49 protein-coding genes and 1 tRNA gene are annotated in these 57,470 nt (G+C 65.4%); 23 read left to right on the top strand and 27 right to left on the bottom strand.

Going from position 1 to position 57,470, the window contains the following annotated elements; translation table 11 throughout:
- The first annotated feature begins 172 nt into the window (after positions 1-172).
- Entirely contained in the window at positions 173-2,791 is a 2,619-nt protein-coding gene (locus BOO71_RS15325; RefSeq protein WP_075833892.1) for a BamA/OMP85 family outer membrane protein, read from the top strand.
- Between the two features lie 207 nt (positions 2,792-2,998).
- On the opposite strand, the gene BOO71_RS15320 is transcribed toward BOO71_RS15325, so the two are convergent.
- The 8 genes from BOO71_RS15320 to BOO71_RS15285 form a co-directional block, all read right to left on the bottom strand.
- Positions 2,999-4,810 (bottom strand): ATP-binding cassette domain-containing protein, encoded by a 1,812-nt coding sequence (locus BOO71_RS15320; protein WP_075833890.1) that lies wholly within the window; start codon positions 4,808-4,810, stop codon positions 2,999-3,001.
- A gap of 118 nt (positions 4,811-4,928) precedes the next feature.
- The gene (locus tag BOO71_RS15315) at positions 4,929-6,734 is read right to left on the bottom strand and encodes an ABC transporter ATP-binding protein (protein ID WP_075833889.1); all 1,806 of its coding nucleotides are present in this window, start codon (positions 6,732-6,734) and stop codon (positions 4,929-4,931) included.
- A 293-nt stretch (positions 6,735-7,027) separates the two neighbouring features.
- The gene (locus BOO71_RS15310; protein ID WP_075833887.1) at positions 7,028-7,792 is read right to left on the bottom strand and encodes a peptidylprolyl isomerase; all 765 of its coding nucleotides are present in this window, start codon (positions 7,790-7,792) and stop codon (positions 7,028-7,030) included.
- A 56-nt stretch (positions 7,793-7,848) separates the two neighbouring features.
- A complete protein-coding gene (locus BOO71_RS15305; protein ID WP_075833886.1) occupies positions 7,849-8,391 on the bottom strand; it encodes a DUF1684 domain-containing protein in 543 nt (180 codons plus the stop codon).
- A gap of 169 nt (positions 8,392-8,560) precedes the next feature.
- Entirely contained in the window at positions 8,561-8,788 is a 228-nt protein-coding gene (locus tag BOO71_RS15300) for an RNA-binding S4 domain-containing protein (RefSeq protein ID WP_075833884.1), read from the bottom strand.
- Between the two features lie 103 nt (positions 8,789-8,891).
- Positions 8,892-9,686 (bottom strand): hypothetical protein, encoded by a 795-nt coding sequence (locus BOO71_RS15295; RefSeq protein WP_254843183.1) that lies wholly within the window; start codon positions 9,684-9,686, stop codon positions 8,892-8,894.
- Positions 9,683-10,129, bottom strand: coding sequence for a hypothetical protein (locus tag BOO71_RS15290; RefSeq protein WP_254843182.1), 447 nt, complete (start codon positions 10,127-10,129; stop codon positions 9,683-9,685). The genes BOO71_RS15295 and BOO71_RS15290 overlap by 4 nt, the downstream gene beginning before the upstream one ends.
- Before the next feature lie 56 nt (positions 10,130-10,185).
- A complete protein-coding gene (locus tag BOO71_RS15285; protein ID WP_075833880.1) occupies positions 10,186-11,217 on the bottom strand; it encodes a putative Ig domain-containing protein in 1,032 nt (343 codons plus the stop codon).
- 93 nt (positions 11,218-11,310) lie between these two features.
- Here BOO71_RS15285 and BOO71_RS15280 point away from each other — a divergent pair, with 93 nt between their 5' ends.
- The 4 genes from BOO71_RS15280 to BOO71_RS15265 all read left to right on the top strand — a co-directional run bounded on the left by BOO71_RS15280 (position 11,311) and on the right by BOO71_RS15265 (position 16,901).
- Entirely contained in the window at positions 11,311-12,114 is an 804-nt protein-coding gene (locus tag BOO71_RS15280) for a M15 family metallopeptidase (protein WP_075833878.1), read from the top strand.
- Between the two features lie 134 nt (positions 12,115-12,248).
- Positions 12,249-13,052 carry a glutamate racemase gene (locus BOO71_RS15275; RefSeq protein ID WP_075833877.1) on the top strand — a complete coding sequence of 268 codons (804 nt, stop codon included), beginning with the start codon at positions 12,249-12,251 and terminating at the stop codon, positions 13,050-13,052.
- Positions 13,053-13,133: 81 nt separating this feature from the next.
- A complete protein-coding gene (locus tag BOO71_RS15270) occupies positions 13,134-16,058 on the top strand; it encodes an insulinase family protein (RefSeq protein ID WP_075833875.1) in 2,925 nt (974 codons plus the stop codon).
- A gap of 111 nt (positions 16,059-16,169) precedes the next feature.
- Complete coding sequence (locus BOO71_RS15265) at positions 16,170-16,901, top strand: hypothetical protein (protein ID WP_075833873.1); 732 nt, start codon at positions 16,170-16,172, stop codon at positions 16,899-16,901.
- Between the two features lie 62 nt (positions 16,902-16,963).
- Here BOO71_RS15265 and BOO71_RS15260 read toward each other — a convergent pair.
- Together BOO71_RS15260 and BOO71_RS15255 are read right to left on the bottom strand one after the other, a co-directional pair.
- A tRNA-Asn gene (locus BOO71_RS15260) sits at positions 16,964-17,038 on the bottom strand.
- A 112-nt stretch (positions 17,039-17,150) separates the two neighbouring features.
- Entirely contained in the window at positions 17,151-18,989 is a 1,839-nt protein-coding gene (locus tag BOO71_RS15255; RefSeq protein ID WP_075833872.1) for an ABC transporter ATP-binding protein, read from the bottom strand.
- Between the two features lie 101 nt (positions 18,990-19,090).
- Here BOO71_RS15255 and BOO71_RS15250 point away from each other — a divergent pair, with 101 nt between their 5' ends.
- The 5 genes from BOO71_RS15250 to BOO71_RS15230 are packed head-to-tail and all read left to right on the top strand — an operon-like array spanning position 19,091 to position 24,149.
- The gene (locus tag BOO71_RS15250) at positions 19,091-20,008 is read left to right on the top strand and encodes an STM4015 family protein (protein ID WP_075833870.1); all 918 of its coding nucleotides are present in this window, start codon (positions 19,091-19,093) and stop codon (positions 20,006-20,008) included.
- On the top strand, positions 20,005-21,132 hold the full coding sequence (locus BOO71_RS15245) for an STM4014 family protein (RefSeq protein ID WP_075833868.1): 1,128 nt from the start codon (positions 20,005-20,007) through the stop codon (positions 21,130-21,132). The genes BOO71_RS15250 and BOO71_RS15245 overlap by 4 nt, the downstream gene beginning before the upstream one ends.
- The gene (locus tag BOO71_RS15240; RefSeq protein WP_075833866.1) at positions 21,116-21,925 is read left to right on the top strand and encodes an STM4013/SEN3800 family hydrolase; all 810 of its coding nucleotides are present in this window, start codon (positions 21,116-21,118) and stop codon (positions 21,923-21,925) included. The genes BOO71_RS15245 and BOO71_RS15240 overlap by 17 nt, the downstream gene beginning before the upstream one ends.
- Positions 21,922-23,238 carry an STM4012 family radical SAM protein gene (locus tag BOO71_RS15235; protein ID WP_075833864.1) on the top strand — a complete coding sequence of 439 codons (1,317 nt, stop codon included), beginning with the start codon at positions 21,922-21,924 and terminating at the stop codon, positions 23,236-23,238. The genes BOO71_RS15240 and BOO71_RS15235 overlap by 4 nt, the downstream gene beginning before the upstream one ends.
- Positions 23,229-24,149 carry an STM4011 family radical SAM protein gene (locus BOO71_RS15230; protein WP_083653482.1) on the top strand — a complete coding sequence of 307 codons (921 nt, stop codon included), beginning with the start codon at positions 23,229-23,231 and terminating at the stop codon, positions 24,147-24,149. The genes BOO71_RS15235 and BOO71_RS15230 overlap by 10 nt, the downstream gene beginning before the upstream one ends.
- Positions 24,150-24,261: 112 nt before the next feature.
- Here BOO71_RS15230 and BOO71_RS15225 read toward each other — a convergent pair whose 3' ends face one another.
- Positions 24,262-25,263: a DUF6745 domain-containing protein gene (locus tag BOO71_RS15225; protein ID WP_075833862.1), complete on the bottom strand. Its 1,002-nt coding sequence runs from the start codon at positions 25,261-25,263 to the stop codon at positions 24,262-24,264.
- Entirely contained in the window at positions 25,263-25,559 is a 297-nt protein-coding gene (locus BOO71_RS15220) for a hypothetical protein (protein WP_075833860.1), read from the bottom strand. Before BOO71_RS15220 ends, BOO71_RS15225 begins: the two co-directional genes overlap by 1 nt.
- A 208-nt stretch (positions 25,560-25,767) precedes the next feature.
- On the opposite strand from BOO71_RS15220, the gene BOO71_RS15215 reads away from it, so the two are divergent.
- Positions 25,768-26,499 (top strand): zinc ribbon domain-containing protein, encoded by a 732-nt coding sequence (locus BOO71_RS15215; protein ID WP_075833858.1) that lies wholly within the window; start codon positions 25,768-25,770, stop codon positions 26,497-26,499.
- 31 nt (positions 26,500-26,530) lie between these two features.
- Here BOO71_RS15215 and BOO71_RS15210 read toward each other — a convergent pair whose 3' ends face one another.
- Positions 26,531-27,556: an asparaginase gene (locus BOO71_RS15210; protein ID WP_075833856.1), complete on the bottom strand. Its 1,026-nt coding sequence runs from the start codon at positions 27,554-27,556 to the stop codon at positions 26,531-26,533.
- 286 nt (positions 27,557-27,842) lie between these two features.
- Between BOO71_RS15210 and glmU the strand changes: the two genes are divergently transcribed.
- Positions 27,843-29,309, top strand: a complete 1,467-nt coding sequence (gene glmU / locus BOO71_RS15205; RefSeq protein ID WP_075833854.1) for a bifunctional UDP-N-acetylglucosamine diphosphorylase/glucosamine-1-phosphate N-acetyltransferase GlmU — start codon at positions 27,843-27,845, stop codon at positions 29,307-29,309.
- A gap of 60 nt (positions 29,310-29,369) precedes the next feature.
- Here the strand turns inward: glmU and folE are convergent, their stop codons facing one another.
- The 8 genes from folE to BOO71_RS15165 form a co-directional block, all read right to left on the bottom strand.
- Positions 29,370-29,999, bottom strand: a complete 630-nt coding sequence (gene folE / locus BOO71_RS15200; protein WP_075833852.1) for a GTP cyclohydrolase I FolE — start codon at positions 29,997-29,999, stop codon at positions 29,370-29,372.
- A 101-nt stretch (positions 30,000-30,100) separates the two neighbouring features.
- Complete coding sequence (thrS, locus tag BOO71_RS15195; RefSeq protein WP_075833850.1) at positions 30,101-32,050, bottom strand: threonine--tRNA ligase; 1,950 nt, start codon at positions 32,048-32,050, stop codon at positions 30,101-30,103.
- A gap of 294 nt (positions 32,051-32,344) precedes the next feature.
- The gene (locus BOO71_RS15190; protein WP_075833848.1) at positions 32,345-34,420 is read right to left on the bottom strand and encodes a glycosyl transferase family protein; all 2,076 of its coding nucleotides are present in this window, start codon (positions 34,418-34,420) and stop codon (positions 32,345-32,347) included.
- Entirely contained in the window at positions 34,417-35,520 is a 1,104-nt protein-coding gene (locus tag BOO71_RS15185; protein ID WP_075833846.1) for a glycosyl hydrolase, read from the bottom strand. The genes BOO71_RS15190 and BOO71_RS15185 overlap by 4 nt, the downstream gene beginning before the upstream one ends.
- Before the next feature lie 26 nt (positions 35,521-35,546).
- Positions 35,547-37,268 (bottom strand): DUF2334 domain-containing protein, encoded by a 1,722-nt coding sequence (locus BOO71_RS15180; RefSeq protein ID WP_075833844.1) that lies wholly within the window; start codon positions 37,266-37,268, stop codon positions 35,547-35,549.
- Positions 37,269-37,574: 306 nt separating this feature from the next.
- Positions 37,575-39,281, bottom strand: a complete 1,707-nt coding sequence (locus BOO71_RS15175; RefSeq protein ID WP_075833842.1) for a polysaccharide deacetylase family protein — start codon at positions 39,279-39,281, stop codon at positions 37,575-37,577.
- Between the two features lie 436 nt (positions 39,282-39,717).
- A complete protein-coding gene (locus tag BOO71_RS15170) occupies positions 39,718-41,409 on the bottom strand; it encodes a DUF2334 domain-containing protein (RefSeq protein ID WP_139322965.1) in 1,692 nt (563 codons plus the stop codon).
- Between the two features lie 137 nt (positions 41,410-41,546).
- Positions 41,547-42,320 carry a TatD family hydrolase gene (locus BOO71_RS15165; protein ID WP_075833838.1) on the bottom strand — a complete coding sequence of 258 codons (774 nt, stop codon included), beginning with the start codon at positions 42,318-42,320 and terminating at the stop codon, positions 41,547-41,549.
- 137 nt (positions 42,321-42,457) lie between these two features.
- Between BOO71_RS15165 and BOO71_RS15160 the strand changes: the two genes are divergently transcribed.
- From BOO71_RS15160 to BOO71_RS15150, 3 genes are read left to right on the top strand one after another with little or no spacing between them, the layout of a single operon-like run.
- Positions 42,458-43,081 carry a hypothetical protein gene (locus tag BOO71_RS15160; protein WP_075833835.1) on the top strand — a complete coding sequence of 208 codons (624 nt, stop codon included), beginning with the start codon at positions 42,458-42,460 and terminating at the stop codon, positions 43,079-43,081.
- A 51-nt stretch (positions 43,082-43,132) separates the two neighbouring features.
- Positions 43,133-44,035 carry an LptA/OstA family protein gene (locus BOO71_RS15155; RefSeq protein ID WP_075833833.1) on the top strand — a complete coding sequence of 301 codons (903 nt, stop codon included), beginning with the start codon at positions 43,133-43,135 and terminating at the stop codon, positions 44,033-44,035.
- Between the two features lie 46 nt (positions 44,036-44,081).
- Entirely contained in the window at positions 44,082-45,212 is a 1,131-nt protein-coding gene (locus BOO71_RS15150) for an LptA/OstA family protein (RefSeq protein WP_254843181.1), read from the top strand.
- Here the strand turns inward: BOO71_RS15150 and BOO71_RS15145 are convergent.
- Together BOO71_RS15145 and BOO71_RS15140 are read right to left on the bottom strand one after the other, a co-directional pair.
- Complete coding sequence (locus tag BOO71_RS15145; protein WP_075833924.1) at positions 45,184-46,104, bottom strand: L-lactate dehydrogenase; 921 nt, start codon at positions 46,102-46,104, stop codon at positions 45,184-45,186. The two genes, BOO71_RS15150 and BOO71_RS15145, sit on opposite strands and share 29 nt — an antisense overlap.
- Positions 46,105-46,168: 64 nt before the next feature.
- Positions 46,169-46,618, bottom strand: a complete 450-nt coding sequence (locus BOO71_RS15140) for a universal stress protein (protein WP_075833829.1) — start codon at positions 46,616-46,618, stop codon at positions 46,169-46,171.
- A 376-nt stretch (positions 46,619-46,994) separates the two neighbouring features.
- Between BOO71_RS15140 and BOO71_RS15135 the strand changes: the two genes are divergently transcribed.
- Entirely contained in the window at positions 46,995-48,458 is a 1,464-nt protein-coding gene (locus BOO71_RS15135) for an MBL fold metallo-hydrolase RNA specificity domain-containing protein (RefSeq protein WP_075833826.1), read from the top strand.
- 33 nt (positions 48,459-48,491) lie between these two features.
- Positions 48,492-48,992: a DUF3105 domain-containing protein gene (locus BOO71_RS15130; protein ID WP_075833824.1), complete on the top strand. Its 501-nt coding sequence runs from the start codon at positions 48,492-48,494 to the stop codon at positions 48,990-48,992.
- 15 nt (positions 48,993-49,007) lie between these two features.
- Here BOO71_RS15130 and BOO71_RS15125 read toward each other — a convergent pair whose 3' ends face one another.
- Complete coding sequence (locus BOO71_RS15125) at positions 49,008-49,799, bottom strand: APH(3') family aminoglycoside O-phosphotransferase (protein ID WP_075833822.1); 792 nt, start codon at positions 49,797-49,799, stop codon at positions 49,008-49,010.
- 47 nt (positions 49,800-49,846) lie between these two features.
- Here BOO71_RS15125 and BOO71_RS15120 point away from each other — a divergent pair, with 47 nt between their 5' ends.
- On the top strand, positions 49,847-50,563 hold the full coding sequence (locus BOO71_RS15120; RefSeq protein ID WP_083653484.1) for a YqhA family protein: 717 nt from the start codon (positions 49,847-49,849) through the stop codon (positions 50,561-50,563).
- Between the two features lie 62 nt (positions 50,564-50,625).
- On the opposite strand, the gene BOO71_RS15115 is transcribed toward BOO71_RS15120, so the two are convergent.
- The gene (locus BOO71_RS15115) at positions 50,626-51,981 is read right to left on the bottom strand and encodes a tannase/feruloyl esterase family alpha/beta hydrolase (RefSeq protein ID WP_075833820.1); all 1,356 of its coding nucleotides are present in this window, start codon (positions 51,979-51,981) and stop codon (positions 50,626-50,628) included.
- Between the two features lie 235 nt (positions 51,982-52,216).
- Here BOO71_RS15115 and BOO71_RS15110 point away from each other — a divergent pair, with 235 nt between their 5' ends.
- The 3 genes from BOO71_RS15110 (at position 52,217) to BOO71_RS15100 (ending at position 54,299) form a co-directional block, all read left to right on the top strand.
- The gene (locus BOO71_RS15110; RefSeq protein WP_075833818.1) at positions 52,217-53,098 is read left to right on the top strand and encodes a hypothetical protein; all 882 of its coding nucleotides are present in this window, start codon (positions 52,217-52,219) and stop codon (positions 53,096-53,098) included.
- Positions 53,095-53,469, top strand: a complete 375-nt coding sequence (locus BOO71_RS15105; RefSeq protein WP_075833816.1) for a hypothetical protein — start codon at positions 53,095-53,097, stop codon at positions 53,467-53,469. The genes BOO71_RS15110 and BOO71_RS15105 overlap by 4 nt, the downstream gene beginning before the upstream one ends.
- 62 nt (positions 53,470-53,531) lie before the next feature.
- Entirely contained in the window at positions 53,532-54,299 is a 768-nt protein-coding gene (locus tag BOO71_RS15100; RefSeq protein WP_075833814.1) for a CDP-alcohol phosphatidyltransferase family protein, read from the top strand.
- A gap of 5 nt (positions 54,300-54,304) precedes the next feature.
- On the opposite strand, the gene BOO71_RS15095 is transcribed toward BOO71_RS15100, so the two are convergent.
- Positions 54,305-54,754 carry a hypothetical protein gene (locus tag BOO71_RS15095; RefSeq protein ID WP_083653478.1) on the bottom strand — a complete coding sequence of 150 codons (450 nt, stop codon included), beginning with the start codon at positions 54,752-54,754 and terminating at the stop codon, positions 54,305-54,307.
- A 73-nt stretch (positions 54,755-54,827) separates the two neighbouring features.
- Here BOO71_RS15095 and BOO71_RS15090 point away from each other — a divergent pair, with 73 nt between their 5' ends.
- Positions 54,828-56,042 (top strand): saccharopine dehydrogenase family protein, encoded by a 1,215-nt coding sequence (locus tag BOO71_RS15090; RefSeq protein WP_075833812.1) that lies wholly within the window; start codon positions 54,828-54,830, stop codon positions 56,040-56,042.
- A 64-nt stretch (positions 56,043-56,106) separates the two neighbouring features.
- Here BOO71_RS15090 and BOO71_RS15085 read toward each other — a convergent pair whose 3' ends face one another.
- Positions 56,107-56,403 (bottom strand): hypothetical protein, encoded by a 297-nt coding sequence (locus BOO71_RS15085; RefSeq protein ID WP_075833810.1) that lies wholly within the window; start codon positions 56,401-56,403, stop codon positions 56,107-56,109.
- Between the two features lie 173 nt (positions 56,404-56,576).
- Between BOO71_RS15085 and BOO71_RS15080 the strand changes: the two genes are divergently transcribed.
- The coding region (locus tag BOO71_RS15080) for an AAA family ATPase (RefSeq protein ID WP_254843180.1) at positions 56,577-57,470 on the top strand (894 nt) is incomplete at its 3' end.

The following is a 57,470-nucleotide window of genomic DNA, read 5'->3' as shown; positions in this document are numbered from 1 at the left end:
AGAGGGCCATTTTCACCGTGACGCACCCGATCTTCACCCTTCTCAGGGGCCGAGCAGCAACTGTGGACGCAGTGACCGCCTCATCCGGCCCCCAGCCCTGCTCTGCCCGTGCCCATTTGCGGGCATTTGTGCGGTCAGGGCGAGTTCAGAGATGTGCGAAACTAGGAGAAGAATGCGACACCCTTTAACACTCGCCGTAACAGTCGCGCTGGTTGCGCCCGCCGTGGCCCAGGCCCAGACCGCCGGAACCGTCCAAGACATCACCGTGGCCGGAACCAGCGATCTGCTGACCAATTTCCTGCGCGCCACCCTCAGCGTCCAGCCGGGCGCGCCGCTTTCCAGCGTCAACCTGCGGGCCGTCGAGCAGGAAGTCGTGGCAACGGGCTATTTCAAGAGTGCCGTGGCCGAACTGCGCACCGTGGCAGGCAAGGACACCCTGAACGTCACGGTGGTCCCCAACCCCACCATCACGGCGGTGACGGCCAGCGGCCTGACCTTCCTGAATGCCGACGCCTTCACCAAGTCGGTGGGCGAACTGCTGAACATCGCCCCCGGCGCGACGCTGAACACCCAGCGCCTCGATCAGGCCAAGGAAGCCCTAGCCCAGAACTACCAGACCGAAGGCTACCCCTTTGCGCCCAGCATCAGCGCCCAGACCAAGGCAGGTGCGGACGGCAACGTCACCGTGACCTTCGTGGTGGACGAAACCGCCCCGATCAAGCGGGTGGAGGTCAGCGGCGTGACCCTGCTGCCGACGGCCACCGTCACCAACATCTTCAAGCCGCTGTACGACACCAAGAAGTTCACGCCAGACCTGTATTACGGCGCGGTGCAGCAGCTCCAGATGGCCTTTGACGACGCCGGATACCTGCAAGCCGGAGTGGACACCAAAAACAGCACCCTGGTGGACGGCGTGCTGAAGGTCAACGTGATCGAGGGCAAGGTGGCCGATGTGGACCTGAGCAACCTGGGAGACCCCAAGGTGACGCTCCAGACCGCTCCCGGCAAGCCCGTGACCCTGGCCAGCCTTCAGGCCGACGTGCGGACGCTGGCCAACCAGACGGGCAAGCCTGTCGGTTTCGCCCTTCAGCCCAACCCCGAGAATCCCGGCGAGGTGACCGTGCTGTTCGGGGCGTCGGACGTGGCTTCCGGGCCAGTCAAGACCATCGGCATCACCGGCAACACGCTGGTGCCCACCGCCACGTTGCTGGCCGCCGTCAAGACCAAGGCGGGCGACATCTACAGCCCGCAACTGGCGCAGGACGACTTCCTGGCACTGCGCGACGCCTACCGCAAGCAGGGCTTCGAGATCAGCACCCGCGACGCGGTGAGCTTCAAGGAAGGCGCACTGACCTTCAACGTCCGTGAGGTCAAGCTGGTGGGCTACGAGCTGGCGTGGCAGGGCGCGCACCGCACCAAGGACCGCGTGATCCTGCGCGAATTGCCCGATCCTGGCAGCGCGTTCAACCGCGAGAACCTCAGCGCCTCGCTGGCCCGCATCAGCCGTCTGGGCTTCGTGAGCGTGACCACGGAATCCGTCCGCAGCGATCCGCAGAACCCCGAGAACGTGACTTATGTACTGGGCATCACGGAAAAGGCCAAGGGCATTCCCGTCAGCCTGGGCCTGACCTATGACAGCTTCGCGGGCGGTTTCAGCGGTGACGCGGCCTACACCAACCCCAACACCTTCGGGCTGGGCCACGCCTTCACGGTGGCCATCGGCGCGCAGCAGAACGACGCCGGGCAGAACTTCAACGGCAACGTCAGCTACACCATCCCCTGGCTGGACCTGAAGTTCCTGGACTTCCAGAAGAACCGCACCAGCCTGTCGTTCGGTGTGGGCAGCAACGTCAACGGCAACAACGCCGTGTTCACCAAACCCACCGACTCGCCTGCGGGCACTGGCTTTCCGGCCAACACCGACACCGGCTACGACTACACGGTCCGCAGCACCGGCTTCAGCGTCAACACCGGGCGCAACCTGACCAAGTACCTGTACGGCAGCGTGGGCGTGGGCATCAGCTACAAGACCTACTACCTGGAAGCCCTGAAGGAAGCGGACAAGAACACCGTCGAGATCGCAGGGACGAACGGCCAGCCCGACCAGACCTACACCTTCGACGAGGCCAAGGCCCAGAGCCTGCTGCCCGAGGCCGGCGTGACCACCCGCCTCAGCAGCGGCCTGAATTACGACAGCACCACCAACCCCGAATTCCCCGACCAGGGGTTCCGCGCCAACGTGAACGCCGGATACAACTTCGGGCGGCAGGGCCAGGCCCCGCTGCGCTGGAGCGACGTGGAGGGCGGCGGCAGCACCTACTACGGCTTCGGGCGCACGATCGACAAGGATCTGGGCTTGCAGACCAAGCAGCAGGTCTTCGCCGTGCGGGCCAACGCCGGCACCATCCTGAACGCCAGTGGCGCGCCCGGCGGCACCGGCTTTTCCATCGGCGGCGGCAGCACGCCCGAGTCCTCGCGGCAGATTCGCGGCCTGCCCGACGGCTCGCTGTTCGGCGTCAACTACTTCACCACCAGCGCCGAGTACCGTTTCGACTTCGGCCTCAAGGCAGGCATCGCGCAGGGCCTGTACGGCGTGGCCTTCGCGGACGCGGGCAGTGCGTGGGGCACCAAGGAAAACCCCAACTTCAGCCTGCAATACGGCGTGGGTGCGGGCGTGCAGCTCAACCTGGGCATCGGCGGGGCGCTGCTGCCCAGCCTGCGCTTCGATTACGGCTACAGCCCCCAGAACCAGCGCGGCCAGTTCTACTTCCGCATCGGCAACTTCTTCTGAGCTGATACTTATTCCGTCTGTTTCGTGCAGAAATCGGGACAGCGCCGATTCCTACACTCCACGCCCGGAACCCGTTTCTCTCCTGCTCACTCCGTTCGGATTTCCAGGTGTTTCCAACACCTCTCAATCGGATTTCGTATGAGGCTACGGAAGGCAAAAAAGAGGCGCGCATCCTGCTCGGGGATGCGCGCCTTTTGCGTCAACCGTTCAACTGGGTTGTTCCGCCCACAGCGCCCGCATTTCCTCGCTGCGCCCCAGCAAGCCCTCCAGCGTCCCCTCATCCACGATGCGTCCGTCCTGCATCAGCAGAATGCGGTCGGCGCGGCTCAGGGCGGCGCGGCGGTGGCTGACCACCAGACAGGTGGCGTCGGTCTCGCTGAACAGGCCGTCCCACAGTTGCGCCTCGGTGCGGGCGTCCAGAGCGCTAGACACGTCGTCGAAGACCAGCAGATCGGCGTCCCTGGCCAGCATGCGCGCCACCGCCGTGCGCTGCATCTGCCCGCCGGAGAGTTTGACGCCGCGTGCGCCCACAGGTGTATCCAGGCCCTGCGGCAACTGCGCCAGATCGGGTTCCAGCACAGCAAGGCGCACGGCGCGGCCCAATCGGTCCTCGCTGCTGCCGCTCAGCACGTTCTCGCGCAGGCTGTCGCTGAACAGACTGGGAATCTGGGAGGTGTAGGCGCTGCGGGGTGGCACCAGAAAGGTGGCCGGGTCAACGACTACCTGCCCATTCCACTCCACCGTACCGGACTGCGCCGGAATCAGGCCCAGCAGCGCCCGCAGCAGCGTACTCTTGCCGCTGCCGATGCGCCCGGTCACGACGACAAATTCGCCCTGTTGCACGGTGAAGCTGGCGTCACGCACCCCCAGGCCGCTGTCGTGGGTGGCGGTCAGGCCAGACACCCGCAATTCTTCCAGCGGCAGTTCCGGCGGCGCGGCGGGCGGCGCGGGTGGCCCGGCATGCAGGTAAACCGGGTGGTGTTCCACGATGTTCGTATCGGGCGCGTCTTGCAGCAACCGCGTCATGCGGTCATAGCTGACCCCGGTGCGGCGGTGGCGGGCAATCGCGTCGCCAAAAAAGCCCATGCTCCCGGTCAGGCGCGGCAGCAGACCGATGAACAGCACGAAGTCGGCGATTTCCAGCGTGCCGCCGCGAATCTTGTTGGCCCCCAGCAGCAGCACCAGCCCCACCGCCAGATTGACCATGTTGGTGTTGACACCCCGGATCAATTCGGTCAGCAGCACGTCGCGCAGGGCGGCGTGGCGGCGCGTCTCGCCCAGATGGCGCAGGTGGACCACCATGCCATCTTCGCGGGCGGCCAGTTTGACGGCGCTCACGGCCCCGAAGGTCTCACCGATGAAGTCGGTCACGCGGGCGGTGGCCTCGCGCATGCGGCGGCGGTAAGAACGGATGGTGGGCGAGAGCTTCTGCACAAAGGCCACCATCAGCAGCAGCGGCGCGCAGACCAGAACGGTGATCAGCGGGTCCACGCGGGCCATCAGCGTGATCGCCACCAGCGAGTACAGCACGAAGCCCAGGCTGTCGATCCAGACCTCCACATACCCGGCCACGTCCTCCACGTCGTCGCGGAAGCGGCTGACCGCCTCGGCGGGGGTGTCGGGCAGGCGGCGCGAACCACGGGCGGTCAGCAGGTAGCCCAGCAGATTGCGCCGCAGCAGCGCGTCCAGGGTGTACCAGATTTCGATGAACGCCCGGAACGCCCCGTAGAAGATGCCAAAGCGGCTGGCCCGCACCAGCGCGAACCACCCCACGAACACCCAGGCCGCCAGGATGGCCGCGCCCGTGTCTGCGCCGCTCTTGCGAAGCAGCTCTGCCTGATCCAGTTGCCCGAAAATGCGGCTGATCGCCAGCGCCAGCAGCGCGGGAGAAACGTGAACCATGCCCCACATGAACAGATTGAAGGCAAAGAGGCCCGGCTTGTAGGCAAACAGCCGTTTGGTCAGAGCAAAGGTGCGGTCCGGCGCGGTAGCCGATTTGGCGGTGGGGGCGGTGGTCATGGAAGGACTCCGGGTTGTGGGGTGTGGGTTGTAGGGTGTGGGAGAAGATCGGTGGAAAGTGAGGCAGAAGCAGAGGCGGCTGTTCCCACATCCCACAACCCATCTCCTGCAACCCACCTCATGCCAGCACCCCCGCGCCCTCTTCCTCCAGGGTTCCAGCGCGCAGCAGTTCGGCGTAATGGCTGTGCGGGGTGTGGGCCAGCGTCAGGCGCGGGCCGTCCTCCAGCACCTCGCCGTCCCCCAGCACCAGAATCCGGTCCGCGCGGGCCACGGTGTCCAGACGATGCGCGATGATAATGGCCGTGCGCCCGGCCAGCAGGCGGGTCATGGCGGCAGTTAAAAGCGCCTCGGTGGCGGGGTCCAGACGGCTGCTCGGCTCGTCAAGGATGATCACGGCAGGATCGCGCAGCATCACGCGGGCAAAGGCCAGCAACTGCGCCTCTCCCGCCGACAGGCTTCCCGTGGGCAGCGGGGTATGAACACCGTCTTTCAGGCGGGCCAGCCAGGTGCCCAGGCCCACCTCGTTCAGGGCCGCCTCCACTTCCTCATCGGTAATTTCCGGGTCAAAGAAGGTGAGATTGTCGCGCACGCTGGCCTGGAACAGTTGCACGTCCTGCGTGACCACCGCCACGCGCCGCCGCAAGCCGTGCAGATCCACGTCCTGCACGTTCATCCCGCCCAGCCGCACGGTGCCGGACGTGGCGTCGTACAGGCGCGAGACGAGGCGAGTCAGGGTGGTCTTGCCGCTGCCGGTGCGCCCCAGCAGCCCCAGCGTCTGTCCGGCGGGCAGGTGAAAAGAAACGTCGTGCAGGACGCCGCGCAACTGGGGTTCGTCGGGGGAATAGCTGAAAGCGACGTTCTCGAATTCCAGGCTCAGGGCGCTGTCTTCCGGCAAGGCCGCGCTGCCGCCGTGAATCGCGCTCCTCAAAGCCAGAATCTCGCCCACCCGGAAGAGGCTGGCCCCCGCCTTCTGCAACTCCTGCAACTGCTGCGTGAGCTGGTCAATCGGTTCTTCCACCAGACTCATGTAGTTGTAGAGCAAAAAGGCCGTGCCCAGCGTGATCGTTCCTGCCGCGTACAGGCCCACCGCCGCCGACAGCACGCCCACGTAGCCGACGGCGAACAGGGCCATGCTCAGTTGCCACACGATGCTGCGCCGCCGCCAGGAATTGACGCTGTTGGTAAAGAAGGTGCGCTGCGTCCGCAGAAAACTGTTCAGGTGGTGGCCGCCCGCGCCCAGGCTGCGGATGTCCTCCAGCCCCGAGAGCCGTTCCTCGACGAAGCCGAACAGCTTGGCGCTGGATTCGCGCTCCAGCCGGGTGGGTTCCACGCCCAGCTTGCGGACGCGGTTCATGGCGATCAGGGTGGCCAGCACAAACACGCCGACGCCGACGCCCACGCGCCAGTCCTCGCGGAAGAACATGAACAGCGCGCCCAGCAACAGCAGCGCCGCGCCGAACACCCGCACCGCGAACTGCGAGAAGAAGTTGCTCAGGGCGGTCACGTCGCCGTCTATGCGCTCGATCATCTCGCCAGGGGTGCGTTCCTTATGCTCACGCATGTCCAGCGACAGCAAGTGTGCCATCAGGTCCACGCGCAGGCGGTTGGTGGCGGTCCAGCCCACCCGCGCGCCCACGTAGGTGGCCCCCGCCGTCATCAGTTGCACGCCCACCGCCAGCGCGATGTAAAACCCGGCCAGCCGCGCCAGCAGGCCCACATCTGCCCCCGCGCCCAGCTTGGCGTTGTCCACGAAAGTGCGGAGCAGTTGCGGCAGCAGCAGGTTCAGGCCAGTGCCGGTCAGCAGCAGCGCGGCCAGTCCCGCCACCTGCCACTTCAGCGGCCCCAGATACACGCGAAGCACGCCCAGCGTGGATGACGGCCTGGACGGCTCGGAATGTTCTTGACTGGGGGCGGGCGCAGACATCCCTACAGGCTAGAGCGGCGCGGCCTGGATTGCATACGCAATGTGGCGCATTTGGGGTGTGGGAGGGAGGACGGGTAGGCGGGCGAGGTGGAGGGGTGGCTCCCACGGTTAACCCCTCTGCTTCGCAGCTCTGCGAGTCCGCCCCTTCGGGGCACCTCCCCTTAGAAGGGAGGCAAGAGTCGCGGAATTGCTGTGCCAGACGTTTTTCTTGGCTCCCTTTTGAGGGGAGCTGGCAGCGAAGCTGACTGAGGGGTTTTCGTGGGAGCCACTCCAGAACCTTGGCTAAAAAATCCTCAGCTCTTGTTCTTGGTCAGAATCCGCACCGACAGGATCTCGTCGGCTTTGGCACCGGCAATAGGAGTTTCCTGGCCGGAGGCGGTGTCGCTGGTACGGGTCAGCTTGGCCAGCGCGCCGTCACCCGTGACCACCTTGCCGAAGATGGTGTGCTTACCGTTCAGGAAGTCGGTGGGAGCCAGCGTGATGAAGAATTGAGAACCGTTGGTGGCCGGGCCGCTGTTGGCCATCGCCAGGATGCCTTCGGAGTTGAAGGTCAGCTTGGTGCGGAATTCGTCGGCGAAGCTGTAGCCGGGGCCGCCCGTTCCCCACTGGTCCTTCTTGGCCTCGTCCACGCTCAGCGGATCGCCCGTCTGGGCCATGAAGCCGTCGATGACGCGGTGAAAACGGATGCCGTCGAAGTAGTGATCGCGGGCCAGCGTCACGAAGTTGTTGACCGTGACCGGGGTTTCCTGCTCGTACAGGTCCGCCAGAATCTGGCCCCGGTTGGTATCGATCAGGGCGTAGTAGTCCTGGCCATCTTGCAAGGCCATTGCGGGTTCCTTCTTAAACTCTCGCACCGGCTCCTTGGTCAGGTCAGGGACCAGGGTATAGCCAGCCGGAACCGCGCCCGGAGTGGTCACGGCAGGTGCGGCAGGCGTCGTTTCGGCAGGCTTCGCGGCAGCAGCGGTTTCATCCGGCTTGGCGGCAGCGGTGTCGTCCGCCTTCTTCTGGCAGGCGGTCAGCGCCAGCAGGGCGCTCAGGATCAGGACAGCATTCTTCATAACGCCCCAGTTTAGAGCAGCCGGGCGCGGGCGGGCGTCCCCCGTAAGTCGGAGCCTCAGCTTTCGGGCAGCCGCTCCCCGGCCTGAACCGCCACGGGCAGCACGTTTTCAGGCGGCGGCAGCGGGCAGGTCCAGCCGTCGCCGTAAGCGCAGTACGGGTGATAGGCCAGATTGAAATCCACCGACACCAGCGCCTCACCCCCCTCGCTGCGGACCAGCGGGGCGTCCAGATAGCGGCCCGCGCCGTAGGTTTCTTTCCCACTGGTGGCGTCCCGGAAGGGGATGAACACGCGCTGCGGTTGCTCGTCGCCCAGCGGAACGAAGACACTCAGCCTCTGTTCGCCGCCGGGTAAGAGCAGCGTGACCGTGCCGTACAGGGCCATCGTGCGCGGCTGGCCGGTGTTGGTTTCCAGCGTGAATTCGGCTGCCGGGCCGGGGGGCGTCAGGGTCAGCGGTCCATTGAAGGCCCACGCCTGATCGGGCGGGTAATAGCGCAGGCCGTGAAACGCGGTCACGTCCACCGGACCACGCCCCGCCGCGAAATGCTCGTCTTTGCGGCGGCGGAAGTCCATCACTGCGTCGGTGTACGGTGAGGTCATATGGATTCCGATTGAAGGGTTTGCAAAAACCTTGAAATCCGAGCGGGAGGAGCAGCGTCCTCATGGGCGTCTGTCCGCGACGAAGCGAGGAGGAAAGAAGACGGGTTCCGCGTAGGGATTAAATCTTCGGCGCTTTCCCGAAGGTTTAAGGAATTAAGCGGAATCCGTATCACCAGTCCACCGTCAGCTTTTCACCGCCGTATTCCACGATGTCGCCGCGCCTCAGCTTCTTGCGTCTGCGGGTCTCGATCTCGCCGTTCAGCCGGACCTCGCCGCCCTGCACGCGGAATTTGGCCTCGCCCCCGGTGTCCACCACGCCACTTATTTTCAGAAAATCCTGAAGATCGATGGTGTCCTGTGCCTCTCCATTCTGTGCTGCGCCTCGGCTGCCTGTCATGCGGGCAGCGTAGCAAAGCGCGGCGGCTGGCGGGGAAACAGAAAAGCCCTCTCGGTGGGGAGAGGACTTGAGAGAACACTCTACTTATTTTCGGTCAACGGATTTAGGGTTGCTTCGGCGCAGGATCAGCAGGCGGGGCGGGCGAGGGCGGGACCGGTCTGGGGGCCGTGCCGGGCGCGGCTTCCTTCGGAGTCGTTTCGGCTGGAGGCGTGGTCGGCGGTATGGCTGGCGTTGGTGCGGCTGGCGTCGTCGTGGGCGGCGTCGTGCCAGTGCCAGGGACCGCCGGAGTCGCGGGCGTTCCCGGCATCTCAGCAGGCTTCTGCTCCGTCTTCTTTTCCTCTGACTTCGGCTCCGGCGTGGGCGTGGCCTTGTACTGCGCGCTGAAGATCCGCAGGTCCGCGTCGTCCACCTTGCGGTCCTGGTTCAGATCGCCCACCGAACTGGATTTGCCGTAATTTTCCATCAGAATCGCCAGATCGGTCAGGTCGATCCTGCCGTCGCCGTTCAGATCCGCGCCGCTCAGGCGGGTGCGGGCGGCCTCGGCGGTCCAGTCCTTGAACCCCAGTTCGCGGGCCAGTTCCTGCTTCACGGCGTCCAGCAGTGGCAGCGGGCCAGCCGGGTTGAACTCGATGCGCCGCGCCCCGCCCACCGTGACCACGCGGGCGGCCACATCCGGGTTAAAGAGCGCCGCGCTAGTCCCCGCGCCGCCCAGGGTCAGGATCGTGCCCGAACTGCTGTCCAGCGTGACCGGCAGCTCCTTGGTGCTGATGGCGCTCAGGGCCGCCTGCACCGCGCGGGTCAGGGAATCGCCCTGCGGTTGCAGCTTGACGCTGGCGGCGCTCGCCACGCCCAGGGCAGCGCCCAGCAGCAGGGCGGTAAAGGTCAGACCGCGTTTCATTTGGCCTCCAGCGCGGCGCGGATAGCGTCACGCAGTTTGGCGGGATCGGTGATAGGAGTCTTGGCGTCGCCTGCCAACACCTTGCCGTCCGTGACTGGATACAGCCCCTGATTAAAGCCCACCAGCGGACTGTCCTGCTTGCGGACATACAGCAGCGCGAAGACCTCCTGACCGCTCTTCAGATTCGGCACATCGGAGAGACCCTGAAGGAAGAACAACGCGGGCTTGCCGTCGTTCTGGGGCAGGCGGGCAGCGTCTCCAGTGATCGTTTCGGCCACGGTCAGCGGATAGGCCAGATACGTGACCTCGCCCTCCTTGACACTGACCGCCGGACCCAGGGTGCCGCGCACGATCACCTCGGCCTTCTTGACCTGCTGTGCCAGCGTCAGGATCGGCGCGGTGGTGGCCCCGGCGGTGGCCGTGAGGAAGGCGGCCAGAAGCACTCTCCTGATCGACACTGTTTTGCTCAACACTGTTTTGATCAACACTGTCCGGCGCATCACAGCGGCGCTCCGATTCTCAGGTGCGCTCCGGGCGGGGCAGTCACGGGCGGCTTGGGCGGCTCGACGGGATTCTGCACCGGGGGGGTCACAGGTTGCTCGGTGGATGACGGCGGGGGAGTCGTGGGTATCGTCTGAATTGGAGGAGTCTGAACAGGAGCTGTCTCGACACTGGGCGTCGTTTGCGTCGGCGTTACACCCGGCACCGTTTCGGTGGACGCCGGAGCTTCGGCAGGCTGATCCACGCCGTCCTGCACCCCGCCCGCTTTCGGCGTTTCCGTCATGGCCGCCCCCGACATGAATTTGCCTGCCAGCAGCTTGCCCGTCCCGTCACGGGCCTCGTAACCCATCTTGGTGGCGGTCAGGGTGGCGGCCTTGTCCTGGGCGGGTTTCACGCTGATCAGGGCGATCCGCACGCCGTTGCGCGGAACGGTCTTGAAGCCCAGGTCCACCGTCAGCACCTGCCCCTGCTGCTGCCAGAACAACACGCCGCTCTGTTCGGACGCCTGCACGCGGGTCACGCTGACGCCTGCGGGCAGTTCCCAGTTCAGGCGGGCCGCCCGCACGTTGCGGGGCGCGGTAATGACAACCGGAATGCGCGTCTCGCCGCGAATCTCGCCCGTGGGCAGGGTGGGGGCCAGCGACAGCGGCGGCAGGGTGTTCACGTTGACCGTGTATTCCTTGCTACGCGTGCTGAGGGTGGAGTCGGTGACCTCCAGCGTGAATTTGTAGGTTCCGGTGGCGGTGGGCGTGCCCGTCAGGCGCTGACCGCCCAGCTTGATGCCGGGGGGCAGCGTGCCGCTCGATATCTTCAGGGTGTACGGCCCCGCGCCGCCCGAAACACTCAGATCGGCGCTGTAGTCCTCGCCCTGGTACATCACGGGCAGGCCAGAGGCGTTGTCGGAGAAATACAGGATGTCCCGGCCACTTCCGCCGCCCGTAGACGTGCCAGTGACGGGCTGCCCGCATCCGGCCAGGGCGACGCTCAGCGCCAGGGCCAGCGCCGGAAGGGTGGAGCGAACATGCTTCATGTCTCTCAGTCTACCCGCCGCGCCGTGTCAGTCCCGTGAGTTTGCGGTGATTTACCGGGGGGCGGGGGTGGGGCATCCGCCCGAATCGCTAGCATGGGGCGTGACTTCCTGGACCAGCGGTTGAACGCCGTGAAGCTGACCGCGCTCCTCGCGCTGTTCGGTCTGGGTGCCACTTCCGCTTTAACTGGACCACAGAAGCAGCAGCTCGTGCGGCTGGTTCAGGCCTATCCCGCATTTCTGGCAGGTGTCAGGGGCGATCAATTGCTGTGGAGGGACGGCACCCTCATGCCGATGACCGCGTCCGGGGCAGCTTCTTACGTGGCCCGGCTCAATCAGCCTGGATTGCTCGATCAGTTGGCAACGCCCTATCCAGCCTGTCAGCCTCTGGCGGTTCCAGCCTATGACTTCGATCCGGGCCGGGCCAGATTCGAGCCGCTGTTCAAGAAGATGTACGGGGAAAGTGCCGCCGGGGTCCGTCAGAATCTTGAGGCAGTCAATTGGTTCGGCCAGACGGTTCAGGTCACGCGGGTCAATGGGGTGGCCGCTTCGCTGCAAGCAATTGCGCGGGAACTGGCAACCCAGCCAAAATTGCTGCCGTATGTCCGGCCCAGCGCAGGCACTTTCCTGTGGCGCACGGTGGCCGGAACGCCCCGGCTGAGCGTGCATTCCTTCGGGGCCGCCATTGATCTGAACATCAAACTTTCTGCCTACTGGCAGTGGGACGGCTACGCCGAGGGGCAGCGCGGCATTCGCTACCGCAACCAGATCCCTGCCGCCCTGGTCAACATTTTTGAGCGGCACGGCTGGATCTGGGGAGGGCGCTGGTACCACTACGACACCATGCATTTCGAGTATCGCCCGGAGTTGACCAACCAGACCGCCTGTATGAAAAAATAGATTTGTGCGGGCGGGTCTCAACCCCGGCTCATTTCGCAGCCCAAAATCCGCGACGGCGGTGTCGAGGCACGCTCTGGCAAAATCGTTGGAGCCTCCAATCTCAGTTATTTCCGGGCCAGCACCAGAAGGCAAACATGCGTGAACCCCTGAAACAACCCGTGGGCATCTTCGACGCCGGAATTGGCAGCTACGACATCGTGCGGAAAGTCAGGGCGGCCTACCCCGATCAGGACATCGTGTATCTGGCGGACCGGGCCAGCTTTCCCTACGGCGCAAAGAGTGAGGGCGAGCTGGAAGGCAGCATTCTCGCGGCGCTGAACTTTCTGACTGGCCGGGGCGTCGGGTCCATCATCGTGGCCTCGAACGCCCCCAGCGTCACGGTGTTGCCCCGCCTTCTTCCCCTGTTGAATATCCCTATTCTGGGCGTCTATCCGCCCATCCGGGCCGCCCTTGAAAACGTCCCGCCTGATGGGATGGTGGCCGTGATCGGGGCCAGGGTGCTGACGAACAGTGCCGCGCTGCGGGAATATGTCGCTGGCGAGGCGGGCAGGCACAGAGAGCGATTTGTCTTCGAGGAAGCTGGCGAGCTGATCGATCTGGTAGAGACCGGAGCCTTTCTGAGCGATCCGGCCACGACACAGCGGGCAGTTTCTACCTTTGTCGAAAGGCTCCAGCGGCAGCATCCGCGACTGGCGGGCCTCACCCTGTCCAGCACGCATCTACCCTGGCTGAGCCAGTTCTTCGGGCAGGCCGATTCGGGCCTCCAACTCTTCGATCCGGCGGATGAAGTCATCGTCGGGTTCGCGCCATTTACCACGTCTGGCAGCGGAAAGCTCATCACGCTGGTCACGGAAAGCCCGCAGCATCCCTTCCATGAATTTCAGGCCACATTGGAGCGGCTGGGCCTGAAGCTTCAGCCCCGCTTGGTGCAGATTTAAGGGCAGTACGCACCCGACTCTCTGAGTCACTTCGGCGTTCCGGGCACGGTCTTTTTCACCTCATGCTCTAAACTTTCGTTCATGACCATAGCCCCCGCAACATCCCTGCCCGCCCTCCCCAGCGTGGGCGAACGCCTGGGCCGCTACACCGTCAACCGCGTGGAAGACCTGCCCGAGATGCAGGGCCATCTGATCCTGCTGAGCCATGAGAACGGTGCGCGGCACGCCCATGTGGTGCGCGACGACGACAACAGCGCCTTTGGCGTCACCTTCCCCACCGTGCCGCGCGACAGCACCGGCGTGGCGCACATCCTGGAACACATCGTATTGATGGGCAGCCAGAAATACCCGGTGCCAGACCCATTCTTTGCGATGCTGCCGCGCAGCCTGAACACCTTCATGAACGCCATGACCAGCAACGACTGGACTACCTATCCGTTTTCCACCCGCAACGAGAAGGACTATTTCAACCTGCTGGGCGTGTATCTGGACGCCACCTTCTTTCCGCTGATGCGCTACGAGAGCTTCCGGCAGGACGGCCACCGCTTCGAGTTCGAGACCCCTGAAGATTCCAGCACCGAACTGAAGTTGCAGGGTGTGGTCTACAACGAGATGAAGGGCGCGATGGCCTCGGCTGGCGCGGTGATGTGGCGGGCCTTCGGCAAGGCGCTGTTCCCGGACCTGACCTACGCCAACAACTCCGGCGGCACCCCGGCCAACATTCCAGAGCTGACCTACGACAACCTGCGGGCCTTTCACGCGGCGCACTATCACCCCAGCAACGCCTTTTTCTACACCTACGGCAAGTTGCCGCTGGCACGCATCCTGGGCGAGATCGAGTCGCATGTGATGTCGCGCTTCCAGGCCCAGACGCTGGACGTGAGCATTCCTGACCAGACCCCCTTCACCGAACCCCGCCAGGAGCGCGTGACCTACCCCGGCAGCGACACCGAGCGCGGCACCCAGGTCAGCGTGATGTGGAAGCTGGGCCTCAGCAACGACGCCGACGCCAACCTGCGCTGGAGCGTGCTGAGCGACGTGCTGCTGGGCAACGCGGGTGCGCCGCTGACCCGCCCGCTGATCGACTCCGGGCTGGGCAGCGCACTGGCGGACCTGACCGGCTACCGCGACTCCTTCCGCGAGGGCGCGTTCGCCGTGGGCCTCAAGGGACTGGGCGCGGGCAAAGTTGAGGAAGTGCAGAAACTGGTGCTGGACACCCTGCAAGGCATCGTTCAGGACGGCATCGATCCCGAACTGATCGAAAGCAGCCTGCACCAGTTCGAGATCGGGCAGAAGGAAGTCAGCAATTCGGGCTTTCCTTACGCGCTGGGCGTGATGTTCCGGTTGCTGGGGCCGTGGCTGTACGGCGGCGATCCGCTGACCGGCCTGCGTCTGGACACCCAGTTGGAGAAACTGCGCGCCGATCTGGCGGCGGGGAAAGTGTTCGAGCCGATGCTTCAAAGGGAGTTGCTGGACAACGCCCACCGCGTCACGATGGAACTGGCCCCCGATCCCGAACTGGTCACGCACATGGAGCAGCAGGAACGCGAGCTGGTGCAAAGTCTCAGCGCCGACTTTACGGGCGAGGACCGCGCCCGCATCGTGGCCGAGAGCCTGAAGCTCAAGGAACTCCAGGCGCAGGAAAACGATCCAGGGGTGCTGCCCACCCTGGCCCTGTCCGACGTTCCGGCCAGTATTCCCCCCGTCCCTTACGAGACCGAGGAAGCGGGCCGCGCCCTGATTGCCCGCGTGCCACAGCCCACCGGGGGCCTGACCTATCTGGACGTACAGGTGCGTTTGCCCGAGCTGCCGCAGGACTTGCTGGAAGTGCTGCCCCTGTACACCTCCGCCGTGACCAAGAGTGGCGCGGCGGGGCAGGATTACGTGGCCCTCAGCCGCCGCATGGAAGCCGTGACCGGTGGCGTGGGGGCCAGCGCCAGCAGCGGCGTGCGCCCGGACGACCTGCACATGCTGCGGCTGGCTATTTCGTTCAGCGGCAAGGCGCTGGCCCGCAACGGCGCGGCGCTGGTGGAGGTCATGCGCGACATCATCTCTGCCCCCGAATTCACCCGCGAACGGCTGGAGCAACTGCTCAAGCAGCGTCTGGCGGGCCTCAAGGCCAGCGTGGTCAATTCCGGCAATGCCTACGCCGAGCGGCTGGCCGCCGCGCAGATCAGCCCCGCCGCCAGCATCGGCGAGAACTGGGGCGGCCTGAGCGGACTGGAAACCCTCAAGGGGATCGTGGAGGGCAACAAACTTGACGACCTGCTGGAACGCTTCGGGCGCATCCACACCCTGCTGCTCTCGGGCCAGCCGGTACTGTGCCTAACCGCCACCGAGGACGATCTGAATCTGGACCTGAAACCGCTCACGGACCTGTTCACCGGGGACGCTCCGGTGGGCCATCCGCTGCCCCAGCCGCGTGGCGGCGGCCCGCAGGCGCGCGTGACCGACTCGCCCGTGGCCTTCAACGCCGTGGCCTTCGAGACGGTGCCGTACACCCACGCCGACAGCCCGGCGCTGCTGGTGCTGGCGCGGCTGCTGCGGAGCGAATACCTGCTCAAGGAACTGCGCGAGAAGGGCGGCGCATACGGCGGCAGTGCGTCTTTCGATCCGCGCGAGGGCGTGTTCGCCATGTCCAGCTACCGCGATCCCAACATCGCCCGTACCTACAAGGTCTTCCGTGACGCCCGCGCTTTCCTGGAGGGCGATCTGGGCGAGCGCGAGGTGACCGAGGCGATCCTGTCGGCCAGCAAGGCACTGGACCCGCTGACCAGCCCAGACACCGTGGGCCGCCTGCGCTTCTTTGGTGATCAGGCTGGATTCACGCCAGAGGTTCAGGAGGCGTACAAAACGCGACTCCTGAACACGGGAATGACCGATCTCAAGCGCGTGATGGACGCCTATCTGACCCCGGAGCGCGCCGCCTACGCCCTGGTGGCCGGACGCGATCCCAACGAGGAAATGGCCGAGCTGGGCCTGAAGTTTGGCGTTCAGTCTGTTTGAGGAGGCAGGGGGGATCCCCCCCCATTGCCTGATCCAACAGTGAGAAAAACGCACGCCCTGCCTGAATGCAAGCGGGACTCCATTCGGGCGGGCGGCTGTCAGGGTGTAGGCATGTTCAATCAAAATAATCTGAAACGGCCCGCCGCTACTTTCGCCGCTGTTGTCGGCCTCAGCCTGGTGCTGAGTGCCTGTGGGGGCGGGGGCGGCACCACGCCTGAACCCGATCCCAAGCCCCCCACCGAGCAGATGGGGCTGATCAAGGGGCAGATCATCCCCAATCTCACCGCCAGGGTCCGCGCCGAGGAACCGGCCCTGTCCACAGGGGTCAGTGCAGAGGGAAAATTTGATCTGCCCCTGCCAGACGCGCAGGCCATGAAGACGACCTATCAGGACAGCCTGATCAAAGCGACAGATCTGTTCGGCCTGTGCGACAAGGTGACCACCGACGCGTCCGCCGCACTGCGGGTCCGGCCAATCAACAAGCTACTCACAGACAATAACGCCACCCTCATCTCCCCGGTCAACACCAACCCGGACATCTACAGTTACAAGTCCTGGGTCTTTTCCGAGGTCGACTCTTCATTCACTTTCACGGGCAATTGTGTCGGCCTGGACGACGTGACGGCCAATGTGGTCCTGAAGCGTGGCTGGAACGTCTTCGACACACAGGTCAACACCAAGACCAGGAAGACCACCTACGCGCTGGCCACCATGCCCGCACCGCTGGCGACGGATTACACGTCCTGGATCAAGTCCAGTGGAGGAACATCGACCTCCGCGCAGTCGCTCGGCGCAAATATCTTGGAACCCTGGAAGAACCTGTCCGAGTATCAGGGCCGCTAAACCCTGTTCTCAAGACAACCCGCACAGCAAAAACCCCCGCACTTAAGCGGGGGCTTTTCTTGTGGCTCGGCAGGTAGGGGTCGAACCTACGACCATTCGATTAACAGTCGAACGCTCTGCCACTGAGCTACTGCCGAACAGGGGTCCTTCTCGCGGTGGCGGGCCGTTTCCGGCGCGAAAAGGATAGTACCATCCCCCCCCAGAACACGCAAGCCCCAGCCAAACGGCGTAGGCCAGAGCCGCCCCACCTCAGACCAGTTCCGCCTGCGCTTCCTGCTCCTGGCGGAATTGCAGTTCGTACAGGTCACGGTACAGGCCTCCCTGGGCCAGCAGTTCGGCGTGCGTGCCGTCCTCGATCACTTCGCCGGAGTTCATGACCAGAATGCGGTCCGCGTTGCGGATGGTAGACAGGCGGTGGGCGATCACGAAGGTGGTGCGGCGCAGCATCAGGCGTTCCAGCGCGGCCTGCACCAGATATTCGGATTCGTTGTCCAGGGCGCTGGTGGCCTCGTCCAGAATCAGGATGCGCGGGTCTTTGAGGATCGCGCGGGCGATGGCGACGCGCTGGCGCTGACCGCCCGACAGCTTGACGCCGCGCTCGCCCACCACCGTTTCATAGCCGTGTTCAAAGGCGCGGATGAAGTCGTCGGCGTTGGCCGCTTTCGCGGCGGCCTCGACTTCCTGCGGCGTGGCGTCGGGGCGACCATACAGGATGTTCTCGCGCACGCTGCCGGAGAACAGCAGCGTCTCCTGCGGCACCAGACCCACCTGGGCGCGCAGGTCCTCCAGCGGGTACTCACGGATGTCCTGGCCGTCCACGCGCAGGGAGCCGCCAGTCACGTCCCAGAAGCGTGGAATCAGGTTGACGAAGGTGGTCTTGCCCGCCCCGCTGGGGCCAACGAGTGCGACAACCTGCCCGGCGGGAACGTCCACATTGATGTGGCGCAGGATGGCCGCACCCTCAAAGGCGGACTGGCCGTCATAAGTAAAGCTCACGTCGCGGAATTCCACGCGGCCCTCAGCGCGAGCCAGGGGCAACGGTTGGGCGGGCGCGGGCAGATCGGTGCGCTCGTCCATCAGCTCGAAGATGCGGCTGGACGCGCCCAGCGCCTCCTGAAACTGGTTGAAGATGCCGGTCAGCCCGGCCACCGTGCCGCCCACCTGAAGGGCGTAGATCAGGAACGTGACCAGACTGCCGGGGGTCAGGCTGCCCGCCATGACCTGCCGCCCGCCGTACCACAGCACCACGGCCAGCGCCCCGAAGGTCAGGAAGCTCAGCACGCCGCTCATCAGCGCCTGAAGACGGGCGCGGCGCAGCGCGGCCAGAAAGCTGAGGGCGATGCCCCGCCCGTAGCGGCCTCTCTCCACATTTTCGGCGGTGAAACTCTGGACCACGCGCACGCCGCTGATGGCTTCCTCGGCGTCGGCGTTGGCGGCGGCCACGGCGTCCTGTACCTCGCGGCTGACCTTGCGGATGCGCCGCCCGATGAACACAGCGGTCCCGATGATCAGCGGAATTACGGCCAGGGTCAGCAGGCTCAGTTTGAAACTGGTCAGGATCAGCAGGATCACGGCCCCGATCAGGCTGACCGACTGCGCGGCCAGTTGCGCCAGCGCCGTGCTGGTCACGGTCTGCACGGTGCCCACGTCGGCGGTCAGGCGGCTGGTCAGGTCCCCGGTCTTGTGGTCCCCGAAAAAGCGCGGCGACAGCGTGAGCAGGTGCGAGAACAGCGAACGCCGCAGGTCCGCCACCACGCCCGCCCCCACCCGCGAGAGCAGGTACGACTGCGCCGCCCCGAACAGCGACGACAGCGCGAAGATACCCAGCAGCAGCAGCACGGTGCGGTCCAGCGGCCCGGTGTCGGTGCTGCCCACCTTCAGGAACGAGGCGTCGATCAGCCGCCCGAACAGCAGCGGAAAGACCAGATTCAGGCCGCTGGAGACCAGGGTGGCCAGCGCGCCCAGAATGAAGATGACCCGGTACGGTTTGGCGTAGGCCAGCAGCCGGATGAGTTGCCGGGGATCGCGTTTGACTCTGGGCGCATCGGGGTCAAGGGTGGAAGCGGGACGGCCAGGGCGCGAGAACATGGAGTCAGGGTACGCCTGTGCGCGGGGTCAGATGACCGTAAAGATGACCGAGCTTGCCACGCCCAGACTCGTCATGAACTCCGCACAGCTTAAACTGGCGCATGACCATCGGTGAGCATCTGACGGAATTTGGCGGCTTTCAGGTAAAACAGTGGGAGCCGGGGCAGCCGCTGGGCGACACGGGGACCACTATCCACCGCGTTGCCGTGGATTACGACGACAAGACGGGCTGGACCGACAAGTTCCGGGCGTTTCTGGCGCTGCCAGGGGTGGAGGCCAGCCAGGGCTTCGTGGTGGGGCTGTGGACCGATGAAAGTATGGACGGTGTGCCCGACGAGGTCATTGAGGCATTGGTGGCCGCCCATACGCAGCTTTCCAACATCAGGGTTCTGTTTATCGGAGACATCACTTACGAGGAAAACGAGGTGTCGTGGATCACGCAGGGCGATCTCTCCCCCATCCTGGCCGCCTACCCGCAATTGACGCACCTGGGCGTGCGCGGCGGCAACGGCCTGAGCCTGGGCCAGATTAAACTGCCAGAGCTGCGCGAACTGATCGTCCAGGCGGGCGGCCTGAGCGCCGAGGTGGTGCGCGAGGTGGTCACTGCCGACCTGCCCCGGCTGGAACATCTGGAACTGTATCTGGGCACCGAGGACTACGGGGCGACCAGTGCCGCCGACGATCTGACGCCGCTGCTGGACGGCTCGCGCTTTCCGGCCCTGAAATACCTGGGGGTCAAGAACAGCGAACATCAGGACGAGATCGCGCAGATGTTCGCCCACGCGCCAATCCTGGACCAACTGGCCGTGCTGGACCTGTCGCTGGGCACCCTGACAGACGAGGGCGCGGCGGCGTTGCTGGACAGCGAACGCGTCAAAACCCTGAAGAAACTGGTCCTCACCCACCACTTCTGCACCGAGGAGATGATGGAAAAGCTCGGCGCGCTGCCCATCGAGGTGGACACCTCCGATCATCAGGACGACGAGGACGACTGGCGGTTCGTGGCTCTGGGGGAATGAACCCGGCACACCTTTCAACCGAACTGCCGCCCCGCGATGTGCTGCTGATCGCCCCGCCCGATGGCCGACGCGCCCGCGCTTTCGGGACCACGCTGGAAAGCCTGGACTGGCCCCCAGCGCGGGTGGTGTCGTATCTGGATTTGATGACAGGCCGGGTCCATCTGGCGGCGGAGGTGCGCCCCGGCAGCGTCGTGCGCTTCGAGTCGCCGGGCGAGGACATTCAGACCGAGCTGGCGCTGATCGGACTGGGCGGCGGGCAACCCGTGGACCTTGAGGCAGGCGAACTCGCGCCGTCGCGGGCATGGTACGCGGGCTTCAGCCAGGTTTTGCGGGAGTTGGATGCTCAGTTACGACACGCCCCGCCCCACACCCGGATGCAAACCACCGATCACATCCTGAGCATGTTCGACAAACCCGCCACCCACGCGCTTTTACAGGCGGCAGGCGTGCCAGTGCCAGACGCGCTGCCGGACATTCAATCGTTCGACGGGCTGATGCACGCGGCGCGGGAACGCGGCTGGTCACGGCTGTTCGTCAAGCTGGCCTACGGCTCCAGCGGTTCGGGCATCGTCGCTTTGCAATGGGCCGGGCAACGGGTCAGCGCCGTGACCACCGTTCGTCAGGAGGGCAGGCGGCTGTTCAATTCACGGCGGCTGATCAAGCTGGAGGACTGGGCAGAGGTTGGGGCGCTGATCGACGCGCTGGCCCCGCACCGCCTGCATGTCGAACGCTGGCTCCCCAAGGCCAGTTTCGGCGGCGGCACCATCGATCTGCGCGTGGTGGTCATCGGCGGGCGGGCGCAGCACGCGCTGGTGCGAACGTCGCGCGGGCCGATCACCAACCTGCACCTGGGCAATGAGCGGGGCGACATTGAGGCGCTGAAAGCTGAGCTGGGCGCGGAACGCTGGGCAGAGGTGGGCCGCACCGCCGAGGCCGCCCTCGCCGCCTTCCCCGGCGCACTCTACGGCGGCGTGGACCTGCTGCTGACGCCAGGGTGGAAACGTCAGGCGGTGCTGGAAGTGAACGCGTTTGGCGACTACCACCGGGGCGTGCTGGTGGACGGACAGGACACCTACGCGGCGGAGTTGCTGGCGCTGGAGGTGCGGAATGCTCGACGCGCGTGAGCTGATCGGACGCTGCGACGTGGCCCTGATCACGTTGGACAGCCTGCGTTACGACGTGGCCGTGGCCGCGCTGGAGGCGGGCGAGACTCCGAATCTGGCCGCCCTGCTGCCCGGCGGCGTGTGGGAGAAGAGGCACACCCCTGGCAGCTTCACCTACGCCGCGCACCAAGCCTTCCTATCGGGCTTTCTGCCCACGCCCGCGCGTCCGGGACGGCATCCGCGTCTGTTTGCCGCCGCCTTCGAGGGCAGCCGCAGCACCTCGCCGCAGACCCTGACCTTCGAGGAAGCGACGTTGCCTGCCGCCCTGGCCGCACGCGGGTATCACACCGTCTGCGTGGGCGGCGTGGGCTTCTTCAACGGGCGCTCGGCGCTGGGCAGTGCGCTGCCTTCCCTGTTCGCGGAGGCGCACTGGTCCCCGGCCAGCGGCGTGAAAAACCCGGATTCGGCGGACGTGCAGACGCGCGTGGCGGCGGAGGCATTGCGCGCCGTTCCATTCGAGCAAAGAGCCTTTCTGCTGCTGAACGTGGCGGCGACCCACACGCCCACGCATTTCTATGTGCCGGGCGCGCGGCAGGATTCGCCGGAAACACAACGGGCGGCGCTGCGAACGGTAGACGCGGCCCTTCCCGTTCTGCTGGACGCCCTGCGCGCACGCGGCACTACTTTGCTGATCATCTGCGCCGATCACGGCACCTGTTTTGGCGAGGACGGCTACCACGGCCACCGCCTCGCGCATCCGCTGGTGTGGACGGTGCCATACGCGGAACTGGTTTTGGGGGAAACTGGGGCATGACCGCCACCCTCCCTGAGCTGCTGAGCGGCGGCCCGTACCAGAGCTATACCTACGGCTATCCGCACAAAACAGCATATCGCCCGCTGACCGAACCCGTACCGCTGCGCGACGCCTGGGCCGCCGAGAACCGCCAAAACCTGTTCCTGTATCTACACATTCCCTTCTGCGAGATGCGCTGCGGCTTTTGCAACCTCTTCACCGTCGCCAACGCCCCGGTCAGCCTGGAACGGGCCTATCTGGACGCGCTGGAACGGCAGATGGAAGTGGTGCGGGACGCGCTGGACGGGGCCACCTTCTCGCGCCTCGCCATCGGCGGCGGCACGCCCACCTATCTGGAAGCAGGGGAGCTGGAACGGGTGTTTAACCTGCTGGACACGCATTTCGGCGTAGCCCAACTCCCTGCCAGCGTGGAAACCTCCCCGGCCACCGCCACGCCGGAGCGATTGCGCGTGCTGGCCGAACGGGGTGTGTCCCGCGTCAGCATCGGCATTCAGAGCTTTCTGGAATCTGAGGTCCGGGGCGTGGGCCGCGCGCAGAGCAATGCAGAGGTCTTCGCCGCACTGGACAACATCCGCGCTGCCAGGCTGCCGGGGCTGAACATCGATCTGATCTACGGACTGGCGCACCAGACGCCGCAGACGTGGCTGGAATCGCTAGAAACAGCGCTGACGTGGACGCCGGAGGAACTGTTCCTGTATCCGCTGTATGTGCGCCCGCTGACTGGAATCGGGCGGCTGGGGCGCACCTGGGACGACGAGCGACTGGAGCTGTACCGGCTGGGGCGCGATTTCCTGCTATCGCGCGGGTACGTGCAGACCTCCATGCGCCGCTTTCAGAAGGCCAGCCTGCCGCTGGAATCCGAGCCGGAATACACCTGCCAACTGGACGGCATGGTGGGCCTGGGCTGCGGGGCGCGGTCCTACACGCGGCATCTGCACTATTCCAGCGAATACGCCGTGGGCCGCGTGGGCGTGCGCGAGATCATTCAGGATTTCGTGGAGCAGCCTGCCGGGGCGTTCGGCCAGATCACGCACGGCATCCATCTGAGCGAGAACGAACGGCAGCGCAGATATGCCCTGCAATCGCTCCTGCATATCTCCGGGCTGAATCTGAGCGCTTACCGTCAGGAGTTCGGGAGCGACGCGCTGACCGACTTTCCACAGCTCGCAATGCTGCCCGAAACGGACCTCGCCCACCTGCAAACCGGAATCCTGACCCTAACCCCCGCTGGTCTGGAGCAATCCGACGCGCTGGGGCCGTGGCTGTATTCGCCCGCCGTGCGGCGGCTGAGCGAGGAGTACGAGTGGAGCTAGACCACCTGAGCGTGATCTACCGGGGACCGCTCTCAAGCTGCAACTATGCCTGCCCCTACTGCCCCTTCGCCAAGCACACCGAGTCGGCAGCGGAACACGCGGCGGACGCACGGGCGCTGGCGCGGTTCGTGGCCTGGGCGGAGGCGCAGCCGTTTGACCTCTCCGTCTTCTTCACCCCCTGGGGCGAGGCGCTGGTCAGGCCGCGCTATCAACAGGCATTGGCACGGCTGAGCCGCCTGCCGCACATTCGGCAACTGGCTATTCAGACCAACCTCTCCAGCTCGTTGAAGTGGCTGAACGACGCAGACAAATCCAGGATCGGTCTGTGGGCCACCTATCATCCCGGCGAGGTCAAACAGGAACGTTTCCTGACCCGCTGCGCCGAACTGGACGCCCGTGGTGTGCGCTACAGCGTGGGCGTGGTGGGCAAGAAGGGGCATTTTGAAGATATCGAGGCCCTGCGCGCCGCCCTGCCCACGCACGTCTACCTGTGGATCAACGCCTTCAAGGTGGGCGCGGGTTATTACTCGGCGCACGATCTGACCCGGCTCGGCGCGGTGGACCCACTGTTCGAAGTCAATACCCGCCGCTACCGCACACGCGGACTGCCGTGTGGCGCGGGCGAGACGGTCATCAGCGTGGAGGGCGACGGCACCGCCCGCCGCTGTCACTTCATCGAGCGGCCCATCGGCAACATCTACACCCAGGACGTACGCGAACTGCTGCGCCCCCGCCCCTGCTCCCGCGCAAGCTGCGAGTGCCACATCGGTTACGTGCATCTGAGCGAACTGGACGCGGCGCAGGTGTACGGCGACGGCTTGCTGGCGCGCATTCCTGATCCGGCGGTGTGGGCGGACAGGGAGAGGCTGGAGGCGTATCTGGAACGGGCGCAGAATCTGCAAGCGACTTGAAAATCTGCAAGTTTTAACCCCCCTCTCCCCTTGTGGGAGAGCGAGGGAGCCGCGAAGCGGCGGAAGGGTGAGGGGGCCACCGCGCAGGCCGCACTCCTCAAAGAATCCCCCTCTACGCCTCGATCACCGGCTGATACAGCCCCGCGTCGTCAAACCCCGCCAGCCACGCCGACGCAGCCTGGGCGCGGGTGATCGTGGGCGGCACACGCAGGGTGTAGCGCCGCCCGGTGGAGGGACAACCCACGCACACGGCCACAAACGGCTCGTCGTCGGGCAGCTCCACGCGGACCAGGGTACGCTCGCCGCCAGCGTCCGTGTCGCGGTCCAGCACGGTTGCGCCCACCTCATCCAGAAAGCGCTCGGAGCCGATGCGCTCCATCATCACGCGGCGGACCTCGGCGTTGGGCTGGGTCAGGATTTCCGCGCCGCTGATGGTTTCGGGGGCAAAGGCCAGCCGCTCGTCCACCCGCACGCCGCGCCAGCGCAGGGCGGGAACCGATCCGGCTGGCAACACGGTCAGGCCGCTGCCCGCCACATCCAGCCAGCCGCTGACGCGCAGACCCGGCGGCAACTCCGTGATGCCCCGGCAGCCCGAAATGTCCAGTTGCGCCACCTGCGTCAGCCAGCCCGGCAATTCGCGCAGGCTCAGGCAGTCGCGGGCCGACAGGTGGCCGAAGCGGACCTGGGCGTGCGTGGGCCAGCCAGCCAATGCCTCACAGCGGTTGATGTTCAGAAAGCAGACGTCCAGCCCCTCGGGCAGTGCTTCCAGCGAGAGGCAGTCCTGCAAGTTCAGCGAGCCGACGTTGAGGCCCTCGGGCAACGTTTGCAGGCGAGAACAGCCGTCCAGGGTCAGGCGGAACTGCACGCGCAGGCTGGCGGGAACGCCCATCAGGGGCAGGTTGCGGGCGATCAGTTCGCCCACATGCAGGTCTTCGGGCAATTCGCTCAGACCCGTATCGCTGATGTCCAGGGTGTCGCCGCTCAGGCCAGCGGGCAGGCGACGCAGCCCCTTCTGACCCGACAGATCAAGCCGTCCACGGAACTTTAAGGGACCGTGCGCCTCGCCGCTCAGGAGCAGTTGCCGCGCCTCGGCGGCGTTCAACACCTGCGGCATCAGTCCAGCACCCGGCGAATCGCTTCGGGGCTGTATTCGCGCTGCATCCATACCTTGTAAAAGCCGCGCGGCAGCGTGATGGTGGCGTGTTCCTCGTGGATCAGATCGGCGCTGTCGGCCAGCACCTGCACATAGGTGTCTGCGCCTGCCGAGTACAGTTGCACCGCCGCAGCCTCGGCAAAACGGTGGCTGTGACCTGTCACCTCGCCGCGCGCCAGCGTGACGCCGGGGCGGGAGTGGGCTTCGGGCAGGATAGAAACGCTTTGGACGAGAACATCACCGTGTCGGTAGAGCATGGGAAACCTCCTGAGCAGATTGAATGGGCTACGCTGATTACGTTAATAGCATAACAGAGTGCAAGGGTTATGGCAACTCTGGGAACAGTTCAGAGCACCCATATCCGACGGCGAGGGAGCGAGAGCTTGCACTCAACGCTGCGCCGCCCTCACGTTTTCTTGCCCCTTCGGAACCGGCCCTGGCGATTGGGGGGTACACTGGCGGGTGATGACTGATCTTTCCCCCCTCCGTCGCCTGCACCGTGTCCAGGAACTTGACCTGGGCCTTGACCGTCTGCGCGACGAGGAACAGAATTTCCCCGATGACCTGCGGGCCGCCCGCGCCGAGCAGGGCCGCCTCAACAACGATCTGGAAGACACCGAGATCACCCTGGAAGGCGTGGACAAGCGCGTCCGGCAGCAGGAGCAGGATCTGGGCGGCACCCGCGAGCAGATCGCCCGCGCCGCCGAGGAGCAGGAAAAGAACGCCTTCGATGCCCGCGCCCAGAGCCAGTACGGCAGCCGCATCCAGCAACTCGGCGAGCGCGCCGACGAGATGGAGGAGGACCTAGTGCCCCTGCGCGAGCGTCAGCGCGAACTGAATGAAAAGGCCGCCGATCTGCGCGCCCAGCACCGCGCCCTGCGCCCCAGCCTGAACACGATGGAAGAGAAGGACGAGGCCCGGATCGAGGACCTGCGCGCCCAGGGTGAGGCAGACCGCCAGGAACGCGCCGGGCTGGTCGGTGATCTGGACGCCCGCACCGTGCGCGAGTACGACATGATCCGCAAGGCCAAGAAGGGTCTGGGCGTGGTGGAGATCAAGGGCGGGCGCTGCACCGGCTGCAACGTGGTGTTGCCCATCAACGTGCAGCAGAAAGCCGCGCTGGGCAAGTTGCCTCCCGTGAAATGCCCATCCTGCGGACGCTTCCTGATCCGGCTGGATCTGGAGTCGGCGGAGTAAAGGAGGCACGGTCAGTTCGGCTGATCCCCTCTTAAAAGCCCGCCTCCCCGAACACCGCCCTGATCTCCTCTTTCCCCAGGCCCGATCCCAGCAGCGTCAGCAGCAGGATGCGGGCCTTGTGGGCATTCAGGAAGCTGGCGGGAATGGCTCCGGCTTTCACCAGCGTCGCGCCGCCGCCCGCATAGCCGTAGATCGGCAGCACCGGACCGGCATGGGTGCGGGTGGCGATGATCACCGGCTGCCGGGTGGCGGCAATCAGGGGCAGCAACTCGGCGGGCAGGTTGCCCGTGCCAAGGGCCGCGATCACGATGCCGTCCGCGTCTGCCTGCGCCCCGGCGTAGCCCTCGCCGCGCCAGCCCGCGTAGGCGTACAGGATGTCCACGCGGGCATTCAGGCTGCCGGGCGCGTAGGTGCGGCGCTGTTCAGGGGTGGCGAAGAACCGGACATGCGCCGCGTCTTCTGTTCCGTTGCTGGTGCGGTCAATCCGCCCGATGGGGCCGGGATAACCGCCGAACGCGTCCACGGCGGTGGTATGCACCTTGGTCACGGTGCGCGCGTCGAAGATGTCGCCGCCGAAGACCACTAGCGGACCGCGCCCGGTGCCCTGTGATCTGACACTCTGCGGATTCAGGGCCACCCCGGCGGCGTCCAGCAGGTTGGCCGGGCCGTCCCAGGACACCTCGCCTGCGTGCCGCATGCTGCCAGTCAGGACGACGGGCGTGGGAGTATCCAGCAGCAGATGCAAGGCGAAGGCCGTTTCCTCCAGGGTGTCGGTGCCGTGCGTGACGACAATTCCATCATGTTGGGGCGCAAGCTGCCGGATCAGCCCCGCCAGCTCCAGCATATGCGCGGGCGTGATATGCGGGCTGGGCAGGTTGAAGGGATGGAAATCGTGGACCTCCACGTCCGCCAGACCCGGCACGCTGGGGGCCTGCTGGGGGGTCAGGCCGCGCCCGTCGGGGCTGGGACGGCTGGCGATGGTGCCGCCGGTGTGGATCACCGCGAGACGCTTGCCGGGACGCTGCACAGTGGAAGGCGGCACAGTGGAACGTTGCATACAGGGCATTGTGGGGCCTGATACGGATTCCGTCTGTTTCGTGCAGAAATCGGGACAGCGCTGATTCCTGCACTCCACGCCCGGAATCCATTTTTCTCCTTTCCAGAGCAGCGCCCATGACTGGTACAGCTCGCAGAGAGAACGCCTGGACGCCCGTTCGGATTTCCAGATGCTCCCAACACCTTTCAATCGGAGTCCATATGACGCGGGCCGGAACGCCACACATCTGACCAGCCGCCCCCCAGGCGGGGGGGCTTGCACTACACTGGCCTAAAGGTGAAATGGAATGACTGCATATAGACGTCCGCTGGACGTGGTGATCCTTGCGGCGGGTCAGGGAACCCGCATGAATTCGGCCCTCCCCAAGGTGCTGCACCCCGTCGCGGGCCGCCCGATGGTGGCCTGGGCCGTGAAGGCGGCGCGTGAGCTGGGCGCACGAAACATTGTGGTCGTGACCGGACACGGCGCGGAGAAAGTAGAGGCGGCGCTGGGGGGGCAGGGTGTCGTTTTTGCCCGGCAGGAACAGCGGCTGGGCACCGGGCACGCCTTCATCTGCGGCATCGACGTGCTGGCCGATTCGCTTCAGGGCAATGGCCATGAGGACGCGGACGTGCTGGTCCTATACGGCGACACGCCCCTGCTGCGCTCCGGGACGCTGGAAGCCATGCTGGAAGACCACCGCGCGCGCGGTAGCGCCCTGACCATCCTGACCGGCGAACTGCCGGACGCCACCGGCTACGGGCGCATCATCCGCGACGCGCAGGGTGATATCGAGCGCATCGTGGAGCAAAAAGACGCCACATCCGAGGAAGAGGCGGTGGGCGAGTTCAACAGCGGCGTGTACCTGATGGACTCGCGGGCGGGCGAACTGGCTCACCGCATCGGCAACGACAACGCGGCGGGCGAGTACTACCTGACCGATCTGCTGGGCCTGTACCGCGCCGAGGGTGAGGCCGCCCACGCCTTCAAGCTCGCGGACCCTGATGAGGTGATGGGCGCAAATGACCGCACCGGGCTGGCCGAACTGGAGGCCATCCTGCGCCGCCGCACCAACGCTGCCCACATGCGCGCGGGCGTGACCCTGCAAGACCCTGAGCGCATCAGCATCGAGGACAGCGTGCAGATCGCCCGCGACGTGACCCTGGAACCCGGCGTGATCCTGCGCGGACAGACGGTGCTGGCGGGGGGCGTCACCATCGGCGCGTACAGCATCGTCACCGACAGCGTGCTGGAGGCGGGCGTGGTGGTCAAGCCCCACAGTGTTTTAGAGGGCGCACACGTCGGCGCGGGCAGCGATGTGGGGCCGTTTGCCCGCCTGCGCCCCGGCAGCGTGCTGGGCGCGGGCGTGCATATCGGCAACTTCGTGGAGACCAAGAACGCGCGGCTGGACGCCGGGGTCAAGGCCGGGCATCTGGCCTACCTGGGCGACGTGAGCATCGGCGCGGAAACCAATGTCGGCGCGGGGACGATTGTCGCCAACTATGACGGCATCAACAAGCATCCCAGCGTGATCGGCGCGGGCGTCTTCATCGGCAGCAACAGCACGATCATCGCGCCGCGCACGGTGGGCGACGCCGCCTTTATCGCCGCCGGAAGCGCCGTCCACGACGACATTCCCGAGGGCGCAATGGCCGTGGCCCGTGGAAAGCAGCGCAACATCGAGGGCTGGTCACGGCGCTACTGGGGCGGCATGAAGGAGAAGGTGCAGAAGAAGCTGCCGTGGCTGGCAGGCTGGCTGGAACGACAGGGGTAACAACAAAAGAAAGGGGGCCAGTGACGCGAATCACGGCCCCCTCGCCTCTTCAACCGGGCTTCAGCGTGAGCGCAGGGTCGTCTGCGTGGCGCTCATGAACTCGGCGCGGGTGCGGGGGTCATCCCGGAACACACCGCGCATGGCGCTGGTGGTGGTGGACGAATTCTGCTTCTGCACGCCGCGCATCGCCATGCAAAGGTGCGTGCCTTCCATCAGCACGGCCACACCCTTGGGGGCCAGCAGTTCCACCACGGCGTCGGCCAGTTGGGTGGTAATGCGCTCCTGCACCTGCAAACGCCGGGCGTACAGGTCCACAATACGCGCGAACTTGCTCAGGCCCAGAATCTTGCCGTCGGGAATGTAGGCGACGTGTGCCCGCCCGTAAAAGGGCAGCATATGGTGTTCGCACATGCTGTAGAACTCAATGTCCTTGACGATCACCATCTCGCTGCCCTCGGCCTCGAAGACGGCGTTTCCAGCGGCCTCCTCCAGCGTCATGCGATAGCCGTCGGTCAGGAAGTTCCAGGCTTTGGCGACGCGGTGCGGGGTCTTGAGCAGCCCCTCGCGCTGCGGGTCTTCGCCCACTGCCGAGAGCCACTGTTCGGTCAGGGCGCTCAGGCCGGGCAGCTCCAGCTCTTCTTGCATGAAAGGATCGGCGGCGATGTCGACATCGGGGGCGTTCGTGGTCATCGGAGAAGTATGCCTCTGTATGAGAGGGGTTGAACGTAACTTAGGGCCAAAAGTAAAGAGGCCGCCCCGAATCCCGGCAGGCGGCCTCTCCCGTACTTACTTTAGCTGCGGCTCTTGTACCGTTCCAGCAATTCAGCTTTCAGCTCGTCAAAGCCCACGCCCTTACGCTCCCGGTGACCGTCCGGCCAACGTTCGCGTGTGCTGACCTGCCGGGCTTCCTGCTCCTTGTCGCCCACCACCAGAATCATGGGAATCTTGGACAGTTCGGCGTTGCGGACCTTGGCCTGCATCCGGTTGGAGGTGTCGTCCACCTCGGCGCGCAGTCCAGCCTTATGCAGCTCGGCGCGCAGCTCCTCGGCGTAGGCGTTGTGACGGTCTGCGATGGGCACGATGGCGATCTGGCGCGGGGCCAGCCACAGCGGGAAGTCCCCGGCGTAATGCTCGATCAGGATGCCCACGAAGCGTTCCAGACTGCCGAAGGGGGCGCGGTGGATCATGACCGGGCGGTGGTCCTGGCCGTCCTCGCCCACATACGAGATGTCGAAGCGTTCGGGCAGGTTGTAATCCACCTGAATGGTCCCCAGTTGCCACTCGCGGCCCAGCACGTCCTTGACCACGAAGTCCAGCTTGGGGCCGTAGAAGGCGGCGTCCCCCGGCTCAATGCTGTAGGGCAGCCCGACTTCCTCCACCGCCTGAATAATCCCGTCTTCGGCCAGTTGCCAGTTGGCGGCGTCGCCCACGTACTTTTCATCTGCGGGGTCACGGGTGCCGACGCGGAAGCGCACATCGTTCATGCCGAAGGTCCGCAGAACCAGCACGGTCAGGTCCAGCACGTCCAGGAACTCTTTCTTGAGCTGATCCGTGCGGCAGAAGATATGCGCGTCATCCTGCGTGAAGCCGCGCACCCGCGTTAATCCGTTCAGCTCGCCGGACTGCTCGTAGCGGTAGACCGTGCCGAACTCGGCCAGACGCACGGGCAGATCGCGGTAACTGCGCGGCTTGCTGTCGTAGATGCGGACGTGGTGCGGGCAGTTCATCGGCTTGAGCATATACTGCTCGTCATCCACGGTGATCGGAGAGAAATTGCTGTCGCTGTAGTTCTGGTAATGCCCGGACGTTTTGTACAGCTCCAGATTGCCGATGTTCGGCGTGATGACGCCCTGATAACCGCGCTGGAACTGCTGCTCCTTGAGGAAGGCCGCCAGTTCCTCACGCAGCACCGTGCCGTTGGGCAGCCACAGCGGCAGACCCTTGCCCACCAGCGGGTCAATCGTGAACAGTTCCAGCTCGCGGCCCAGCTTACGGTGGTCGCGCCGCTTGGCCTCTTCCAGCCGCTCCAGGTACTCGTCCAGCTCTTTTTGCGACGCGAAAGCCACGCCATACACGCGCTGCAAGATGGGGTTCTTCTCGTTGCCGCGCCAGTACGCCCCGCTGGTGCTGGTCAGTTTGAAGGCGGTAGGCAGCTTGCCCGTATTGGGAAAGTGCGGTCCCCGGCACAGGTCCACGTACTCGCCCTGCGTGTAGAAGGTGATCGACTCGTCGTCGGGCAGGGCGGAAATCAGCTCCACCTTGTAAGGATCGAAGCCGAACTGCTCCAGCGCCTGCGCCTTGCTGACCTCGCTGCGGGTGATGTCCAGACCGCGCCCGATGATCTCGCGCATGATCTTCTCGATCTCGGGCAACTCCTCCTCGCCGAGCGGTTCGGGCAGATCGAAATCCTGGTAGAAGCCGTTCTCGATGCTGGGGCCGACGCCGCGCTTGACCGCGTTGCGGGGATAGCCCTTGCGCTCGTAGTACTCGCCCACCGCCTGACTCATGGCGTGGCCCAGCGAGTGCCGGAAGACGCTCTGTGCCTGGCCCGGATTCTTCTTGGTGATCAGGCTGATCTCTGCGCCCTCGGGCAGCGGGGTCTGCAAATCGGTCAGCACGCCGTTGGCGGTGGCGGCTAAAGCGTCCTGGGCCAGCCGGGGGCCAATCGCCTGAGCGGCGTCCAGCGCAGTTGCGCCCTGGGGTAAATCCAGTTGTTTTCCATCGGGTAAAAAGACGTGCATAGGTTTAACTCCTTAATTCAAGACACGAGAAGGCCCGATCTGGCCGCATCCCAGCGCAACGCCTGAAAACCGGCGAAAGGCTTTCAGGCGCTTGGAGTTCGCGTCAGACCGGGCAGGTGGAGCATTCGCAGCCACACGCCTCCCATCACCAGATCGGAGTGATGGGCGCGTGACTTCATACTGGCCATGTTAGCGGGTCCGGGCGGGCGGGGGCAACTGCGGTGGCCCGTGGACCTGCACGCCCCGATCCGGCCCACGGCACGGGTACAGGCGGGCGGCAGACGGGCGCTCAGATCACCCCTTGCCCACCGAGACCCGGAGCTTGCTGGGGCGCTGGACCCCGGCCACCCCGGAAGCCCAGCGGGTTTCGAGACCGCCCATCTCACGCTGCATCCGCAGGCGCTCAAATTCGTGGGGCAGCATGTCCAGCGCAATACGGGGATCGCGCAGCGCCCGCCGGTAGATCGAGCCGCTGATGCCTGGACGGCTGTAGGCATGCTCCAGGCTGGCCCGCGAGGTCATAAACACCGTGACCCCCAGTTCGGCCAGCCCGGGCTGCTGCGCCAGCACCCGCAAAATCCCGGCCAGACGCTCGGTGTGGCTGGCGTGCGGCGTGGCGATCAGCACCTCGTCTTCCCGCCGTCCCAGGACCGCGAAGTTCATCTCCCGGCCCAGCGCAGTGGGCAGCAGGCGGGCATCGATCATTTCCGGGGTCAGCTCCATGAAGGTCAGCCCATGCAGGGTGGCCAGCGACTGGCGCAGCGCCGCCTCTGACATGAATTGACCGCTCAGCATCAGTTGACCCAGCGGCCTGGACTGGCTGTGGCCCTCGCGGATCAGGCGGCTCAGCGTGCGCGAATCCACCCCGCCAGAGAACAGCACCTGATCGCCCAGGCGGCGGCGGGCGTCGTCCAGCACCGAATCGGGCACATACGCCTTGCGCTCGGTCTTGTCCCACACTGCCGTGCCGCGTGTCTGGCCCTTGGCAGGAAACAGGAACAGCCGCCACGCCCGCACCGTAGCCAGCGTGTTGATGTAATTGCCGATCAGCCAGCGCAGGGGCAGACCCGGCAGCATCAGCGTGGCGATCAGCGCCTGCTTCAGCCCGTAAATGCGCCGCACCGCCGCGCCGCGCATCAGCATGCGCCAGGCGGTGATGCCCAGCACGGTGTACAGCAGTTCGCGCATAAACAGCGTGGACTCGAAACCGACGCCCAGCAGCGTGCAGAGGATCAGCGCCGCCGAGAAGGGATAGCCGATCAGGTGGATCAGGTTGGTGAATTTGCCCTTCTGATCGTGCCACAGGGTCAGGCGGTCCCGCAATCCCATCTTCATGCCGCGCAGGCGCTGCGGCGTTTGCAGCGTGATGCCGTAGGTCCAGCGGCCCTTCTGCTTGATGGCCGCCGCGATCTCGGTGGGAAAGTACTCGCGCACGGCCACGTAATCGCACTCGGTCCGGCCATCCTGGCGCAGTCGGGGCAGCGGCTGAACGTGAAAATGCACCTTGATCCCCTTACGCCATAGCCGCAGCGCCAGCTCGTAATCCTCGGCCAGCGCGCCCTCGGTCAGCACCTGGCCGTCTTCCTCGTCCAGCAGGGCCATCACCTCGCGGCGCATGGCAAAACCGGTACCCGCCGACGGCAGAAACAGGCCCAGCGCCTCGCGGGCGGGCAGGTGGTGCAGGTGATGTTCGGCAAATTCGTCGGCGTAACTGCCGGTGACCAGTTGCGCCAGGGTGCGGCGGACCAGCCCGCGCAGGCCCACGCCGCCCACCCGTGGAAACAGCGCGAACACCGGGAGCTGCACCATCTGGTGCTTCTTGAGCAGCGCGCTGTAGGCGCTGAAGGTGTAGGGGTGGATCACGTCTTCGGCGTCGTGAACGGCGATAATGTCGAACTTCTGCCCCGTGCGGGCCTCGTGGGCCTGGACGGCGGCGTAGACCCCGTTGAGGTTCTGGGACTTGCTGGTCGGCCCCGGCTTCTCGTTGACCACGCAATGCACGCAGGCGGCGCGTTCGTCCAGGGCCTGCACCTCGGGGGCGGTGGCCAGATCGTTGGGATACACGCCCACGAAGAATTCCACCTGCGAGGCCGGGTAGTGCATCAACTTCAGGGTACTTTCGATCATCGGCGTGACCACGCCCGCCTCCTGCCACGCGCCCACCATCACGGCGATACGGGCCGGGCGGTCACGCTGCAACTCGGCAGCGCTGAGCTGCCAGTCCCTGATCCTGCGCCGCCGCAACAGGTAGGCCAGGTCCAGCAGCAGATCGTCCAGACTGACCAAGATGTACAGCGCCAGCAGCAGGAAGACGCCCGTGGACAGCCCCGTGGACAGCAGGTTGGAAAAATTTAAATCGGGCAGGGTCACGGTGCCTCCTGGGCAGAACTTGAGGTTTGAGGTGAAGAGGGGGTCAGGTTCAGGCGCTCTGTCACGCCCGCCCCGACCAGAAATCGGCGGAAAATGGCGGCCAGGGCCGGTTGCGTTTCGACGCGCATCTCGGTGTCGTGCCGTGGATCGTCGTCGATGGCCCACGCACTGTCCCACCACGAGAAACCGCGCAGGCTGGGCCAGCGCCCGTCGGTCAGGTCCTTCAGGGCAGCCCCGGCCCAGGCTTCGGGCGCTACCGCCGCCCCCCGTGCGCTGCCAAATTCCAGCAGCAGCGCGGGCTTGCTGGGGGCCAGCGCGCTCAGGCGCGGCATCACGTCGTCGAGCTGGGCGCGCAGGCTCAATAGGTCCTCCGGGGCGTCCAGGGGCGACTGCGCGCCGTAGGCCGACACACCCAGCACGCTGATCACGTCACCGCCGGGGTAGTAGCTTTCCAGCGTGTTCCAGCGGACGGGTGGATCGTCCTGGGCCGCCACATGGAAGACCCAGCGCACGTTGCTGCCGCCGCCCTCACGCACCAACTTCGCCATCCGGCGGTACGCCTGCACAAACTGCGCCGCGCCCGCCGTCTCCCCGTTCCAGCGGGCGTTCCAGGCAAACCACGAACCGTTGACCTCGGTGCCGTACTCGGCGTACACCGGGCCGTCCACCCGGCCCGCCGCCGCACCCCAGGCCCGCAGATCGTCGTCGAACTGCCCGGCGATGATGACCTGCAAGGGAAACAGCGGATCGGGACGGACCGCCTCCTCGTCGCTGCTGCGCAGCATCAGGCGGATGAACGGCGTGGCACCGCGCGCCCGGACCCGCGCCACCTGCTCTGCGGGAAAGGCCCGGTCCCGGAACCAGTTGTTGGTCAGGTAGACATAGGCCAGCTCACGCCCCACCGCCGCCACGTAGGCATTGAGTTGCGCTTCCGGCACCACGTCCTCGGGCTGTTCCGGCGAGGCCACGAACACGCCGTGCGCCAGCGCAGGCCCCTTCACGGCCTGGCCCGGCTGGCCCACCGCCGGGCTGGCCAGGCCCAGCAGCAGCGCCAGCACACTTCCGCGCCAGACGGCCCCGATTTCGTTTGCCCTGCCCATCGCCCCACCAGACCGCCGGGTCCGCTCTACTTCAGGGTCCGGGTGGTGACATTCAGCGGGTTGACGAAGGTGTAGCCCTTGGCCTGGATGCCCGTGATCAGTGCGGTCAGGCTGGCCTTGGTCAACTTGTCCGCCCCCGCGTAATTGTCGGCCATCAGGTACGGGTGGACGAACACGCTGGCGTAGGCGCAGCTCAGCCCTTTATTGGCCTCGGCAGCTTCCAGCACGGCGTCGCTGCGGTAGGTGGGCTGGATGTTGCCCAGGTTCTCCGGGACCACCAGCGTGCCGTAGACATCCCGCACCGGGTACGGGAAGAACTGCCCCTCGCGGATGCCGTCCGCAGCGTACATGCGGCGTTCGATGACCTTGGGATAAATCTTGTTGATGGCGGGGTACAGGCTCACGTCTGCCTCGTAGTGCGGCGTGGTCCACATCTGCGGCCACAGGCCCAGTTGCAGCAGCGTCAGGCGGCCCTGCTGAATCCGCTGCTGGGTGGTCTTGGGATTCAGCTTGTCCAGCGACTTGTTATTTTCCTTGTCCCAGAACTCCCATTCCTCGGCGCTGTTGCCCTCAGGGTCACGCAGGCCGTGGTAGTTGTGGGTGGTCCCGTGCTGGATCACCAGACCGCCCATGATGACGGCGCGGTAGACCTCGAGCAGACTCTGCACGTTGCCGGTCCAGGGGTAAGACACCCCGTTGTAATAGCTCTCGGGAATGACGGTCATGGCAAACGGCACCTTCAGAGCGCTGATCACGTCCAGCGTATTTGAAAGTCCCTGCGGTCCATTGATGGCGCTGATGTCTTCCAGCCGCAGGATCGCCTGCTTTTTACAGGTGGCCGTACCCGTGTCGCCCAGCATGGTCTTAAGGCTATCGGCCATCACCAGATACCGGTCCGTGGGGTGGATGTACTGGAAGGGGTTGTCGGCCACGTAATAGAAGTTCTTGCTGCGGACCAGATACGGAATCGCGTCGCCCGCCGCGTCTCTGGCCACTGCCAACGTCTGGGTTTTTGCCGGATCGGCGCTGACCTCGATCATTTCCTGCGGCCCCATGAATTTCTTGTAGTTGTACCCCTTGTAATTCACGGTGTTGTAGGCCGCCGCGATGTCCGTGGGCGTCAGGGCGGTGTGCAGGCTCTTGTATTGCAGGCCCAGCGCCGACATGTCCCCCAGCTTCCAGATGTTGTAGCCCAGCCAGGTCACGGGAGCGCCGCTCTTGACGTCGTCCATGAACGCGGTGGGCAGGGCCTCGTCGAAAACGGTGCCGATGTAAAAGGTCCGCAGGCTGCTGCGGGCGTCCGCGCTGCGGTACTGCGAGATCGGGGCGCGGATCACCTTGACGTTGTCGTACTGCCCCAGCAGGTTGGCCATCAGGATGGCGTGGAAGGCTCCGCCGTCGCGGTAGGCAGACGAGGCGGGCAGGGGATTGCTGTAGTACACCCGCACGGTCTTGTCGGTGGCCTGTGGCCTGAGCGACTGCGTGCCGACCGGCTGATCCGGCAGGGGTGCCCACAGATCGGAGGGCTGCGCGGGAATCCGGTCCTTGTACGGCGCAGGCATGCCGTGGTCCCCGAACAGCGGGGTCATATCGCCGCCCACCGGCTGTGCCTGCTGCGCCTGGGTGGGTGCGGGGTCCGTGCCACCCGTCTGCGGCGTGGACCCCAGACTGGAGGGCGATGAACCGCAGGCTCCCAGAATCAGGCTGAGGCTCAGGATCGAAACGGGCAGGGCAGCTTTTAGAGTCATTTTTTTCCTTTACGGTCCTTCACAGGGAGGCGGCGGGGAGGCGGGCCGGAAAGCACTGTCCAGCGAGGCGGCGGACCTGCTTGCCCTACGCTTTTCTCCCACTGTCATTTCTCCAGATTTCCAGTCCAGCCAGCGCCCTCCAGAGTCGGAGCGGAAATCTGGCCCAGCGAACAACAGGCAAAAATGTCAGGCAATGTCAGAAAACAGCGTACTGAGAAAAATTATACATAAAAGTGGCATAAAAGTGAAGAAACCCCCAAGAGGGGGGGGGTCCAGGGGGGGAACGACGTGGGTATCGAGGCCGCCCTACTTCAGCGTGCGGGTGGTGACGTTCAGCGGGTTGACAAAGGTGTACCCCTTGGCCTGAATACCCTTGATCAGTGCGGTCAGACTGGCTTTGGTCAGCTTGTCCGGGCCGACATAATCCTTTTCCAGCAGGTACGGGTGAACGAAGACGCTGGCGTAGGCGCAACTCAGATTTTTATTGGCCTCAGCGGCGTCCAGCACGGAGTCGCTCAGGTAGCCCACCTGGATATTGCCCAGGTTCTCGGGGACCACCAATGTGCCGTACTCATCACGCACCGGGTACGGGAAGAACTGGCCCTCGCGCACCCCGTCAGCGGTGTACATGCGGCGTTCGATGGCCCTGGGATAGATCTTGTTGATGGCCGGGTACAGCCCCACGTCGGCCTCGTAATGCGGCGTGGTCCACATCTGCGCGTTGATGCCCAGCGAGAGCAGCACGTCGCGGCCCTGCTGCACGCGGGCCTGGGCGGACGCCGGATTAAGCAGCGCCAGCGCGTGGTCGTTTTCCTTGTCCCAGAACTCCCACTCGTCGCCGCTTTCGCCCTCGGGGTCGCGCAGGCCGTGGTAATTGTGGGTGGTCCCGTGCTGGATCACCAGACCGCCCATCGTGACGGCGCGGTAAAGCTGTTGCAGGCCGCCCCGGTTGCCTTTCCAGGGGTAGGACACGCCGCCGTAATAACTTTCCGGGATCACGGTCATGGCAAAGGGCACCTTCAGCGCGCTGATCGCGTCCAGGGTATCGCGCATGCCCTGCGGATCGTTGATGGCGCTGATGTCTTCCAGCCGCAGAATGGCCTGCTTCTTGCAGGTGGCGGTGCCCGTGTCGCCCAGCATGGTCTTGAGGCTGTCGGCCATCACCAGATACCGGTCCGTGGGGTGGATGTACTGGAAGGGGTTGTCGGCCACGTAATAGAAGTTCTTGCTGCGGACCAGATACGGAATCGCGTCGCCTACCGCGTCTCTGGCCACTGCCAGCGTCTGGGTCTTGGCCGGATCGGCCTTCAGTTCGATGATTTCCTGCTGGGCAGGGTACTTCTTATAGTTGTAGCCCTTGTAATTCACCGTGCTGTACGTGGCGGCGATCTGTGCGGGCGTCAGCGCGGTGTGCAGGCTCCTGTATTGCAGGCCCAGCGCCGACATGTCGCCCATTTCCCAGATGTTGTAGCCGATCCAGGTGACCGGCGCGCCCGCTTTCACGTCGTTCAGGAAGGCGGCGGGGATCTTCTCGTCGTACACCGTGCCGATGTAGAAGGTCCGCAGGTCCTGCGCCGCGTCCCCGGAGCGGTACTGCGAGATCGGCGCGCGGATCACCCTGACGTTGTCGTACTGCCCCAGCAGGTTGGCCAGCATGATGGCGTGGAAGCTGCCGCCGTCGCGGTAGGGATACGTGGTGGGCAGGGGATCGCTGTAGTACACCCGCACGGTCTTGATGTTGCCGGCTGGCCCCCCACCGTCCTGCGGCGCGGCGGCCTGATCCGGCAGCGACTGCCACAGGTCCGAGGCCAGCGCGGCCACCCGGTCACGGAACAGTTCGGGGCGGGCGTGGCCGCCGAACAGCGGCGTCACGTCGCCGGTCACGGGCAGTGGCTGCGCCGCAGAGGTGGGCGGCTGCCCCAGATCGGCGGCTCCCGGACCCGCAGGTGGTGCGCCGCAGGCTCCCAGCGCCAGGGTCAGGCTCAGCATCAGCAGTGGAAAGGTCTTTTTCATAGACATCACAGTCCTTGTGAGTAAGGCGAAAATGAACTGCTCAGGCCCTGGGTCGTCACAAGAAATCGTCAGGAAAAAGGGAGGCCGGAATGCGGGATAACCACGTCATCTTCGGGGCACACTCCCTGCCGTCAGCGGGGACTGGACCATCCAGCACACCCGGACCGACGGAAAAACGGGAGAAGCCCGCGCCTGACAGAATCATAACGCAGTCGGACCTTAAAGTGAAGAAGTTCTCATGACCGTCTGTACATGCAGCAGCCCATACGGATTCCGTTTGTTTCGTGTAGAAATCGGGACAGCGCCGATTCCTACACTCCACGTCCGGCATCCGTTTTTCTCCTTCTCGCCATCGTCGCGAACAGACGCCCATGAGGACGCTGCTCCTCCCGCTCGGATTACGGGTGTTTTCAACACCCTCTAATCGGAGTCCGTATTATTTCAGCGTGCGGGTGGTGATGTCCAGCGGATCGACGAAGGTGTAGCCCTGCGCCTGAATACCGGTGATCAGCGCTGTCAGGCTGGCCTTGCTCAGCTTGTCCGGTCCCACATGCCCGCTTTCGAGCAGATACGGATGCACGAAGAAACTGGCGTAGGCGCAGTCCAGGACGCTGTTTGCTTCGGCAGCGTCCAGCAGCGAGTCGCTCAGGTAACCTTTCTGGATGTTGCCCAGGTCCTCGGGCAGCACCAGCGTGCCGTACACGTCGCGCACCGGGTACGGAAAGAACTGGCCGCCGCGCACGCCATCGGCGGCGTACATGCGGCGCTCGATCACGCGCGGGTAGACGGCATTGATGGCCGGGTACAGTTCGGTGGCGGCCTCGTAATGCGGCGTGGTCCACAGCCGGGGCCGCAGTCCCAGCGACAGCAGCGTCGCCCTGCCCTGGCGGATCCGCGCCTGGGTGCTGGCCGGACCCAGTTTGTCCAGCGACTTGTTATCTTCCTTGTCCCAGAACTCCCATTCCTCGGCGCTGTTACCTTCGGGGTCACGCAGGCCGTGGTAATTGTGGGTGGTGCCGTGCTGGATCACCACGCCGCCCAGCTTGACCGCGCGGTAAACCTGTTGCAGGCTCTGGATGTTGCCCTTCCAGGGGTAAGACACGCCGCCGTAATAGCTTTCCGGGATCACGGTCATGGCAAAGGGCACCTTCAGCTTCTCGATCACGTCCAGGGTGTCTTTCAGGCCCTGCGGCCCGCGCAGAGAGGTCAGGTCTTCCAGGCGCAGAATGGCCCGCTTCTTGCAGGTGGCGGTCCCGCTGTCGCCCAGCATGGTCTTGAGGCTGTCGGCCATGACCAGATAGCGCCCCGTGGGCTGGATGTACAGGAACGGGTTGTCGGCCACGAAATAGAAGTTCTTGCTGCGGACCAGATACGGAATCCCGTCGCCCACCGCGCTGCGGGCCACCGCCAGCGTCTGGGTCTTGGCCGGATCGGCGTGGACCTCGCTGATCTCCTGCCGGGCCGGGTACTTGTTGTAGACGCGGCCCTTGTACGTTACGGCGCTGTAGGCCCCAGCGATCTGGCCCGGCGTCAGGGCCGTGTGCAGGCTCTTGTATTGCAGGCCCAGCGCCGTGATGTCGCCCAGTTTCCAGATGTTGTAGCCCATCCAGGTGACGGGCGCACCCGCCTTGACCTCGTTCATAAATTCTGCCGGGATCTTCTCGTCGTATACCGTGCCGATGTAAAAGGTCCGCAGGCTGTTTTTGGCATCCCCGGATTTGTACTGCGAGATCGGGGCGCGGATGACCTTCACGTTGTCGTACTGGCCCAGCAGGTTGGCCAGCAAAATGGCGTGCAGGCTACCCCCGTCCCGGAAAGCGCTGCTTTTGGGCAGGGGATCGCTGTAGAACACCCGCACGGTTTTCAGGGGGCTGCTGGGCGGCTTGAGCGGTGGCTCGGGCACGTCTTTGGCAGCGGGCCACAACTGATTGGGCCGCGCCGCCACCCGGTCCCGGTACGGCGGGCTGACGCGGTAGCCGTTGAACAGCGTGCCAGTGTCGTTGGCTCCCGGCGCTGCGGCCCCGGCGGAAGCAGGAGCTGGCGGCGCGCTGGCCTGCGCCCAGGCCAACAGGCCAAGGGACGCCGTACCCAGGCCCAGCAGGCCGATCACCCCTGTCTTCCAGTTCAAAACAGGCTCTGGCGGGCCACGGGAGAATGCAGAGTCAGGGTGAGGTTCGCGGGCAAGGGCAGGAGAGGGTCCATTCTCCGGGCACCATAGCAATGCCAGGGGTGTAAAAAGTGAAGTTCTTTACATCAGGTGTCCGGTCAGGTTCGCTGCTCCAGCCCGTACACCCGCCGCGCGTTGGCATCCGTCATGCGCTCCAGCGTGGCAGCGGGCATCTCGCGCAGCCCGGCGATGAAATCCAGCGTGTGGCGCACGTAGCCGGGGCGGTTGGGCTTGCCGCGTTTAGGCACCGGGGCCAGAAAGGGAGCGTCGGTTTCCAGCAGCATGCGTTCCAGGGGAAGGCTGCGGGCAGCGGCGTGAATCTCGTGGGCGTTCTTGTACGTCGTATTGCCCGCGAAGCCGAAAAAGGTGTGTTCGCCGCGCTCCAGGCCAAAGCGCAGCAACTCCGGGTGACCGCTGAAGCAGTGCAGGATCACGGGCACGTCCGGCCACCCGCTCAACACGTCCATCACACCCCGGTGGGCGCTGTCCTGCCCCTGTTTGTCGCGGGTGTGGATCACCAGCGGCTTGCCCACCCGCCGCGCGAGGCCCAGTTGCCACTCGAAGGCGCTGAGCTGCGCGGCCCGCTTGGTGTCGTCCCAGTAGTCGTCCAGCCCGCTCTCGCCGATGCCCACCACGCGGGGGTGCAGCGCCAACGTCTCCAACTCCTGCCGCGCCTCTGAACGGTCCTCGTCGGTGTCGGTGGGATGCAGGCCGACGGTGGCATACACGTCGGGAAACTGTTCGGCCAAAGCGACGGCCTTGCGGGCATGTTCGGGACTCGCGCCGATGCAGACCATGACGTTCAGGCCCAGTTCGCCGCGCGCGGAGGCCGGATCGTCCAGGTAATCGAGGTGGCAGTGGGTGTCGATCATGAGGGACAGGGTAAGCGGTACGGAGGTGGTGGTACAGGGTCGCCTGTCTGGGCTTCCGCCCCAGCCCCCACCACCCTCCCCCATCAACCCATCCCAGGCCCACCACTCTCATGAGGGCCGGACGCTAGAGTGCGCGCGTGCAGAAAACGGGCCTCTACGCGCTGCTGGCGATCCTCGCCTTCGCCCTGATCTTCGCCTTCTTACCGGGCGCAGGCCGGGAAGGGACGAAGACGGACGCCACCTTGCAGGGCGTGGAACTGCGCCTGTTTCCGTCACGCGATGCGGACGCCGTATGGAGTTTCTCCGCCAAAAACGTCAGCAGCAATCCGGTCTCCAACGAAACGCTACTGACCGGGATTTCCGGCGGCAAGCGGGTGCTGAAGGAACGGGGCACGGACGGCAAACTGACGGGCCGCGAAACGCTGGACGCCACGCTGGACGCGCCAGACCTGACCATCGACGGGCAGGACGACATGACCACGGTTAAGGCCAGCATCAGGCTGGTCAAGGAATGTGCGGGCATCGTGATGACGGGCACGCCCCAGAATCCGGTCAAGATTGAACAGGGCTACGGGTTCACCGCGCCGATAGCTGACATTACGTCTCCTTTCCTGAATGGCCACGCCGAGAAACTACGGATGTCGTTCCAGTTTGACCTCGACGACATGGACAACGACACCTCTTCTACCTCACTCAATCTGGATTCCAAAGAGACCTGCGAGAACGGGAAACTGGTTCCCAGAGCCAAAAGCAAGACCTGACACAACACGTTTTCAACCCTCTCATTCCAGACCGTCCCAAGGAGTCCCACCATGAAGAGAATTGCCCTGATGATCGGCCTGCTGAGCCTGACCGCGCTGGCCCAGACCGCAACGTCACAGACCGCCTCCAACCCCAACCGCATCGTCAAGATTCAGGGCGGGGCGCGCGGCAATGTCCGCACCGGACCACTGACTTACAGCGGCAACCCGGTCAAGGCCACCGTCAGCACCCTCAAGATCGAGTCCGCGCAGGCCACGCTAGCCGCCCCCAGCGGGATTTCCCTGCTGGACGCCGAGGGCAAGCGCACCGCCAACTTCACCGGCAACGTGAAGGTGGAGCGCGGACGCCTGAGCGCGTCGGGCAGCGCCCTGGCCTACAGCGAGGCCACCGGGCAGGGCGTCCTGAGCGGCAATCCCAGCGCCACCTTCGTGCCCGAGGATAAGGAAGACGGCGACAAGGTCAACATCAACGCCTCGCAGATGAGCCTGGATGTGGACAACAACATCTCGACCAGCACCGGTAACGTCGGCCTGACCAACGGCAACCAGACCGGCAAGGCCGACAAACTGATCTTCGACGAGGACAAGGAACTGGCGCAGATGACGGGAAATCCCAGCCTGACCCGCGCCGCCAAGGGCAACCAGAAGGAACTGACCATCACGGGGCAGGAAGTCCGGGCGCTGACCAAGACCAAGACGCTGTACGTGTCGGGCGGCGTGAAACTGGTGCAGGGCACGCAGACCACCACGGGCAACGCGGTGTACTACGACGACAAGAAGAACGTGGCCTATGTGGTGGGCAACGCCGTCAGCGTGGACAGCAAGAGCAAGGTGACCGTGCGCGCCCCAGCCAGCGGCTACCTGGAACAGCGCACCGATCTGGCCCGCGTGCGCGCCCTGAACTCGGCATACAAGATTCCAGTCGAACAGTTCAAGCTGAGCGGCGAGAAGTAAACTGCGGGTTATGCGGAGGTTTCGGCTAAAGTTTCGGCTAAGGGGAGTGGCGATCACGCTGGCACTGGCTGTGGGCGCAGCGCTGCCCATGTGGGTGCTGGCGCAGGACGCGTCGCCAGCGACTCCGACGCCCGCCGTGCCTCCCGCCCAGACGCAGCCTCAGCCCGCTGCACCAGCCGCCGATCCCGCCTCACCAGATCAGACCGTGCCCACCGAAACCGACACGCCGGGCGCAGAAAATGCCAGCCTGGATCTGGTCCGCAAAAGCGACAAGGACGGCAAGGAACGCCGCATCCGCATCGTGCGGACGGGCATCAGCGACGACACCGGCATCTTCGCCGTGTGCAGCCCGCAGGAGGATGACCCGGAAGACGCGCCCAATCTGGCCGTGTTCAGCGAGACCGGGTCAGGTGGAGTGCGGATCACCATCGACAAGAACGTGATTCGCGTGCCGCTGGCGGTGGTCACGCAGCAGCAGCCCAAAGAAGGACAGGACGGCAGCGACGGGCGGGTGGACGCCAGCGCCGGGACCGCCCGTTTTCTGGACACCGTTCCCGCCGATGCCAAGGACCGCCTGACCCGTTGCGGCGTGGAGGCCAGTCCCAAACCCGCCCCCGACACCGTCTTTGTCACGCAGGGCAAGACCGAGTTACAGGGTCAGAAACTGGTCTACGACGAGACGGACGGCATCGCCCGCATCGACGGCCCCGTGACCTTCAAGCGGGCCAACGAGAAAGACCCGCTGACCGGCAGCAGCGAGCGCATCGAGGTCAACGTGGACGACGAGAAGACCACGCTGGTGGGCAACGTGGTCCTGAACAGCGAGGGCGGGCGGGTCAGCCGGGCGGGGCGGGTGGAGTACGACGACGCGGCGAATCTGGCCCGCCTGATCGGCACGCCGGAGCAGCCCGCCGTGAGCATCAAGGGCGGCGACACCCTGCGCGCCGGAACGATCCTGTATGACCTGGACAAGAACGAGGTCTATGCGGTGAAATCCGAGGGCGGCACCATCACCGGGGAATTCGTGGAGGAGGGGGATACGCCAGGGACGGGCACGACTTCGGCCCCAGCCACAGCTCCTGGCACCCTGCCCGGCACCCGTCCTCTCCCGCCGCGCAATCCATCGGAAGACCCCAACGGCTCGCCGCTCAACCCGTCAGACCCAACTTCGCCTTAGCCGCCCGAAGCACCGCCGCACTGCGTTCCAGTGCGGCTTTTTCGTCTTCAGTCAGCTTCGGCATCACGCTGGCCTCGATGCCCCCCGCCGCCACGATGCGCGGAATGCTGAGGCTGACGCCGTATTCGGGGGTGGGCGCACTGACGGTCAGCACGGCGCGGCGGTCTCCCAGTACCCGCTCGGCAATCCGCGCCAGCGCCGCACCGATGCCGTAATAGGTGGCCCGCTTGCCACCGATGATGCTGGCGGCGGCGTCACGCGTTCCAGCCTCGATCCCGGCGCGAATCTCGGGCGTCCAGGGCAGGCCACGCGCGGCCATGAATTCGGCCACCGGCAGCCCGGCCACGGTGGCGCTGCTCCAGGCGATGACCTCGCTGTCGCCGTGTTCGCCCAATACGTAGCCGTGAACGTTGGTGGCGTCCACCCCGGCATGCTGCGCGATCAGCCAGCGCAGGCGGGCGCTGTCCAGCACCGTGCCAGACCCCATCACCGCATGTTCGGGGGCCAGATGCACGGCCAGATCGGTCAGCGCGTCCACGGGATTGGTGGCGATCAACAGCACCGCGCCGGGGGCATGTTGCGCCACCTGTGGGATGACCTGCCGGAAGATCTCGGCATTCTTCTCCAGCAGTTCAGTGCGGCCCTCGCCGGGTTTCTGGTTGGCTCCGGCAGCAATCAGCACCAGCCTGCTGCCCTTCAGCGCCGCGTAATCGCCACTGCTAACCCGGACCCCGTGGCTGATCGGCGCGGCGTGCGCGATGTCCTGGGCCTCGGCCCGCGCCCGGCTCTCGTCCTGATCCACCAGCACGATCTCGCTACACGAATCGCGCAGGGTCATGGCGTAGGCGGCGGTGGCCCCCACCAGCCCCGCGCCGACGACACCGACTTTCACTGTGGCAAGCTCAAGCACTGCGTCGATCTCAGACACTGCGTCATTCTCAAATACTGTGTCAATCTCAAGAGCGGCGGTCCGGCAGACGCACGGTCAGCACCGGCAGGTGGCTGCGGCCCACGATCTTCTCGGCGCTGCTGCCAATGAAAAAATGTTCCAGCGCGCCCTGCGAGTGCGTGCCCACCACGATCAGGTCCGCGCCCCAGCGGGCAGCAGCTTCCACGATGCCCGTGACCGGATCGCCCACCAGTTGCTCGGTTTCCTCGCCGTCCTGCATGATCGAGGCCAGCCGCCTGGCATCGGCATCTTCCAGGGAATTGAGCAGCCCGGCATCGAACACGGCGGGGGTCACGCCGCCCATCAGGTCCGGCGAGGTGGTCACACGCGCGTCGGTGACGTGCAGCAGGCGAATCTGAGCGCCGGGAAAACGGGCGCGGGTCAGCGCCAGCGCGTTCTGGCTGGAAGGCGAGAAATCCACGCCCACGGCGATCTTGGCAAAACCAGTCGATGTCATAAGGCGCAGGCTACGCGCGTCGGCAGGGAACAGGCAAGATGAAGAGGGTGAAGATCGGCCTCATCCGATTGATGGATTCGATGATTGTGCCTCTCCGAGGGGAGGCGCAGATGGAGTTTGGTTTTGGGGTTGCTCTGCCCGCTTGACCCCTCTGCTCCACAGCTCTGCGAGTCCGCCCCTTCGGGGCACCTCCCCTCAGAAGGGAGGCAAGGGTTGCGGAATTGCCCGGCCAGCAGCGCACTCTTGGCTCCCTTTGAGGGGAGCTGGCTGCGAAGCAGACTGGCTGGCACAGCTCCGCAGGAGAGGGGTTCGCCTTCCAACTCACTGCAAATTCCGCCCCATTCGGACCATCCCCACCTCCACGCTAAACTTCCCCATGCGACTCCAGAGTTTCGGCGCGGCCTGCACAGTGACGGGCAGCATGCACCTGCTGACGCTGGACGGCGGACGGCGGATATTGATCGACTGCGGGCTGTTTCAGGGCGGCAGCGAGATGGAAGCCCGCAACCACGAACCGTACCCCTTTGACCCGGCGGAGCTGGACGCGGTGATCCTGACCCACGCGCATCTGGACCATGTGGGAAGGTTGCCGCTGCTGGTGAACCGGGGCTACCGGGGGCCGGTGTACTGCACGCCACCCACCGCCGCGCTGGCCGAAACCGTGCTGCTGGACTCGGCCCGCTTGCAGGTGGAGGGCTACCGCCAGGACCTGCGCCGCGCCCGCCGCCAGGACCGCGAACATGAGGTGCTGCCCCCGCTGTACGACGAGGAGGACGTTCACCGCGCCCTGGCCCTGTTGCGCCCGGTGCTGGAATTCGGGCAGCACACAGATGTGGCAGGTCTGCGCGTGACGCCGGAGCGGGCCGGACACATCCTGGGCAGCGCGTACCTGCTGCTGGAATGCCGGGACGGGCGGCTGATCATGAGCGGCGATCTGGGCAACCGCGAGAGTGGCCTACAACTGGATTTCACGCCCCCGCCCCAGGCCGACGCGGTGGTGCTGGAAACCACCTACGCCAACCGCACGCACCGCGCGTGGCCCGAGACCCTGGCCGAGTTCAGCAATGCCCTGCGCCAGAGTGTGCGCGCCAACGGCAAAATTCTGATCCCCAGCTTTGCTATCGAGCGCTCGCAGACCATCCTGCATGCCCTCAAGAAACTGATGGACTCCGGCGAGGTGCCGCGCATTCCGGTGTTTCTGGATTCCCCGATGGCCGCCCGCGCCACCCGCGCGTATTTCGGGTTCGGGGATGAACTGGTGCCAGAAGTCCGGGACACCCTGCGCGCAGGCGAGGACCCCTTCGCGCCCAGCACGCTGCACGAGGTCCTGACCGGCGACGAATCGCAACGCATCAACCGCTACGACGGCCCGGCGATCATCCTGGCAGGCAACGGCATGATGACCGGCGGGCGCATCCAGCACCACCTGCGCCACCACCTGTGGAAGCCAGGAACCAGTCTGATCATCGTGTCTTACCAGTCACCCAGCAGCCTGGGCGGGCAAATCGTGGCCGGGGCCGATACCGTGCAAATTATGGGCGAGAACATCGCCGTGCGGGCGCAGGTCCACACCATCGGCGGATTCTCGGCCCACGCCGATCAGGAAGATCTGCTGGCCTTTCTGGAGACTGCCGGAAGCCCCCACGTCTGGCTGGTCCACGGCGAGGTGCCGGTAATGGACGCCTTCCTGCCCAAACTGGCCGCCCGTGGCCTGAAGGGCGACATCGTGCTGGACCGTCAGGAGGTGGAGTTGATGGGTAGCGGCTTCAGCGGCGGGCGTCCGCCGGGGCTGGCACTGGACCCTGTGGCAACGGGCGTAAAGGTGGAGGCGGGCGAATAAAACCTTAACGTGGCCCCGCTATGCTGGGCGGCAATGAAGCGCGCCTTTCTTCCCCTTCTCCTCCTGACCCTGACGGCTTGCAACGACAAGAGCGCCGACCTGGAGGGCCTCCAGACCTTCACCTACCCGGCGGGCGATCACCGTAGCGGCTCGCTGGTCTACGCCGAGAACCCGCCCGCAGGTGGCGCACACAACCCGCTATGGCAGAACTGCGGCGTCTACGCCCAGCCGCTGTACAACGAATACGCCGTGCATAGCATGGAACACGGCGCGGTCTGGATCACTTACCGCCCCGATCTGGACGCGGCGGGGGTGGCTCAACTGAAAACCCTGGTGGATGGCCGCCCTTACACATTGCTCAGCCCCTATGACGGCATGGACACGCCCGTGGCCGCCAGTGCCTGGGGCGCGCAGCTCAAGGTGGACAAACCCGACGACGCCCGCCTGAAAACCTTTCTGGACCGGTACGAGCAGGGACCCACCACCCCCGAGCGCGGCGCGGCCTGCACGGGCGGCTACAGCAACGTCAGGTAGCGCGGCCTGGAAAAACTAGAACAGCTCATCCAGCAGGCGGTAGTACGCCAGCTTCTGCGGATCGACGAACTCGCGCCCGTACAGATCGAGGAACTCCTCGGCAGCTTCGGGGCTGAGGTTACGGATCAGGCTGCGGTGGGTTAAAGCCAGATCGGCGTGGCGGTCCGCGATTCCGGCGCGGCCCACGTCGATCAGGCCCTCGATGAATTCACCGTTGACGATGAAGTTGGGCAGACAGGCGTCGCCGTGCGTGACCACCAGATCTTCCTTCTCTGGGCGGGTGCGGGCCAGTTCGTTGAAGACGCTGATGGCGGTGCGGCCCTCGCGCTCGCCGTCAAAATCGGATTCGTCCACCACGCCCGCCGCCACCCGTTCGCGGACGTGGGGCAGGGTCACGCTCAGGGACATGTTGAAGGGGCACTCGCGCAGGGGCAGGGCGTGCAACTCGCGCAGGGCACGGGCCAGCAGATTGACCAGTCGGTCCGGGTGAAACAGCGCGTCGGGGTGCGAGGCGTCCAGGCCGGGCACGCGGGTCAGGGCGAGATATTCCAGGCCGTCCTCTACCTCGTACCCCACCACACGCGGCACGGGAACTCGCCCGGCCAGCCAGCGCAGGCGCTCGCGCTCCTGTTGCAGTGAGGTGGCGAATTGCACGCCGCCGCGCGCCTGCACCTTGATCACGAATTTCTGCGACTTCCACACGCCCGCGCCGCTCTCGCCCACGTTCACGCGCTCCCAGCGGGCGGCGGGCAGCACGCGGCGGAGTGGGGGCGGCAGGATCAAGGTTTCGTGAGCTTCGGCGGGCACGGGGCGCAGGATAGATCATGCATTCGCGGCGGGCCACTCAGGGCATCATGAGAGGCGTGACCACCACCTCCAAGAGGGGGCGCCCCGTCGCTCCCCCCAGCACCAGACAGCAACGCCAGACTGATGTGTTTTCCGCCGCCATCGGACGCACGCGCTACGTCGTGTTGATCGCCGTCGTGGCAGTGCTGCTGGTGTCGTTCAGCCTGTTCCTCCAGGGGACGGTGCTTGCCCTGTCCACCCTCTACAACTCCTGGCACGACACCATCTTCAACGGCATCGAGAGCCAGCGCGGCACCCTGGCGATCGACTTTCTGGAAATCGTCTCCACCATGCTCAAGGCGGTGGTGTTCTACCTGATCGGGGTGGGGCTGTACTCGCTGTTCATCTCGCCGCTGAACCTGACCAGTGCGCTGGGGGTGGAAAGTCTGGCCGATCTGGAACAGAAGATCATTTCGGTGATCATCGTCATTCTGGGCGTGACCTTTCTGGAGCATTTCGTGCGCTGGAAGGACCCGCTGGAAACCCTGTACTTCGCCGGATCGTTTGCACTGGCAGGCGGCGCACTGGTGTTTTTTCAGCGGGTCCACAGCGGCCAGGGCAGCGATCTGCAACAGCCCGAGGCCAAATTGCGCGCCCGCCGCGAACTGTTTGAACACGACGACGAGCAGCGCCACATCGAGGAAGAGGACGTGAAACGTGCCGAGGAAGCCACCGAGAGCAAAGCGGAGGGGAAAGTGGAGGCCGACGCTGGGGCGGAGAGTTAAAGCGGCTGCACAGGCAACCCTGATCACCTGAAGTTCCGCCCCACGCCCTGAAAAGCAGCCTTTCAGGGCGTGGTTTTTTTCTGTGGTGGGCGGGTGATATCCAGCCCGTCCTGGGGCCGCACGCCGTCCTCGACCCAGCGCCGCAATTCGGCGAAAGCGAAGGCGGTCTGCTCCGGGCTGAACCCACAGTGTTCGACACCCTGCACCCGGTAGAACAGCACGCGGGTCAGGGTCTGCAAGCGGGGTTCCACCGTCTGCTGCACCAGATTGGCCGTGTTTCCGGCGGCCTCCACCCGCACCCGCAGCCGCGCCTCGTGTTCAAAGGGAACCAGGGGATCGGCGGTGTTGTGGTAGGTCAGCAGTTTGGTTTTAAACCGTCCAGTGGCGCTGTACCAGTCCTGGGCATAGGCGACGGCCTGCGGGCTGGAGGTGCGGTACCGCTGAATTCCGGCGTTCAGCGCGGCGTTTTCCTGGGCCGTCAGCAGCGGGCTGTGGTACACCGTGTCCGCGTTGGAGGCGAAGATGCCCCCAGCCGTCGCGGTGATGTCGTTCAGGCCAAACAGTTGCGCGCCCAGCGAGGCGAAGAAGGTGGTGATGTCTGGTGTGACCTTCACGTCCGGCACCGCGCTGGCGATGGTGTCGATCAGCCGGGCTTCGCGGCCCCCCGGATTCAACTTGGCCCGCAGAAAAAGCTGTCCCACTGGCTTCAGCAGTTCCCTGGGATCGACTTTCAGAGGACTCTGGGTCACGTCCTGCGTGCCGGGCAGGGCGTAGGGCGTGCCCCTGGCAAAATAGTTGTAGAGCGCCCTGAAATCCGTCAGGTACTTGACCTCGAACTGCCAGTCGCTGACCGCGCCGCACCCGGCCAGCGCCCCCGCGAAAGCGTCCGGGTATTTCTCGATCAGGCCCATGACGACGCTGCCGCCCAGGGAACTGCCCGCGACGTAATCGCGTGTGGAGCCGAGGTCATCCATGAAGCGTTTCAGGCGCAGGGTGTTGGCAATCCCGCTCTGCACGGCAAACCCGCGTTTGTCGTAGACCGAGCGGGCCACCGCGAAGCCCTGGCGGTAGGCGGTAGGCAGTACGCCCCGCGTATCGTCGCCCTGGATCAGATCGCTGGCCGCCGTGTCCTGTTTGTCGTCGGGCAGGCGGTAGCCGTGGGCGTACAGAACGGTCTGGCGGTTCCAGTCGGGGGGAAAGTTGGCGCTGAAATAGCGGCCATCCAGCCGTCCACTCAGCCGCAGACCGCCGTCCAGGCCGGAGCTGAGCTGGATGTCGGTGGCCGGGAAGGTCAGGGCCATGCGCTGAATCTGCTCTTTCAGGGCCAGGGTCGCCGCGTTCGGGAGTGTGGCGGTCAGCGACGGCGCGCAGGCCGTGAGGGTCAGCAGCGAGAGGGTCAGGAGAAGGGGTCGCAGCATCGGGAAGTTCCTTTGCTCCTGGCCGGAAGGACAGGACCAGCAGCGCCAGCCCAGCCTATGGATCACCGGGCCAATCGGCAAAGGCGAAAGCCTTGGGCAATCCCACACGGCAGCCTTTCCACTTGTGCGCTCTTCACTGGAAGTTGCGCCACAGCGCCAGCCACTGACGGGCGCTGGCCGTTCAATAGCGAGCCTCGTAGCGCCTCCACCGCCCACGCCGCGTACACTGTCCACAATGAGAGTTGGCCTGTTAAATTCCCCCGCCTCGCGCCTCCGGGCGTACTGGGCGGCGTACCTGAAAGAACTGGACGTGGAGGCCGTGACGCCTGCCCTGGACGATGCGGAGGCCCTGGCGCTGGGCCAGCAGAGCCTGCCGGACGAGCCGACGACGGTGCAACTGGCGCTGGGCCGCATCCTGGCGCTGGAGGCCGTGGACGCCGTGCTGCTGCCCGAATGGCCCGCCGTGTCGAATGATGCCTGGAGCGAGGCGCTGACCGAGTTGCTGCCCCGGCGCATCAGCGGCCTGCCCACGCTGATCCCCGTGCCTGACCTGGGCGGTCCTGACCTGGAAGGCCACGCGGCAGAGGTGGGCCTGCGGGTCTCGCAGAACGGCAGCGCAGTGCGCGGCGCGCTGACCAAGGTGCGCCTGCTGGCCGCCGAACCCCGGATCAGCATGCCCGCGCTGGGCCGCGCCGGGCTGGTCACCGTGGCCGTGATCGGCCCGCGCACCCTGCTGGCCGAGGACGTGCTGTCCGGCAGCCTGCGCCCCGCGCTGGAGGCGGCTGGCCTGTACGGCGTCTTCTCGCCCGAGTTGCCGCACAGCGACGTGATGCGCCGGGCCGAGCGCATGCATGACGCCGCGAAAGTTCCGGCAGGCGAGCGCGAACTGTTCGGCGCGGCCTCGATGCTGGCGGGCAAGAGCGCGGTGCGCGGCGTGCTGCTGGTCTCCCCCGCCCACGACGGCGCGGCGGCGGCGGCCCTGGACCGCATTGCCGCGAAAATGCACCTGCCCACGCTGCGAATTGATCTGAATCCCGGACAGACTGACTTTGACGGCCTGGAAGCCTTCGCGGCACGGCTCAACCCCAACGTCCTACCTTCTCAGGAGACCCCATGAATTTCTGGCGCTGGCTGATCACCCCCGATCCCGATCCCGGTTTTACCCGCACCAAACTGCTCAAACTGGTCATCCGCGTGGTGCTGTTCGCCACCGTCGCCACGCTGATCAGCAGCCTGCTGGCGCTGACGCCGCTGCGCCCGTACCTGAACACCTGGTGGGGCAGCCTGGTCTTTATCCTGATCCTGTACGTGCCGATGGCGCGCTTTCTGCTGGTGGATTCCTTCGCGCCGCGCCGTGGGACTGGCGCAGCAGGAGCCACCTCTGGCAAGGGCGGCAAATCAACCCTCAGCAGCGCCCAGAAACGCAAGGAACGCAACCGCTACGCCGGGGTCAAGAAGGGGCCACCCAAGTACGGGGGACGGCGATAGGCGGGGACAGCCCACACTCCAGCCTGGAGGGGACGCGCAAGAAACGCCCTGCCGACGAGGTGATGAACGAGCGCCTCTACCGCCCGCTGGCGCAACTGCTGGTGGACCCGCTGGCCCGGCAGAACGTGAACCCGGTCCATGTGGTGCTGGTCCACACGGCGCTGGGGGTGTACGCGGCGTGGCTGATCCGGCGCGGCGGCCCGTGGTGGCGCTCCAGGCTGACGCCCGCGCTGCTGCTGCAAGTCAAGACCGTGCTGGACAATCTGGACGGTCAACTGGCCCGCGCCACCGGACAGACCACCGAGACGGGCCGGTATCTGGACACCGAGATGGATCTGGTGGTTGATCTGGCCCTGAACGTGGCGATTGCGGGCCGGGCCGGACTGCCGCTGACCGTGCTGCAAAGCCTGATCCTGACCACCGATTTCCTGTGGGAACAGGGGCACCGCACGGCGCGGGGCGAGGTATTCCGGGAAGGCGCGGCGCAGGCAGGAGACGATCCGCGCGTGCTGGCAGCCCTGAAAGCTGTTTACGCCGCCTATTTCTCGCCGCAGGAGCGGGTGCTGGGCGGCTGGTTCGAGACCCGGCTCAACGCTGTTGCGGGCGACTCCCCGACACCTGAACAACGCAGGGCCTACACACATCTGCCCATCACCACCGTCGCAGCGAACCTGGGGTTAACGACGCAACTGGCTTTTCTGGGCGCGTGTTTGCTGGCGAATAGACCCCAGTTCTACACCCGGTCTCTGCCCTTTCAGGCGCTGTTGCTGCTGGGCGTGCAGCGCTGGCGGGAGCAGCAGGTCAGACGCGAGACGGTTTCCCGCACCTGAACTTCCTACTCGCCCAGCCGGTACTGCTTGTCGCCCTCGGCCTGCAAGACCACGCCCACCTTGCCCCGGTCCACAGTCACGTCACAGTCCAGAATGCCGCGCGGGAGCGCCCCCGGCAGCGCCGTAACGCACTTCAGCCCATAGGAGGCATTCTCGGAGGGTTTGGTGGCCTGCACCGCCTGCACCACGTGCTGACCGTAATCGCGGGCCGCTTTACTCTGCACCGCCAGCGTGGCGACGATCACGCCAATGCCCAGCACGAAAGCCCCCAGAATCCAGTAGAAGCTGCGGGCGGCCCTGCCGCGTTCGGCAGGCGTGATGTCGCGCAGTTCAGCAGTTTTAACGGCTGGCGTTGCAGGTGGCTTGCTGGGCTGTTTACTCGGCTGCCTGTTGCTCGGTTGTCTGCTACTCGGTTGTTTGCCGGATTGTTTTTTGGAACGGGAACGCTTGCTCATCTGGCGTCCAGCCTATCCTGAGCGGCCCCCGCAACCGTCCCGGACAAACCGCCGCCGCGCTACACTCCGGCCCATGAGCAAGGTCATCATTATCGGAGCGGGCGGCGTGGCAAACGTCGTCGCCAAGAAGTGTGCGCAGAACGACGGCGTGTTCACGGAAGTCCTGATCGCCACCCGCACGGTTCGCAAGGCCGACGCCATCGTGGCCGAGATTCACGAGCATCTGCCGGACAGCAAGACGAAATTCAGCACGACGACGGTGGACGCCGACAACGTGCCGGAACTGGTCAAGGTGATCCGCGAATTTGGCCCAGAAATGGTCATCAACGTGGCGCTGCCCTACCAGGACCTGACCATCATGGACGCCTGCCTGGAAACGGGTGTGCATTACCTGGACACCGCCAACTACGAACCCAAGGACGTGGCGAAGTTCGAGTATTCCTGGCAGTGGGCCTACCGCGAACGCTTCGAGAAGGCGGGCCTGATGGCCCTGCTGGGCTGCGGCTTCGATCCGGGCGCGACGCAGGTGTTTACCGCCCATCACGCCAAGCATCACTTCCGGGCCATTCACTATCTGGACATCATCGACTGCAACAACGGCGATCACGGCAAGGCGTTTGCCACCAACTTCAACCCCGAAATCAATATCCGCGAGATCACGGCCAATGGGCGCTACTGGGAAGAGGGCCGCTGGATCGAGACCACGCCGCTGGAGATTTCCCAGGACATCTATTACCCCAAAGTCGCCACCCGCAAGAGCTTCGTGCTGTACCACGAGGAACTGGAATCGCTGGTGATCAACTTTCCCACCATCAAGCGCGCCCGCTTCTGGATGACCTTCGGCGAATCGTACATCAAGCATCTGAACGTGCTGGAAGGCATCGGCATGACCAGCATCGAGCCGATTGACTTCAGAGGACAGCAGATCGCGCCCATCGAATTCCTGAAGGCCGTGCTGCCCGTGCCCGAATCTCTGGCCGCCAATTACACCGGACAAACGTGCATCGGCGTGCAGGCCAGAGGCATCGGCAAGGACGGCGAGGAGAAGGTGCATTTCGTCTACAACGTCACCGATCATGCCCAGACGTACAAGGAAGTGCAGGCGCAGGGCGTGAGTTACACCACGGGCGTCCCGGCCATGATCGGCGCGATGCTGATGCTGACGGGCGTGTGGAAGAAGGCGGGCGTGTACAACGTCGAGGAATTTGACCCCGATCCGTTTATCGCCGCCATGAACGAGTGGGGTCTACCGGTAGACGAGCTGGCGGGCATCGAACTGGTGAAGTAGCCAGTCAAAGCAAGCGCGCCGCCCAGTTCCTGTAACGGAGGGGCGGCGTGTTCATTTTGGAAGATCAGGCTGCGGGAACGCCCCGACGCGGGGCGGGCGCAGCGGCCACCAGCGGGCGCGGCAGCAGCGCACCCAGCGCCAGCCCCAGCAGGCTGGCCGTGGCGACGGTCATCCACAGCAGGCCCAGTTCCGTGCCGTCCAGCCATACGCTCAGGGCCACCAGCACGGCGGACACGGCAAAGTGGAGCAGCACGGAGCGCAGCAGGTTCTGACCCCGGCGGTGCGCCTCGGCAAAGTCCCTGCCGAAGTACAGGCCAGCACTCAGGGCACTCAGGACGCACAGCAGCAGGGGGAAGGTCATGGGCGCAGCTTAGGCCCGCGCCTCTGACCGTTCGCTCACTTGCGGGGGCCGACACCAACATTAAGACCCCTTTCAAGACTGGGCTTTGAGACAGAACGGGGCAGGCGGCATGCGCGATACTGGGCCATGTCCAGTTCTGTTCGGTCCATCCCCCCTCTGCCCGGCGGCGGCGCGTGACCTCACCCCCAAATCCAGCCCAGCTTGACTTAACGGACCCCGCCGCCCTGCAAACCGCCTTCCGGGCGCATGGCTACGTGGCCGGGGACGCGCTGGCCACGGCGCTGCGTCTGGTTCCGGCGCTGCAAAAGCCCCTGCTGCTGGAAGGTCCGGCGGGGGTCGGCAAGACCGAGGCGGCCAAGACGCTGGCGGCGGCGCTGGGAACAAGGTTGATCCGCCTGCAATGCTACGAGGGGCTGGACGCGCAGGCCGCGCTGTACGAGTGGAACTACGCCCGCCAACTGCTCTACCTGCGCTCGGCGGAGATCAGCGGGGGCCGGGTGGACGACGACGAACTGTACGGCGAACGCTTCCTGATGGCCCGCCCGCTGCTCCAGGCCATTCAGCAGGAGGTGGCCCCGGTCCTGCTGATCGACGAGATCGACCGCGCCGACGACGCCTTCGAGGCCTTTTTGCTGGAACTGCTGGCCGAGTGGCAGATCACCGTGCCGGAACTGGGGACCATCACCGCCCGCACGCGCCCGCACACCATCCTGACCAGCAACCGCTCGCGTGAGCTGAGTGACGCGCTGCGCCGCCGCTGCCTGTACCACTGGGTGGAATACCCCACGGCGCGGCAGGAGCTGGAGATCGTGCAGGCGCGGCTCCCCGGCATCGACGCGGCGCTGGCCCGGCAGGTCACCGACGCCGTACATGCCCTGCGCCAACTTCCGCTGGGCAAACCGCCTGGAGTGGCCGAGACGCTGGACTGGGCGGCGGCGCTGCTGGCCCTGCACCGGGACCATCTGGACACAGAGAGCATCGAGGCCACCCTGGGCGCGGTCCTGAAGCTGCGCGAGGACCAGTTGCTGGCCGCGCCGACGTTGCGGGGTGTGGCGGGGCGGGGGGTG

Origin of the sequence: Deinococcus marmoris (assembly GCF_001949125.1) — a bacterium.
Classification (GTDB): Bacteria; Deinococcota; Deinococci; order Deinococcales; family Deinococcaceae; genus Deinococcus; species Deinococcus marmoris_A.
This window is presented reverse-complemented; position numbering and strand designations above follow the sequence as displayed.

Bases quoted from the DNA above. Each gene is read 5' to 3' on its own strand.
- BOO71_RS15325 (WP_075833892.1), top strand. From the start codon at position 173: ATGCGACACCCTTTAACACTCGCCGTAACAGTCGCGCTGGTTGCGCCC.
- BOO71_RS15320 (WP_075833890.1), bottom strand. From the start codon at position 4,810: ATGACCACCGCCCCCACCGCCAAATCGGCTACCGCGCCGGACCGCACC.
- BOO71_RS15315 (WP_075833889.1), bottom strand. From the start codon at position 6,734: ATGTCTGCGCCCGCCCCCAGTCAAGAACATTCCGAGCCGTCCAGGCCG.
- BOO71_RS15310 (WP_075833887.1), bottom strand. From the start codon at position 7,792: ATGAAGAATGCTGTCCTGATCCTGAGCGCCCTGCTGGCGCTGACCGCC.
- BOO71_RS15305 (WP_075833886.1), bottom strand. From the start codon at position 8,391: ATGACCTCACCGTACACCGACGCAGTGATGGACTTCCGCCGCCGCAAA.
- BOO71_RS15300 (WP_075833884.1), bottom strand. From the start codon at position 8,788: ATGACAGGCAGCCGAGGCGCAGCACAGAATGGAGAGGCACAGGACACC.
- BOO71_RS15295 (WP_254843183.1), bottom strand. From the start codon at position 9,686: ATGAAACGCGGTCTGACCTTTACCGCCCTGCTGCTGGGCGCTGCCCTG.
- BOO71_RS15285 (WP_075833880.1), bottom strand. From the start codon at position 11,217: ATGAAGCATGTTCGCTCCACCCTTCCGGCGCTGGCCCTGGCGCTGAGC.
- BOO71_RS15280 (WP_075833878.1), top strand. From the start codon at position 11,311: ATGGGGCGTGACTTCCTGGACCAGCGGTTGAACGCCGTGAAGCTGACC.
- BOO71_RS15275 (WP_075833877.1), top strand. From the start codon at position 12,249: ATGCGTGAACCCCTGAAACAACCCGTGGGCATCTTCGACGCCGGAATT.
- BOO71_RS15270 (WP_075833875.1), top strand. From the start codon at position 13,134: ATGACCATAGCCCCCGCAACATCCCTGCCCGCCCTCCCCAGCGTGGGC.
- BOO71_RS15265 (WP_075833873.1), top strand. From the start codon at position 16,170: ATGTTCAATCAAAATAATCTGAAACGGCCCGCCGCTACTTTCGCCGCT.
- BOO71_RS15255 (WP_075833872.1), bottom strand. From the start codon at position 18,989: ATGTTCTCGCGCCCTGGCCGTCCCGCTTCCACCCTTGACCCCGATGCG.
- BOO71_RS15250 (WP_075833870.1), top strand. From the start codon at position 19,091: ATGACCATCGGTGAGCATCTGACGGAATTTGGCGGCTTTCAGGTAAAA.
- BOO71_RS15245 (WP_075833868.1), top strand. From the start codon at position 20,005: ATGAACCCGGCACACCTTTCAACCGAACTGCCGCCCCGCGATGTGCTG.
- BOO71_RS15240 (WP_075833866.1), top strand. From the start codon at position 21,116: ATGCTCGACGCGCGTGAGCTGATCGGACGCTGCGACGTGGCCCTGATC.
- BOO71_RS15235 (WP_075833864.1), top strand. From the start codon at position 21,922: ATGACCGCCACCCTCCCTGAGCTGCTGAGCGGCGGCCCGTACCAGAGC.
- BOO71_RS15225 (WP_075833862.1), bottom strand. From the start codon at position 25,263: ATGCCGCAGGTGTTGAACGCCGCCGAGGCGCGGCAACTGCTCCTGAGC.
- BOO71_RS15220 (WP_075833860.1), bottom strand. From the start codon at position 25,559: ATGCTCTACCGACACGGTGATGTTCTCGTCCAAAGCGTTTCTATCCTG.
- BOO71_RS15215 (WP_075833858.1), top strand. From the start codon at position 25,768: ATGACTGATCTTTCCCCCCTCCGTCGCCTGCACCGTGTCCAGGAACTT.
- BOO71_RS15210 (WP_075833856.1), bottom strand. From the start codon at position 27,556: ATGCAACGTTCCACTGTGCCGCCTTCCACTGTGCAGCGTCCCGGCAAG.
- glmU (WP_075833854.1), top strand. From the start codon at position 27,843: ATGACTGCATATAGACGTCCGCTGGACGTGGTGATCCTTGCGGCGGGT.
- folE (WP_075833852.1), bottom strand. From the start codon at position 29,999: ATGACCACGAACGCCCCCGATGTCGACATCGCCGCCGATCCTTTCATG.
- thrS (WP_075833850.1), bottom strand. From the start codon at position 32,050: ATGCACGTCTTTTTACCCGATGGAAAACAACTGGATTTACCCCAGGGC.
- BOO71_RS15185 (WP_075833846.1), bottom strand. From the start codon at position 35,520: ATGGGCAGGGCAAACGAAATCGGGGCCGTCTGGCGCGGAAGTGTGCTG.
- BOO71_RS15180 (WP_075833844.1), bottom strand. From the start codon at position 37,268: ATGACTCTAAAAGCTGCCCTGCCCGTTTCGATCCTGAGCCTCAGCCTG.
- BOO71_RS15175 (WP_075833842.1), bottom strand. From the start codon at position 39,281: ATGAAAAAGACCTTTCCACTGCTGATGCTGAGCCTGACCCTGGCGCTG.
- BOO71_RS15165 (WP_075833838.1), bottom strand. From the start codon at position 42,320: ATGATCGACACCCACTGCCACCTCGATTACCTGGACGATCCGGCCTCC.
- BOO71_RS15155 (WP_075833833.1), top strand. From the start codon at position 43,133: ATGAAGAGAATTGCCCTGATGATCGGCCTGCTGAGCCTGACCGCGCTG.
- BOO71_RS15140 (WP_075833829.1), bottom strand. From the start codon at position 46,618: ATGACATCGACTGGTTTTGCCAAGATCGCCGTGGGCGTGGATTTCTCG.
- BOO71_RS15135 (WP_075833826.1), top strand. From the start codon at position 46,995: ATGCGACTCCAGAGTTTCGGCGCGGCCTGCACAGTGACGGGCAGCATG.
- BOO71_RS15130 (WP_075833824.1), top strand. From the start codon at position 48,492: ATGAAGCGCGCCTTTCTTCCCCTTCTCCTCCTGACCCTGACGGCTTGC.
- BOO71_RS15120 (WP_083653484.1), top strand. From the start codon at position 49,847: ATGAGAGGCGTGACCACCACCTCCAAGAGGGGGCGCCCCGTCGCTCCC.
- BOO71_RS15115 (WP_075833820.1), bottom strand. From the start codon at position 51,981: ATGCTGCGACCCCTTCTCCTGACCCTCTCGCTGCTGACCCTCACGGCC.
- BOO71_RS15110 (WP_075833818.1), top strand. From the start codon at position 52,217: ATGAGAGTTGGCCTGTTAAATTCCCCCGCCTCGCGCCTCCGGGCGTAC.
- BOO71_RS15105 (WP_075833816.1), top strand. From the start codon at position 53,095: ATGAATTTCTGGCGCTGGCTGATCACCCCCGATCCCGATCCCGGTTTT.
- BOO71_RS15100 (WP_075833814.1), top strand. From the start codon at position 53,532: ATGAACGAGCGCCTCTACCGCCCGCTGGCGCAACTGCTGGTGGACCCG.
- BOO71_RS15095 (WP_083653478.1), bottom strand. From the start codon at position 54,754: ATGAGCAAGCGTTCCCGTTCCAAAAAACAATCCGGCAAACAACCGAGT.
- BOO71_RS15090 (WP_075833812.1), top strand. From the start codon at position 54,828: ATGAGCAAGGTCATCATTATCGGAGCGGGCGGCGTGGCAAACGTCGTC.
- BOO71_RS15085 (WP_075833810.1), bottom strand. From the start codon at position 56,403: ATGACCTTCCCCCTGCTGCTGTGCGTCCTGAGTGCCCTGAGTGCTGGC.